Annotated in this window: 51 protein-coding genes and 1 rRNA gene (1 of these 52 only partly in view); 27 read left to right on the top strand and 25 right to left on the bottom strand. The window is 73.6% G+C overall.

Going from position 1 to position 56820, the window contains the following annotated elements; genetic code table 11:
* A protein-coding gene (locus D7I43_RS26120; RefSeq protein WP_120331226.1) for an ABC transporter ATP-binding protein crosses the window boundary here: on the top strand, positions 1-611 show its 3' portion. It extends 1231 nt beyond the left edge of the window; 611 of the gene's 1842 nt are visible here — the last part of the coding sequence; its start codon lies beyond the left edge, outside the window; it ends in the stop codon at positions 609-611.
* Here D7I43_RS26120 and D7I43_RS26115 read toward each other — a convergent pair.
* Positions 562-2418 (bottom strand): AfsR/SARP family transcriptional regulator, encoded by a 1857-nt coding sequence (locus D7I43_RS26115; protein ID WP_120331225.1) that lies wholly within the window; start codon positions 2416-2418, stop codon positions 562-564. The genes D7I43_RS26120 and D7I43_RS26115 overlap by 50 nt on opposite strands.
* A gap of 207 nt (positions 2419-2625) precedes the next feature.
* Between D7I43_RS26115 and argC the strand changes: the two genes are divergently transcribed.
* The 8 genes from argC to argH are packed head-to-tail and all read left to right on the top strand — an operon-like array spanning position 2626 to position 11304.
* On the top strand, positions 2626-3627 hold the full coding sequence (argC, locus tag D7I43_RS26110; protein ID WP_120331224.1) for an N-acetyl-gamma-glutamyl-phosphate reductase: 1002 nt from the start codon (positions 2626-2628) through the stop codon (positions 3625-3627).
* Positions 3628-3673: 46 nt separating this feature from the next.
* Positions 3674-4846: a bifunctional glutamate N-acetyltransferase/amino-acid acetyltransferase ArgJ gene (gene argJ, locus D7I43_RS26105; RefSeq protein ID WP_120331223.1), complete on the top strand. Its 1173-nt coding sequence runs from the start codon at positions 3674-3676 to the stop codon at positions 4844-4846.
* Positions 4847-4904: 58 nt separating this feature from the next.
* Complete coding sequence (gene argB, locus D7I43_RS26100) at positions 4905-5846, top strand: acetylglutamate kinase (RefSeq protein ID WP_120331222.1); 942 nt, start codon at positions 4905-4907, stop codon at positions 5844-5846.
* Positions 5843-7138 carry an acetylornithine transaminase gene (locus tag D7I43_RS26095; RefSeq protein WP_120331221.1) on the top strand — a complete coding sequence of 432 codons (1296 nt, stop codon included), beginning with the start codon at positions 5843-5845 and terminating at the stop codon, positions 7136-7138. The genes argB and D7I43_RS26095 overlap by 4 nt, the downstream gene beginning before the upstream one ends.
* On the top strand, positions 7135-8112 hold the full coding sequence (argF, locus tag D7I43_RS26090; protein WP_120331220.1) for an ornithine carbamoyltransferase: 978 nt from the start codon (positions 7135-7137) through the stop codon (positions 8110-8112). Before D7I43_RS26095 ends, argF begins: the two co-directional genes overlap by 4 nt.
* Entirely contained in the window at positions 8109-8624 is a 516-nt protein-coding gene (locus D7I43_RS26085; RefSeq protein ID WP_120331219.1) for an arginine repressor, read from the top strand. Before argF ends, D7I43_RS26085 begins: the two co-directional genes overlap by 4 nt.
* Positions 8621-9832 carry an argininosuccinate synthase gene (locus D7I43_RS26080; RefSeq protein ID WP_120331218.1) on the top strand — a complete coding sequence of 404 codons (1212 nt, stop codon included), beginning with the start codon at positions 8621-8623 and terminating at the stop codon, positions 9830-9832. The genes D7I43_RS26085 and D7I43_RS26080 overlap by 4 nt, the downstream gene beginning before the upstream one ends.
* A gap of 8 nt (positions 9833-9840) precedes the next feature.
* Positions 9841-11304, top strand: coding sequence for an argininosuccinate lyase (gene argH / locus D7I43_RS26075; protein WP_120331217.1), 1464 nt, complete (start codon positions 9841-9843; stop codon positions 11302-11304).
* Positions 11305-11403: 99 nt separating this feature from the next.
* On the opposite strand, the gene D7I43_RS26070 is transcribed toward argH, so the two are convergent.
* Together D7I43_RS26070 and D7I43_RS26065 are read right to left on the bottom strand one after the other, a co-directional pair.
* Positions 11404-11757: an MmcQ/YjbR family DNA-binding protein gene (locus tag D7I43_RS26070; RefSeq protein ID WP_120331216.1), complete on the bottom strand. Its 354-nt coding sequence runs from the start codon at positions 11755-11757 to the stop codon at positions 11404-11406.
* A gap of 121 nt (positions 11758-11878) precedes the next feature.
* Positions 11879-12289 (bottom strand): DNA-binding protein, encoded by a 411-nt coding sequence (locus tag D7I43_RS26065; RefSeq protein WP_120331215.1) that lies wholly within the window; start codon positions 12287-12289, stop codon positions 11879-11881.
* A gap of 101 nt (positions 12290-12390) precedes the next feature.
* Between D7I43_RS26065 and D7I43_RS26060 the strand changes: the two genes are divergently transcribed.
* The 3 genes from D7I43_RS26060 to D7I43_RS26050 all read left to right on the top strand — a co-directional run bounded on the left by D7I43_RS26060 (position 12391) and on the right by D7I43_RS26050 (position 14965).
* The gene (locus tag D7I43_RS26060) at positions 12391-13032 is read left to right on the top strand and encodes a DNA-3-methyladenine glycosylase (RefSeq protein ID WP_120331214.1); all 642 of its coding nucleotides are present in this window, start codon (positions 12391-12393) and stop codon (positions 13030-13032) included.
* Positions 13033-13205: 173 nt separating this feature from the next.
* Complete coding sequence (locus tag D7I43_RS26055; RefSeq protein ID WP_120331213.1) at positions 13206-14345, top strand: LLM class flavin-dependent oxidoreductase; 1140 nt, start codon at positions 13206-13208, stop codon at positions 14343-14345.
* Positions 14342-14965: an FMN reductase gene (locus tag D7I43_RS26050; protein ID WP_120331212.1), complete on the top strand. Its 624-nt coding sequence runs from the start codon at positions 14342-14344 to the stop codon at positions 14963-14965. The genes D7I43_RS26055 and D7I43_RS26050 overlap by 4 nt, the downstream gene beginning before the upstream one ends.
* Positions 14966-14993: 28 nt before the next feature.
* Here D7I43_RS26050 and D7I43_RS26045 read toward each other — a convergent pair whose 3' ends face one another.
* The 3 genes from D7I43_RS26045 to D7I43_RS26035 all read right to left on the bottom strand — a co-directional run bounded on the left by D7I43_RS26045 (position 14994) and on the right by D7I43_RS26035 (position 17298).
* A complete protein-coding gene (locus D7I43_RS26045) occupies positions 14994-15890 on the bottom strand; it encodes a universal stress protein (protein ID WP_120331211.1) in 897 nt (298 codons plus the stop codon).
* 132 nt (positions 15891-16022) lie between these two features.
* Complete coding sequence (locus D7I43_RS26040) at positions 16023-16907, bottom strand: universal stress protein (RefSeq protein WP_120331210.1); 885 nt, start codon at positions 16905-16907, stop codon at positions 16023-16025.
* Between the two features lie 106 nt (positions 16908-17013).
* On the bottom strand, positions 17014-17298 hold the full coding sequence (locus D7I43_RS26035) for a hypothetical protein (RefSeq protein WP_120331209.1): 285 nt from the start codon (positions 17296-17298) through the stop codon (positions 17014-17016).
* Positions 17299-17443: 145 nt separating this feature from the next.
* Here D7I43_RS26035 and D7I43_RS26030 point away from each other — a divergent pair, with 145 nt between their 5' ends.
* Entirely contained in the window at positions 17444-17923 is a 480-nt protein-coding gene (locus D7I43_RS26030; protein ID WP_120331208.1) for a GNAT family N-acetyltransferase, read from the top strand.
* 18 nt (positions 17924-17941) lie between these two features.
* Here D7I43_RS26030 and D7I43_RS26025 read toward each other — a convergent pair whose 3' ends face one another.
* Positions 17942-18481: a class I SAM-dependent methyltransferase gene (locus D7I43_RS26025; RefSeq protein ID WP_240033167.1), complete on the bottom strand. Its 540-nt coding sequence runs from the start codon at positions 18479-18481 to the stop codon at positions 17942-17944.
* Positions 18482-19093: 612 nt separating this feature from the next.
* On the opposite strand from D7I43_RS26025, the gene D7I43_RS26020 reads away from it, so the two are divergent.
* Together D7I43_RS26020 and D7I43_RS26015 are read left to right on the top strand one after the other, a co-directional pair.
* Entirely contained in the window at positions 19094-20584 is a 1491-nt protein-coding gene (locus tag D7I43_RS26020) for a sugar transferase (protein WP_120331207.1), read from the top strand.
* A 93-nt stretch (positions 20585-20677) separates the two neighbouring features.
* The gene (locus D7I43_RS26015; protein ID WP_120331206.1) at positions 20678-21775 is read left to right on the top strand and encodes a hypothetical protein; all 1098 of its coding nucleotides are present in this window, start codon (positions 20678-20680) and stop codon (positions 21773-21775) included.
* A gap of 15 nt (positions 21776-21790) precedes the next feature.
* On the opposite strand, the gene D7I43_RS26010 is transcribed toward D7I43_RS26015, so the two are convergent.
* Genes D7I43_RS26010 through D7I43_RS25995 form a run of 4 tightly spaced genes read right to left on the bottom strand, consistent with a single transcriptional unit; the run spans position 21791 to position 25804 of the window.
* Positions 21791-22054 (bottom strand): acyl carrier protein, encoded by a 264-nt coding sequence (locus D7I43_RS26010; RefSeq protein ID WP_120331205.1) that lies wholly within the window; start codon positions 22052-22054, stop codon positions 21791-21793.
* A gap of 14 nt (positions 22055-22068) precedes the next feature.
* On the bottom strand, positions 22069-23292 hold the full coding sequence (locus D7I43_RS26005) for a pyridoxal-dependent decarboxylase, exosortase A system-associated (protein WP_120331204.1): 1224 nt from the start codon (positions 23290-23292) through the stop codon (positions 22069-22071).
* Positions 23289-24893 carry an acyl-CoA ligase (AMP-forming), exosortase A system-associated gene (locus D7I43_RS26000; protein WP_120331203.1) on the bottom strand — a complete coding sequence of 535 codons (1605 nt, stop codon included), beginning with the start codon at positions 24891-24893 and terminating at the stop codon, positions 23289-23291. The genes D7I43_RS26005 and D7I43_RS26000 overlap by 4 nt, the downstream gene beginning before the upstream one ends.
* Positions 24894-24937: 44 nt before the next feature.
* Positions 24938-25804, bottom strand: a complete 867-nt coding sequence (locus D7I43_RS25995; protein ID WP_192902278.1) for a hypothetical protein — start codon at positions 25802-25804, stop codon at positions 24938-24940.
* A gap of 277 nt (positions 25805-26081) precedes the next feature.
* Here D7I43_RS25995 and D7I43_RS25990 point away from each other — a divergent pair, with 277 nt between their 5' ends.
* Entirely contained in the window at positions 26082-27041 is a 960-nt protein-coding gene (locus D7I43_RS25990) for a glycosyltransferase (protein WP_120331202.1), read from the top strand.
* Between the two features lie 57 nt (positions 27042-27098).
* On the opposite strand, the gene D7I43_RS25985 is transcribed toward D7I43_RS25990, so the two are convergent.
* Genes D7I43_RS25985 through D7I43_RS25975 form a run of 3 tightly spaced genes read right to left on the bottom strand, consistent with a single transcriptional unit; the run spans position 27099 to position 29942 of the window.
* Complete coding sequence (locus tag D7I43_RS25985; protein ID WP_120331201.1) at positions 27099-27776, bottom strand: polysaccharide deacetylase family protein; 678 nt, start codon at positions 27774-27776, stop codon at positions 27099-27101.
* On the bottom strand, positions 27769-28656 hold the full coding sequence (locus D7I43_RS25980; RefSeq protein WP_120331200.1) for a glycosyltransferase family 2 protein: 888 nt from the start codon (positions 28654-28656) through the stop codon (positions 27769-27771). Before D7I43_RS25980 ends, D7I43_RS25985 begins: the two co-directional genes overlap by 8 nt.
* Entirely contained in the window at positions 28653-29942 is a 1290-nt protein-coding gene (locus D7I43_RS25975) for a glycosyltransferase family 4 protein (RefSeq protein WP_120331199.1), read from the bottom strand. The genes D7I43_RS25980 and D7I43_RS25975 overlap by 4 nt, the downstream gene beginning before the upstream one ends.
* A 489-nt stretch (positions 29943-30431) precedes the next feature.
* Here D7I43_RS25975 and D7I43_RS25970 point away from each other — a divergent pair, with 489 nt between their 5' ends.
* The 7 genes from D7I43_RS25970 to D7I43_RS25940 all read left to right on the top strand — a co-directional run bounded on the left by D7I43_RS25970 (position 30432) and on the right by D7I43_RS25940 (position 40915).
* On the top strand, positions 30432-31409 hold the full coding sequence (locus tag D7I43_RS25970) for a GumC domain-containing protein (RefSeq protein WP_120331198.1): 978 nt from the start codon (positions 30432-30434) through the stop codon (positions 31407-31409).
* The gene (locus D7I43_RS25965) at positions 31406-32788 is read left to right on the top strand and encodes an O-antigen ligase family protein (RefSeq protein ID WP_120331197.1); all 1383 of its coding nucleotides are present in this window, start codon (positions 31406-31408) and stop codon (positions 32786-32788) included. Before D7I43_RS25970 ends, D7I43_RS25965 begins: the two co-directional genes overlap by 4 nt.
* 328 nt (positions 32789-33116) lie before the next feature.
* Positions 33117-36749, top strand: a complete 3633-nt coding sequence (locus D7I43_RS25960; RefSeq protein ID WP_120331196.1) for a DUF4082 domain-containing protein — start codon at positions 33117-33119, stop codon at positions 36747-36749.
* 17 nt (positions 36750-36766) lie between these two features.
* A complete protein-coding gene (locus D7I43_RS25955; protein WP_158610157.1) occupies positions 36767-37864 on the top strand; it encodes a glycosyltransferase in 1098 nt (365 codons plus the stop codon).
* Positions 37861-38859, top strand: coding sequence for an ABC transporter ATP-binding protein (locus tag D7I43_RS25950; RefSeq protein WP_120331194.1), 999 nt, complete (start codon positions 37861-37863; stop codon positions 38857-38859). The genes D7I43_RS25955 and D7I43_RS25950 overlap by 4 nt, the downstream gene beginning before the upstream one ends.
* Positions 38856-39692, top strand: a complete 837-nt coding sequence (locus D7I43_RS25945; RefSeq protein ID WP_120331193.1) for an ABC transporter permease — start codon at positions 38856-38858, stop codon at positions 39690-39692. Before D7I43_RS25950 ends, D7I43_RS25945 begins: the two co-directional genes overlap by 4 nt.
* A gap of 101 nt (positions 39693-39793) precedes the next feature.
* Complete coding sequence (locus D7I43_RS25940; protein WP_120331192.1) at positions 39794-40915, top strand: rhamnosyltransferase WsaF family glycosyltransferase; 1122 nt, start codon at positions 39794-39796, stop codon at positions 40913-40915.
* Between the two features lie 16 nt (positions 40916-40931).
* On the opposite strand, the gene D7I43_RS25935 is transcribed toward D7I43_RS25940, so the two are convergent.
* The 10 genes from D7I43_RS25935 to D7I43_RS25890 all read right to left on the bottom strand — a co-directional run bounded on the left by D7I43_RS25935 (position 40932) and on the right by D7I43_RS25890 (position 51665).
* The gene (locus D7I43_RS25935; protein WP_120331191.1) at positions 40932-41963 is read right to left on the bottom strand and encodes a TolB-like translocation protein; all 1032 of its coding nucleotides are present in this window, start codon (positions 41961-41963) and stop codon (positions 40932-40934) included.
* Entirely contained in the window at positions 41960-43195 is a 1236-nt protein-coding gene (locus tag D7I43_RS25930; RefSeq protein WP_120331190.1) for an MFS transporter, read from the bottom strand. Before D7I43_RS25930 ends, D7I43_RS25935 begins: the two co-directional genes overlap by 4 nt.
* Positions 43196-43201: 6 nt before the next feature.
* Complete coding sequence (locus D7I43_RS25925) at positions 43202-44320, bottom strand: DegT/DnrJ/EryC1/StrS family aminotransferase (protein WP_120331189.1); 1119 nt, start codon at positions 44318-44320, stop codon at positions 43202-43204.
* A gap of 2 nt (positions 44321-44322) precedes the next feature.
* On the bottom strand, positions 44323-45060 hold the full coding sequence (locus D7I43_RS25920) for an acetyltransferase (protein ID WP_120331188.1): 738 nt from the start codon (positions 45058-45060) through the stop codon (positions 44323-44325).
* A complete protein-coding gene (locus D7I43_RS25915) occupies positions 45060-46172 on the bottom strand; it encodes a DegT/DnrJ/EryC1/StrS family aminotransferase (protein ID WP_120331187.1) in 1113 nt (370 codons plus the stop codon). The genes D7I43_RS25920 and D7I43_RS25915 overlap by 1 nt, the downstream gene beginning before the upstream one ends.
* Positions 46173-46192: 20 nt before the next feature.
* Complete coding sequence (locus D7I43_RS25910) at positions 46193-47158, bottom strand: NAD-dependent epimerase/dehydratase family protein (RefSeq protein ID WP_120331186.1); 966 nt, start codon at positions 47156-47158, stop codon at positions 46193-46195.
* Positions 47159-47213: 55 nt separating this feature from the next.
* Entirely contained in the window at positions 47214-48287 is a 1074-nt protein-coding gene (locus D7I43_RS25905) for a Gfo/Idh/MocA family protein (protein WP_120331265.1), read from the bottom strand.
* A gap of 379 nt (positions 48288-48666) precedes the next feature.
* Positions 48667-49791, bottom strand: a complete 1125-nt coding sequence (locus D7I43_RS25900) for a biotin/lipoyl-containing protein (protein ID WP_120331185.1) — start codon at positions 49789-49791, stop codon at positions 48667-48669.
* 9 nt (positions 49792-49800) lie between these two features.
* Positions 49801-50826, bottom strand: a complete 1026-nt coding sequence (locus D7I43_RS25895; protein ID WP_120331184.1) for an alpha-ketoacid dehydrogenase subunit beta — start codon at positions 50824-50826, stop codon at positions 49801-49803.
* Positions 50823-51665: a thiamine pyrophosphate-dependent dehydrogenase E1 component subunit alpha gene (locus D7I43_RS25890; protein WP_240033160.1), complete on the bottom strand. Its 843-nt coding sequence runs from the start codon at positions 51663-51665 to the stop codon at positions 50823-50825. Before D7I43_RS25890 ends, D7I43_RS25895 begins: the two co-directional genes overlap by 4 nt.
* Positions 51666-52103: 438 nt before the next feature.
* On the opposite strand from D7I43_RS25890, the gene D7I43_RS25885 reads away from it, so the two are divergent.
* Positions 52104-52799, top strand: coding sequence for a hypothetical protein (locus D7I43_RS25885; protein WP_120331182.1), 696 nt, complete (start codon positions 52104-52106; stop codon positions 52797-52799).
* A gap of 132 nt (positions 52800-52931) precedes the next feature.
* On the top strand, positions 52932-54245 hold the full coding sequence (locus D7I43_RS25880) for a hemolysin family protein (protein ID WP_120331181.1): 1314 nt from the start codon (positions 52932-52934) through the stop codon (positions 54243-54245).
* A gap of 13 nt (positions 54246-54258) precedes the next feature.
* On the opposite strand, the gene D7I43_RS25875 is transcribed toward D7I43_RS25880, so the two are convergent.
* Positions 54259-54645 (bottom strand): PaaI family thioesterase, encoded by a 387-nt coding sequence (locus D7I43_RS25875; protein ID WP_120331264.1) that lies wholly within the window; start codon positions 54643-54645, stop codon positions 54259-54261.
* A 99-nt stretch (positions 54646-54744) separates the two neighbouring features.
* Here D7I43_RS25875 and tyrS point away from each other — a divergent pair, with 99 nt between their 5' ends.
* A complete protein-coding gene (gene tyrS, locus D7I43_RS25870) occupies positions 54745-56028 on the top strand; it encodes a tyrosine--tRNA ligase (protein ID WP_120331180.1) in 1284 nt (427 codons plus the stop codon).
* A gap of 717 nt (positions 56029-56745) precedes the next feature.
* Positions 56746-56820, top strand: a 16S ribosomal RNA gene (locus D7I43_RS25865); the annotation flags it as partial.

Raw genomic sequence — 56820 nt, 5'->3', positions numbered from 1 at the left:
ACGGGGTCGACCTGCGCGAGTTCGACCCGGCGGCGCTGCGGGAGCGGCTCGGGGCGGTGTTCCAGGACTTCATGCCGTACGACCTCACGGCGGCCGAGAACATCGCGGTGGGCGACCTCGCCGCCCGGGACGACCCGGGGCGGCTGCGGGCCGCCGCGCGGCAGGCCGGCGTGGACGAGACCCTGGCGGCGCTGCCCCGCGGCTACGACACGCTGCTCACGCGGATCTTCTACGAGGGCCCGGACCGGGACGACGAGCAGGCCGGCGTGGTCCTCTCCGGCGGCCAGTGGCAGCGGGTGGCCCTGGCCCGCGGTTTCCTGCGGGCGGACCGTGACCTGCTGATCCTCGACGAGCCCAGCTCCGGGCTCGACGCCGAGGCCGAGCACGACCTGCACACCCGGCTGCGTGACCTGCGCCGGGGGCGGACCAGCCTGCTCATCTCCCACCGGCTCAACGCCGTCCGGGACGCGGACACGATCGCTGTGCTCGCCGACGGTCGCGTCGCCGAGTACGGGCGGCACGACGAGCTGCTCGCCGCCGGCGGCGGGTACGCCCGGTTGTTCACCCTCCAGGCCCGGGGTTACCGGGAGGACAGTCCCGCGTCGGTCTGACCCGGTGGGCGCCGGCCGGGGGGTCGGCGGCGTCGAGTTCGGCGGCGTAGAGCCGGACGAGGTCGCCGATGCGGTACCGGCCCGGACCGGCCGGCTCGGCGAGCTGCGCCGCCACGAGCCGGTCCAGCGCCCGTGCGGCCTCCTCGGTCGGCGCGTCGGCCAGCGCGGCGGCCAGTTCGGGTGTGACCGGTCCGGTGGGCGCGCCGCCGAGGCGGCGGAAGAGCGGCGCGGCCGGGCCGAGCCGGTGGTAGCTCGCGGTCAGCCGGGGACGCAGGCCGGTCTCCGCCAGCCGGTGGCCCTCGTCGCCCAGCAACCGGGCCAGGCGGGCCATGGTCCAGTGCGGGCACTCGGCGAGCCGGCCGGCGGCGGTGAGCAGCGCCAGCGGCAGCCCCTCGCAGAGCGCCACCACGGCCGCGGCGGCCTCCGGTTCCGCGTCCACGCGGCGGTCCCCGGCGACGGCCCGCAGCAGCGTCAGCCCGTCGACCGGTGGCAGCGGGTCGAGGCGCAGCGGGCGGTCGGTGTGGGGCACCGGGCAGCGGCTGGTGAGCAGCAGGGCGCAGCCGCCGCGTACCGGCAGCAGGCCGTCGACCTGGGCGGGGTCGGCGACGTTGTCGAGCACCAGCAGCACGCGGCGGTCGAACAGCAGCGACCGGATCCGCGCCCGTGCCTCGGCGAGGCCCAGCGGCACCGGCTCCGCGGCGCCGGCCCGGAACGAGCGCAGCACCCGCGCCGCCACCCGCAACGGTGACGGCGCGGTGCCCGCGACCGAGCCGCCGAGGTCGAGGTGGAGCTGGCCGTCGGGGAACGCGTCCAGGGCCGCGGCCGCGGCGTGCAGGGCGAGCGCGGACTTGCCGGTGCCGGCCATGCCGTACACGGAGACGGTGGCGGGGCGTTCGCGGGCCGTGGTGAGCGCGGTGCGAAGGCGTGCCAGCTCGGCGCGGCGGCCGACGAAGGGCGTGGTGGGGCAGGGCAGCTCGTGCGGCACGGGGGAGGCGGGGCGGAGGTCGCCCGGGGGCCGGTCCCGGGTGCGGGCGGGTGGGCGTCCCGCCGGTGGGCGCGGTTCGTGCCGCCGGACGGCCCGGTACAGCTCGGTCAGCTCCGGGCCGGGGGTGACGCCCAGTTCGCCGGCGAGGGCACGGCACGCGGCCCGGTACGTCGTGAGGGCGGCGGCGCGGTCGCCGGCCCGGCACTGGGCCGTCATGAGCAGCGCCCAGCCGGGCTCGCGGAGCGGGTTCTCCGCGAGGTGCCCGCGGAGCAGGGCGAGCAGCGCCGGGCTGCCCCGGTCGCCCAGGTCGAGCCGGCAGGCCGCGTACGTCTCCCGGCCGGCGGCCCGCCGCTCGCGGAGCCGGTCGAACGCGGCGGCGGTGGCCGGCCCGTACGCCGGGGGCGGCTCCGTGGCCGACCAGAGGGCCAGCGCCCGTTCCAGCAGCGGCGCGGCGTCACCGGGACGGCCGTCGGCGTGGGCCGCCTGCCCCTCGGCGACCAGCCGCTCGAACTCGGCGGCGTCCAGCTCGCCCGGATCCACCCGGAGCAGGTAGCCGCCGTTCTCCGCGCGCAGCCGGGCCGGCTCGCCGGGCGCGGTGAGCAGGTGCCGTAGGTGACTGGCATGGGTGCGCAGGTTCGCCACGGCCGAGGCGGGCGCCTGCCCGCCCCACAACTCCTGGCGCAGCCGCTCCACGGGCACCGCGAGCCCCGCGTGCAGCAGCAGGGTGACCAGCAGGGCGGTGGGCCGGCCGCCGGGCAGGCGCAGGGGCCGCCCGTCGCGAAGGACCTGTGCCGGACCGAGGATCCGGAACGAAAGTCCCATTCGTCCTCCGCTGCGTGCCCCCCGCGGGCCGTCTCCGGCCCCACACCAGAACGTTTCAATTATGACAGTCGATGGATTGCGTGGCGGTGCCCGCGCCGGGCCGAACGTTCGCCGACGTTCGCCAAATTCTCATGCAGTGGACCGTATGAACTTGCAGGGCGCGATCTTCGCTGCTAGCCTGGACTGCATAATCATGCGGAGGTGGGTATGGGAATCCGAGTCGCTGTCGCCGGGGCGAGCGGCTACGCCGGGGGCGAGCTGCTCCGCCTGGTCGCCGCGCACCCGGAGTTCGAGCTGGTCGCCGCCACCGCGCACAGCCAGGCGGGCCACCGGGTCGACGTCGTCCACCCGCAGCTCGCCGGCCTCGACATGGTGCTCGGTCCGGCCGGGCCCGACGCGCTCGCCGGCGCGGACCTCGTCTTCCTCGCCCTCCCGCACGGCGAGTCGGCCGCCCTCGCCGCGCAGCTGCCCGCCGACGTGCGGATCGTCGACCTGGGCGCCGACCACCGGCTCGCGAACCCGTACGACTGGGCGCACTACTACGGCGGCACCCACGCCGGCCAGTGGACCTACGGGCTGCCGGAGCTGCCCGGGCAGCGGGAGCTGATCGCCTCCTCCACGCGGGTGGCCAACACCGGCTGCTACGCCGCCGCCATCAGTCTCGCGCTCGCCCCGCTGATCGCCGCGGGCGCCGCCGAGCCGGCCGACGTCGTGGTGGTCGCCGCCTCCGGCACCTCCGGGGCGGGCCGCGGCGCCAAGGCCCACCTGCTCGCGAGCGAGGTGATGGGGGACCTGTCGCCCTACCGTGTCGGCACCCACCAGCACGTGCCCGAGATCAAGCAGGCCACGGGGGCGCGCAGCCTCTCCTTCACCCCGGTGCTCGCGCCGATGCCGCGCGGCATCCTCGCCACGGTCACCGCCGTGCCGGCCCGCGGCGTCGACCCGCAGGCGGTGCTCGCCGAGGCGTACGCCGACGCGCCGTTCGTACACGTGCTGCCCGAGGGGCGCTGGCCGCACACGGCCGCCACGCTCGGCTCGAACTCCTGCCACCTGCAGGCCACCGTCGACGTCGACTCGCGCCGGCTGATCGTCGTGAGCGCGCTCGACAACCTCGGCAAGGGCGCGGCCGGGCAGGCCGTGCAGAACGCCAACCTGATGGTCGGCCTGCCGGAGACCACCGGTCTGTCGGTGTACGGGGTGGCGCCGTGAGCACCGGGCAACCGAACGCGCGATTCGTGAACGAGGAGGTGCGCCCGTGACCGTCACCGTCCCGCAGGGGTTCCGTGCGGCGGGGGTGGCCGCCGGGTTGAAGACCGGCGGCGCGACCGACGTGGCCCTGGTGGTCAACGACGGACCGGCGACGGCCGTCGCCGGGGTCTTCACCGCCAACCGGGTGAAGGCGGCCCCGGTGCTCTGGTCCGAGCAGGTCGTGCACGGCGGGGCGGTCCGCGCCGTGGTGCTCAACTCCGGAGGCGCGAACGCCTGCACCGGTCCGGCCGGCTTCCAGGACACGCACGCCACCGCCGAGCACGTCGCCGCCGCCCTCACCGCCACGGGCACCGTGCCGGAACTCGGCGCCGGCGAGGTGGCGGTCTGCTCCACCGGACTCATCGGCGAGCGGCTGCCCATGCCCGCGCTGCTGGCCGGCGTCGACACCGCCGTGCGTGAGCTGTCGCGCGACGGCGGCGCCCCGGCCGCCGAGGCCATCATGACCACCGACACCCGGCCCAAGACGACCGTCGTGCCGGGCGCCGGCTGGACCGTGGGCGGCATGGCGAAGGGCGCGGGGATGCTCGCCCCGGCCCTGGCGACCATGCTCTGCGTCCTGACCACGGACGCGGTCGCCACGCCGGACGAGCTCGACGCCGCGCTGCGCGAGGCATGCCGGGTCACCTTCGACCGGATCGACTCCGACGGCTGCATGTCCACCAACGACACCGTCCTGCTGCTCGCCAGCGGCGCCTCCGGCGTCACCCCGGCGCCGGGCGAGCTGGCCTCGGCCGTCACCGCCGCCTGCCAGGACCTGGCCCGGCAGCTCATCGCCGACGCCGAGGGGGCCACCAAGGAGATCGCCGTCGAGGTGGTCGGCGCGGCGAGCGAGGACGACGCCGTCGAGGTGGGCCGGACGGTGGCCCGCAACAACCTCGTGAAGACCGCGCTGTTCGGCAACGACCCCAACTGGGGTCGCATCCTCGCCGCCGTCGGCACCACCGCCGCGGCGTTCGAGCCCGACAACCTGGACGTGGCGGTCAACGGGGTGTGGGTCTGCCGGGGCGGCGCCGCCGCGGAGGACCGCGCGAAGGTCGACCTCACCGGGCGGGACGTGACCGTCCGCATCGACCTGCACGCGGGCGCCGCCGAGGCCACCATCTGGACCACCGACCTGTCCCACGCGTACGTGCACGAGAACTCGGCCTACTCGTCATGAAGACGAACAACCCGGTGACGTGGGGTCCCGTGGCCGCGAACGCAGGGGAGGCACGGGCGTGACCCTCTCCGCCGACCTCACCCGCTCCCAGGCGAAGGCCGCCACGCTCATCGAGGCGCTGCCCTGGCTGGCCCGCTTCTCCGGCTCGACCGTCGTCGTGAAGTACGGCGGCAACGCCATGGTCGACCCCGAGCTGCAGCGGGCGTTCGCCGCCGACATGGTCTTCCTGCGCTACGTCGGTCTGAAGCCGGTCGTCGTGCACGGCGGCGGCCCGCAGATCTCCGCCATGCTGGGGCGGCTCGGCATCACCAGCGAGTTCCGGGGCGGCCTGCGGGTCACCACCCCGGAGGCCATGGACGTGGTCCGGATGGTCCTGGTCGGCCAGGTCGGGCGGGAACTCGTCGGGCTGATCAACGCGCACGGCCCGTTCGCGGTCGGCCTCTCCGGCGAGGACGCCGGGCTGTTCACGGCGGTGCGCCGGCCGGCGTACGTCGACGGCGAGCCGGTCGACGTCGGCCAGGTCGGCGACGTCGAGTCGGTCGACGTCTCGGCCGTCACCGACCTCATCGCCGCCGGCCGGATCCCGGTGATCTCGACGGTCGCGCCCGACGCGGACGGGGTGCTGCACAACCTCAACGCGGACACCGCCGCGGCCGCGCTCGCGGTCGCCCTGGAGGCCCGCAAGCTCGTCGTCCTCACCGACGTGGCCGGCCTCTACGCCAACTGGCCGGACACGACCAGCCTGATCTCCGAGATCAGCGCGGACGACCTGGCCAAGCTGCTGCCCACCCTCGAGTCGGGGATGGTGCCCAAGATGGAGGCCTGCCTGCGGGCGGTGCGCGGGGGAGTGCCCGCCGCGCACGTCGTCGACGGCCGGGTCGCCCACTCGACGCTGCTCGAGGTGTTCACGTCGGATGGGTTCGGCACCATGGTCGTGAGCGCGAGGAGTGAGCCTGCGAGCCCCGCAGTCGCGAACAAGGAAGGCGGAGTGCCGTCATGAGCACGCTCGTGCAGCGCTGGCAGCAGTCCATGATGGACAACTACGGCACGCCACCGCTGGCGCTGGTGTCCGGCTCCGGCGCCGTCGTCGTCGACGAGGGCGGCCGGGAGTACGTCGACCTGGTCGGCGGGATCGCGGTGAACGCGCTCGGGCACGCCCACCCGGCCGTGGTGGCCGCCGTGACGAAGCAGGTCGCCACGCTGGGGCACGTCTCGAACCTCTACGTCGCCGAGCCGCCGGTCGCGCTGGCCGAGCTGCTGCTGGCCCTCGCCGGCCGCCCCGGCCGGGTGCTGTTCGTCAACTCCGGCGCGGAGGCCAACGAGGCCGCGTTCAAGCTCTCCCGGCTCACCGGCCGCGGCCACGTGGTCGCCACGCGGGGCGGCTTCCACGGCCGCACGATGGGCGCCCTGGCGCTCACCGGGCAGCCGGCCAAGGCCGACCCGTTCCGCCCGCTGCCCGGCGACGTGACGCACGTCGACTACGGCGACGTGGCCGCGCTGGAGGCCGCCGTCACCGACGCGACCGCCATGGTGATCCTGGAGCCGATCCAGGGCGAGAACGGCGTGGTCGTGCCGCCCGCCGGCTACCTGGCCGCGGCCCGGCGGATCACCGCCCGCCACGGCGCCCTGCTCGTGCTCGACGAGGTGCAGACCGGGGTCGGGCGTACCGGGCACTGGTTCGCCCACCAGGCCGAGGGCGTCGAGCCGGACGTGGTGACGCTCGCCAAGGGGCTCGGCGGCGGGCTGCCGCTCGGCGCCACGCTGGCCTTCGGGCGGGCCGCCGACCTGCTCACCCCCGGCTCGCACGGCACCACGTTCGGCGGCAACCCGGTGAGCTGCGCCGCGGCCCTCGCCGTGGTGAGCACCATCGCCCACGAGGGGCTGCTCGACCACGTCAAGCGGGTCGGCGAGCGCCTGCGCCGCGGCATCGAGGCGCTCGGCCATCCGCTGGTGTCCGGCGTACGCGGGGCCGGCCTGCTGCTCGGCGTGGTGCTCACCGCGCCGGTCGCCCCGGTGCTCGCGGAGGCGCTGCGTGAGGTCGGCTTCCTCGTCAACCCGGTGCAGCCCGGCGTGGTCCGGCTCGCGCCGCCGCTGATCCTCACGGCCGAGCAGGTGGACGCGTTCCTCGCGGCCCTCCCCGCCGCCCTCGACGCCACGGCGCCGGCCGCCGTGACGCCCGCCGGCACCACGCCCGCCGCCACGCCGGCCCCCGCCGGCGTCGACCCCACGCCGCCGGCCACCGCCGGACCGACCGCCCCGACCACGACCGCCACCCCGGAGACGACCACATGACCCGCCACTTCCTGCGCGACGACGACCTGAGCCCCGCCGAGCAGGCGGCCGTGCTGGACCTCGCCGTCCGGATGAAGGCGGACCGCTTCGGGTACCGGCCGCTGGCCGGTCCGCGGTCGGTGGCCGTGCTGTTCGACAAGCAGAGCCTGCGCACCCGGATCTCGTTCGACGTCGGCATCTCCGAACTGGGCGGCCACCCCCTCGTCGTGGACACCCAGGTCACCCACTTCGGCCGGGGTGAGACCCTCGGCGACGCCGGGCGCGTGCTGTCCCGCTACGTGGCCGCCATCGTGCTGCGCACGTACGGCGACGACCGCATCGCCGAGGTCGCCGCGGGGGCGAGCGTCCCGGTGGTCAACGCGCTCACCGACGGCTTCCACCCCTGCCAGATCCTCGCCGACCTGCTCACCGTGCGGGAGCGGTTCGGGGGCACCGCCGGCCGGACCCTCGCGTACGTCGGCGACGCCGCCAACAACATGGCCCACTCGTACCTGCTGGGCGGCGCGACGGCCGGCATGCACGTCCGGGTGGCCGGCCCGGCCGGCTTCACCCCCGACCCGGCCGTGGTGGCGCGGGCCGCGGAGATCGCGGCCGGCACCGGCGGATCGGTCAACGTGCTGACCGACCCGGTCGAGGCGGTCAAGGGGGCCGACGCGGTCGCCACCGACGCCTGGACCTCGATGGGGCAGGAGGACGACGGGCTGGACCGGGTGACCCCGTTCCTGCCGTACCGGGTCGACGCCGACCTGCTGGGCCAGGCGGCGCCGGGCGCGATCGTGCTGCACTGCCTGCCCGCCCACCGGGGCGAGGAGATCACCGACGAGGTGCTCGACGGCCCGCAGAGCGCCGTCTTCGACCAGGCGGAGAATCGGCTGCACGCCCAGAAGGCGCTGCTCACGTTCCTCCTCGAGGCCGCGTCCGTGGCCCCGGACGCGGCCGCGCCGGGCGCCACCGCGACCAGGGAGACCACATGACCGCCCCGCTGACCCGCGCCGCCCGCCACGCCCGCATCGTCGAGCTGATCCGGGACAAGGCGATCCACTCGCAGACGGAGCTGGCCGAACTGCTGGCCGGCGACGGCATCCAGGTCACCCAGGCGACCCTCTCGCGCGACCTCAAGGAACTCGGCGCGGTGACCGTACGCGGCGGCGACGGGCGCGGCGTCTACCTGATCCCCGAGGACGGCCACCGGCCGCTGCGCGAGGCGGAGACCGCGCCGGCGCGGCTCGTCCGGCTGCTGCACGAGCTGCTCAACGGGGTCGACTCCAGCGGCAACATCGCCGTGCTGCGCACCCCGCCGGGCGCCGCGCACTACCTGGCCAGCGCGTTGGACCGAGCGGGCCTGCCCGAGGTCGTCGGCACGATCGCCGGCGACGACACCATCCTCGTCGTGGCCCGCGAGGCCGACGGCGGAGCCGCGCTCGGCGAGAAGCTCGCCGGCTGGGCCCGCCGGGAAGAGAACGTTGAAGGGAGCACCACACCATGACCGAGCGGGTCGTCCTCGCATACTCCGGAGGGTTGGACACCTCCGTCGCCATTCCGTACCTGGCCGAGCAGACCGGCGCCGAGGTGATCGCGGTCGCCGTCGACGTCGGTCAGGGCGGCGAGGACATGAACGTCATCCGGCAGCGGGCCCTGGACTGCGGCGCCGTGGAGTCCGAGGTGGTCGACGCGCGCGACGAGTTCGCGGCCGAGTACTGCCTGCCGGCGATCCGCGCCAACGCCCTCTACATGGACCGGTACCCGCTGGTGTCCGCGCTGTCCCGGCCGCTGATCGTCAAGCACCTGGTGGCGGCGGCGCGCAAGCACGGCGGCACGATCGTCTCGCACGGCTGCACCGGCAAGGGCAACGACCAGGTCCGCTTCGAGGTCGGGCTGGGCGCCCTCGCCCCCGACCTGAAGATCATCGCGCCGGCCCGGGACTTCGCCTGGACCCGCGACAAGGCGATCGCCTTCGCCGAGGAGAAGGGCCTGCCGATCGACGTGTCGGCGAAGTCGCCGTACTCCATCGACCAGAACCTGTGGGGCCGGGCCGTGGAGACCGGCTTCCTGGAGGACATCTGGAACGGGCCGATCGAGGACCTCTACTCCTACACCGCCGACCCGGCCGAGCCCCGCGACGCCGACGAGGTCGTCATCACGTTCGACGCCGGCGTGCCGGTCGCCATCGACGGCGAGACGGTCACCCCGTACCAGGCGATCCTGGAGCTGAACCGGCGGGCCGGCGCGCAGGGCGTGGGCCGGCTCGACATGGTCGAGGACCGCCTCGTCGGCATCAAGAGCCGCGAGGTGTACGAGGCGCCGGGCGCCATCGCGCTCATCACCGCCCACCAGGAGCTGGAGAACGTCACCGTCGAGCGGGACCTGGCCCGGTTCAAGCGGGGCGTCGACCAGCGCTGGGGCGAGCTGGTCTACGACGGTCTCTGGTTCTCCCCGCTGAAGCGGTCCCTGGACGCCTTCATCGACGACGCCCAGCGGCACGTGTCCGGCGAGGTGCGGCTGACCCTGCACGCCGGGCGGGCCACCGTCACCGGGCGGCGCTCCGAGGCCAGCCTCTACGACTTCGGCATGGCCACCTACGACACCGGCGACACGTTCGACCAGTCGCTGGCGAAGGGCTTCGTGCAGCTGTGGGGGCTGCCGAGCCGGATGGCCGCCGCGCGGGACGCCCGGTTGGGTGGTTCGCAGTCTTGACCCTCAAAATGGACGGGGTGGACGACAAGAGCCTGACCGAGAACAGCGCCGCCACCAACCGTACGAGCCTGTGGGGCGGCCGGTTCGCCGGCGGCCCCTCCGAGGCGCTGGCCCGGCTGTCGGTGAGCGTGCAGTTCGACTGGCGGCTGGCCCCGTACGACATCGCCGGCTCCCGGGCGCACGCCCGGGTCCTCGCCGGGGCCGGCCTGCTGGACCCGGAGGAGCTGGGCAGGATCCTCGCGGCGCTGGACGACCTGGAGGCGGCGTGCGCCTCCGGGCAGTTCCGCCCGACCGTCGACGACGAGGACGTGCACACCGCGCTGGAGCGCGGGCTGCTGGAGCGGCTCGGCAGCCTCGGCGGGAAGCTGCGGGCGGGCCGCTCCCGCAACGACCAGGTCGCCACGGACCTGCGGCTCTACCTGCGCGACCACGCCCGGGGTGTGGCGGCCCGGCTGGTCGAGCTGGCCGAGGCGCTGGTCGAGCAGGCGGAGCGGCACGTGGAGACCGCCGCGCCCGGCATGACGCACCTCCAGCACGCCCAGCCGGTCACCTTCGGGCACTGGCTGCTCGCCCACGTCCAGCCGCTGCTGCGCGACCTGGAGCGGCTGCGGGACTGGGACGAGCGGGCCGCCATCAGCCCGCTCGGCGCCGGCGCGCTCGCCGGCTCGGGCCTGCCGCTGGACCCGGTCGCGGTGTCGAAGGAGCTGGGTTTCCGCACGTCCTTCGCCAACTCGATGGACGCCGTGGCCGACCGGGACTTCGTGGCCGAGTTCCTCTTCGTCACCGCGATGATCGGGGTGCATCTGTCCCGCCTCGGCGAGGAGGTGGTGCTCTGGACGTCGCAGGAGTTCGGCTGGGTGGAGCTGGACGACGCGTTCGCCACCGGCTCGTCGATCATGCCGCAGAAGAAGAACGCGGACATCGCCGAGCTGGCCCGCGGCAAGTCGGGCCGTCTCGTCGGCGGCCTGATGAGCGTGCTCACCATGCTCAAGGGCCTGCCGATGACGTACGACCGGGACATGCAGGAGGACAAGGAGCCGGCCTTCGACGCGGTCGACACCCTCGAACTGCTGCTGCCGGCCCTCGCCGGGATGATCTCCACGATGACGGTGCGCGTCGACCGGCTGGTGGCCGCCGCGCCGGTGGGCTACTCGCTGGCCACCGAGGTCGCCGACTGGCTGGTGCGCAAGGGTGTGCCGTTCCGGGACGCGCACGAGATCACGGGGAAGCTCGTCGCGCTCTGCGTGGCCCGCGACTGCGCCCTCGACGAGGTCTCCGACGCCGACCTGGCCGCGGTGAGCGAGCACCTCGACCCGTCGGTGCGCGACGTGCTGTCGGTGCGTTCGGCGCTCGCCGCCCGGACGACGCCCGGCTCCACCGGGCCGGGCCCGGTCGCCGACCAGCTCGCCGCGGCCGCGGACAAGCTGACCGGCTGGCGGGAGTGGGCGGCCGAGCGGGTCGTGCCGCGCTGAGCGCGGTCACCGCGCGTACCTGACGTGTGGGCACCGCGCCCCGACCCCGGGGCGCGGTGCCGTCCGTCGGCGCCGCACGCGGTCAGGCGCCGCACGCGGTCAGGCCGTCGGTCGTTCCCGCTTCGGCAGCTTCGCGACGACCGCGTCGTACGACCCGTCGACCGCCTCGAAGAGTTCCTCGTCGTCGATCGCCCCGTCGAGCCGCAGCGTGTTCCACCCGGAGCGCCCGATGTAGGGCATCACGCGCGCGTCCTCCGGGTAGCGGTGCAGCCACTCGTCGGCCACCTCCCGGTCGGGGCCGCACTTGACGCCGACGGTCGGGGTGGGGCCGGGGGAGCCGAGGAAGGCGAAGATCCGGCTGCCCACCTTGACCACCTCGTCGCCCTCCCAGGGCTGGTCCAGCCAGGCGCCCGGCTTCGCCAGGCAGTACGCCAGCATCTCCTCGCGCTGCATCGTCCCTCCCGTCGCTCGGTCTCCCGGCCAGTGTGCCCGTACCCACCGACAGCCGGCGGTTCCGGCGCGGCCTGTCGCGGGGCGGCTGCCGTGGGAGCCGCCGCCCATCCCTGGGGCGTGGTCAGTCGGCGGTGCGGGCGGTGAGCCGGTCGTAGCGCTGCTGGGCGGCCTGCGCGCTGCCCAGGCCCAGCCCGAACGCGATGGCCTGCCAGGTGAGCCCCCGGTCCCGGGCGAGGGTGAGCAGTCCCGCCTCGAGCGCGTCGAGTTCGGCGCGGACGTGCGGCACGAGGGTCAGCGCGGCGGTGAGGTCGGCCTCGTCCACCGGCTCCTCCCCGTCGTCCAGTTCCGCTCCGCCCGCCGCGAGGGCGGTGACGAGGGCGACGGCCTCCCACGGGTCAACGACGTACGGGTGCGCGTAGCGGCGCCGGCGGGCGTCGGTGCCGGCGTGCCGCTCGCTGATGCGCTGGAGTGCGGCGTGGGTGCGGTGGGCGCGGGTCCGTGCGGCGTCGGGCGTGGTGAACGGCTCGGTCATGCCCCCGATTCCACTCCTTCAACAACCCGTTGTCAACGTCTTATTGATATCCGCCCAGGGCGGGTCCGGATCGGGCGCGGCCGGCTGGGTACGGTCGGGGCATGGACCTGCTCCCCGGCGACGCCGCCGCCGATCCCGCCCTGGCGGCGCTCGCCGACCTGCTCGCCGGCCCGGTGGTGCCGGCGGCCCGCGGCCTGCTCGGCTGCCGGCTCTCCGCGGGCGGCGTGACGGTGCGGATCACCGAGGTCGAGGCGTACGCCGGCACGGCGGGCGACCCGGCGTCGCACGCGCACCGGGGGCGCACTCCGCGCAACAGCGTGATGTTCGGGCCGGCGGGGCACGCGTACGTGTACTTCACCTACGGCATGCACTGGTGCATGAACGTGGTCACCGGGCCGGACGGGGAGGCCTCGGCGGTCCTGCTGCGGGCCGGCGAGGTGGTCGACGGCCTCGACGTGGCCCGGGAGCGGCGCACCGCCGTACGCCGGGACGTCGATCTCGCGCGCGGACCCGCCCGGCTCTGCGCGGCGCTCGGCATCGACCGTACGGTCTACGGGCGGTACCTGCTGGGCGACGGGCCGGTCCGGCTGCGCCCCGCCGTGGAACCGGTGCCGCCGTCGGAGGTGTGCGCCGGCCCGCGGGTCGGTGTCACCGGGGCGCACGACGTGCCGTGGCGTTTCTGGATCGCCGGAGACCCGACCGTGAGCACCTACCGCCGGCACGTGCCGCGCGGGCGCCGGTGAGGGGCGCCCGCACCGGTGTCGCGGGGCCCGGGCGCGGGTACCCCGGTGCGGGCGGCGGACGTGACCCGCGCCACGGGCGCGCGCGGCACGCGCGGAATTCTTGACTCGTCAAATATGTTGTCGGGTGCGTCCGGGTCCGCCAGGGCCCCGACCGACAACCCGAGGAGCTCGTCATGCAGTTCGGAGTCTTCACCGTCGGCGACGTCACGGTCGACCCGACCACCGGTCGGGAGCCGACGGAGCACGAGCGGATCAAGGCGATGGTGACCATCGCCCTGAAGGCCGAGGAGGTCGGGCTCGACGTCTTCGCGACCGGCGAGCACCACAACCCGCCGTTCGTGCCCTCGTCGCCGACCACCATGCTCGGCTACATCGCGGCCCGTACGAAGCGGCTGCTGCTGTCCACGTCCACCACCCTCATCACCACCAACGACCCCGTGAAGATCGCCGAGGACTACGCGATGCTGCAGCACCTCGCCGACGGCCGGGTCGACCTGATGATGGGGCGGGGCAACACGGGCCCGGTCTACCCGTGGTTCGGCCAGGACATCCGCAACGGGATCCCGCTGGCCATCGAGAACTACGACCTGCTGCGCCGCCTGTGGCGGGAGGACGTGGTCGACTGGAAGGGACGCTTCCGCACCCCGTTGCAGTCGTTCACCTCGACCCCGCGCCCCCTCGACGGCGTGCCGCCGTTCGTGTGGCACGGCTCGATCCGCAGCCCCGAGATCGCCGAGCAGGCCGCCTACTACGGTGACGGCTTCTTCGCCAACCACATCTTCTGGCCCAAGGAGCACACCCAGCGGATGGTCGGGCTCTACCGCCAGCGGTTCGAGCACTACGGCCACGGCTCCGCCGACCAGGCCATCGTCGGCCTCGGCGGGCAGGTGTTCATGCGCAAGAACTCGCAGGACGCGGTCCGCGAGTTCCGGCCGTACTTCGACAACGCCCCCGTCTACGGGCACGGGCCGTCGCTGGAGGAGTTCACCCGGGAGACGCCGCTGACCGTGGGCAGCCCGCAGCAGGTCATCGACCGCACGCTGACGTTCCGCGAGTACGTGGGCGACTACCAGCGCCAGCTCTTCCTCATGGACCACGCCGGACTGCCGCTGAAGACCGTGCTGGAGCAGCTCGACCTGCTCGGCGAGGAGGTCGTCCCCGTGCTGCGCAAGGAGTTCGACGCGCTGCGTCCGGCGCACGTGCCGGAGGCGCCGACCCACGCCTCGCTGGTCGCCGCCGCGGGCGGCGCCAAGGACGGCACCGTCCACGCCGTCGACGACGTGACGGGCAAGGCGCCGGAGGCGGCCCGATGAGCCGACGCACCCTCGCGGTGGTCTCGGCCGGGCTCAGCCAGCCGTCGTCCACCCGCCTGCTCGCCGACCAGCTCGCCGCCGCGACCGGCGACGAGCTGGCCGGCCGGGGCGAGCAGGTCGACGTGCACCACATCGACCTGCGCGAACACGCCCACGACGTGGTGAACCACCTGCTCACCGGCTTCCCGTCCGAGTCGCTGCGCGCGATCCTCGACACGGTGACCGGCGCCGACGGGCTGATCGCGGTCACGCCGATCTTCAACGCGTCGTACAACGGGCTGTTCAAGTCGTTCTTCGACCTGATCGAGGCGGAGGCGCTCGTCGACCGTCCGGTGCTCATCGCCGCGACCGGCGGCACGGCCCGGCACTCGCTGGCCCTGGAGCACGCGCTGCGGCCGCTGTTCGCGTACCTGCACGCCGTGGTGGTGCCGACCGCGGTGTTCGCCGCGCCCGAGGACTGGTCCGGCGGGGCGGCCGAGGGGGCGTTGCGGGCACGGATCGAGCGGTCCGCGGCCGAACTCGCCGAGCAGGTGCACCGGCGGCCGCCGTCCACCGGGCCGGCCGACCCGTTCGCGCTGACCACGAACTTCGAGGACCTGCTCGGCCGCCGCGACACGTGACCGCCGGCCACCCGTACGACCGGCCCGCTCAGGGCGCCCGGTCGTACGGGTGGGCGACGAGCACCGGGCACCGGGCGTGCTGCACGAGCGCCTGGCTCACCGACCCCAGAAGCATGCCGGCGAACCCGCCCCGGCCGCGGGTGCCGACCACGACGAGCGTCGCCGCGCCGCTCGCCTCGACGAGCGCCTGCCCGGCCGAGGACGCCCGCAGCGTCCGGCCGGTGACGGTGAGACCGGGGTGGCTGCCGCGGACCGCGGCGAGCGCGGTGGCCAGCAGCGCGGGCGGCGCGTCGCCCGGTGCGGTCGCCGCGTCGTCCCCCTCGCCGGCGGTCGGCGAAGCCTGCTCGCCGGCGCGGTCGTCGTCCGTGTCCACGTGCGCGAGCACGAGCGCGACGCCCCGGCGGACCGCCTCGTCGGCGGCGTAGCCGACGGCCAGCTCGGCGGACTCCGAGCCGTCGACACCGACCAGCACCGGTCCGCCGGCCGGCACCGGCCCGTCCGGCGGGCGCACGACCAGCACCGGGCAGTGGGCGTGCGCAGCGACCTGCGTGCCGACGGAGCCGAGCAGCAGGCCGGCGAAGCCGCCCAAGCCGCGGCTGCCGACCACCACCAGCTCCGCGTGGTGCGACTCCTCGACGAGCGTCGCGCCCGGGCCGCCGGCCACCTGACGTACGTCGATCCGCAGCCCCGGCCAGCGGCCGCCCAGCTCCCGGGCGGTCTGCTCCAGCATCGTCTGCGCCGCCTCGGTCGGCGCCGGCACACCCAGGTCGTACGGGTTGAGCGGCACCCCGTACCCGAGCGGATGCAGGTAGCCGTGCACCAGGTGCAGGGGAGCCTCCCGCAGGGACGCCTCCCGGGCCGCCTCCTGCGCGGCCGCGAGGCTTCCCGGTGAGCCGTCCACCCCTGCCACGACGGGTCGGTTCATGCGGCCTCCCAACGGGTCGATCACGTCATTGTCGGCGGCGTACGCCCTCACCCGTGGGTCTTTCCCCGCGCGCCGCGCACCTGTCACCGGGCCGCGCCTCTTCCACCCGCCGGGTCGCCCCCCGGCCGCTGCTCACGAGCGTGCGCGCCGGACGATCGCCAGCGGGGAGTGCGCGTGGTGCAGGACGGCGTGGCTGACCGAGCCGAGCAGCAGCCCGCCCAGCGCCCCGCGACCGTGCGCGCCGACCACCACGAGCTGCGCGTCGCGGGACTCCTCCACCAGGGCCTGGGCGGGGGAGCCGTGGACGAGCGTGCGCCGTACGGGCACGTCCGGGTAGCGCTCGGCCCACCCGGCCACCGACTCGGCGAGCACCCGCTCCTCGTCCTCCGCGAGCGCCGCCACGTCCGCGGTCACCGGCAGCACGTCCCCGGGCAGCACCGCGACCGGGTCGAGCCAGGCGTGCACCGCGACGAGCGAGGTGCCCCGGTGGGCCGCCTCCTCGAACGCGAAGCCGACCGCCTCGGTGGACAGGTCGGAACCGTCCACACCCACCACGACCGGGCCGTCGGCGCGGGGTTCACCCCGTACGACCAGCACCGGGCACTGCGCGCGGGCGGAGACCTGCACGGTGACCGAACCGATCAGCAGCCCGGCGAGGCCGCCCAGCCCGCGGTGCCCGAGCACCACCAGCGCGGCGTCGCGGGACTCGGCCAGCAGCGCCGGGACGGCCGCCCCGTCGACGACGGTGGCAGCGACCGCCACCTCGGGGGACACCTTGCCGGCCTCGGCCACCGCCTCGGTGACGAACGTCTCGGCCTGCTCGCGGAGCCCGTCGATCGGCGGGGCGAACGGCGCGGCGCCCACCGTGGCACCGATGAACGGCCAGGTGAAGGCGTGGACGATCCGCAGCGGACGCCGGCGGTGGTCCGCCTCCCGCGCGGCCACGCGGACCGCGTCCAGGGCGGCGGCGGAGCCGTCCACACCCACCACGACGGGGGCGCCGGTGCTGATGGTCATGAGTTCCTCCTTCGGTCGCACCCCCAGGCTGCCCCGCGGGGCATGCGACGGTCAGAGGCTCCCGTCCCGAGTCCCGGGCCATTGGTCCCGGGTCGTCCGCCGGTGACTACCGTGGGGCGGCCGGCTGCCCGGCCGCCGCCTGCCGATCACGGACGACCAGCTCGCCCACCTCCAGGCGCCCGATCCGCAGCTCGCGCACCACCGCCCGGCGCACCATCAGCCGTCCCACGCACAGCACCCCCACCGCGACGGCGCCGCCGGCCAGCGCCGACACCGCGAGCGCCCCGACGGCGCTGGCGCCGGCCGCCCGGGCGCAAACGGCCAGCGCCCCCGTGGCCCGGGCGCCGCTCGCCGTCCTGTCCTGATCCCGTCTGTTCCGTACGCGTCGCATACGCCCATCGTCTCGCTGGCCGCCGGCCGGTGGCGCCGGATCGGCGCCGCGCCCGCCCCCGGTCGACGGCCCGGCGGCCGGCGGCGGACCGGACGGCACCCCGTGCCTCGTCCCGGCTGTCGGTCGTCGGGCCTATCCTCGTCGGGTGACCGCCAACCTGCGCCTTCGGGCCGTGCGCGACGACGACCTGCCGGAGTTCTACCGCCACCAGCTGGACCCGGAGGCGATCCGCATGGCCGCCTTCACGGCGGACGATCCGGCCGACCGGGGGGCCTTCGCCGACCACTGGCACCGGGTCCGCAGCGACCCCGGCATCGTCTCGCGGACGGTCACCGTCGACGGGGAGGTGGTCGGCCACGTCCTGGCCTTCCCGGTGGGCGAGCGCACCGAGGTGAGCTACTGGATCGACCGGGGGCACTGGGGCCGGGGGTACGCCACCCTGGCGCTCGACGCCCTGCTGCGGGAGCTGCCGCAGCGTCCCGTGCACGCGCGGGCCGCGAAGGACAACCTCGGCTCCCTCGCGGTGCTGCGCAAGTGCGGGTTCGTCATCCGGGGTGAGGACCGCGGGTACGCGGCGGGCCGGGGGCGCGAGATCGAGGAGTACGTCCTGGAGCTGCCCGCCTGACCGGCCGGCGGCGATTCCTCAGCCGGCCACCGCGATCAGTGACTTCGGCAGCCCGGCCAGCCGCTCGGTCCTGATCCGGGACCGGGGGAACAGGTGCCGCATCTGGGTGTAGTCCAGCAGTTCCGTCCACAGCACCTCCGCCACGGCGTCCTCGCGGCTGGCGGCGACGGTGTGCTGCAACGGCCACCGGCGGGCCAGCGCGACCCGTGCCCGCAGTGGCAGGAACTGCATGCCCGGCGCCAGCCAGTGCGGCTCGACGGGGAAGTAGCGGTACGGGGTCTGGACCCAGTGCCGGTCGGCGAGGGCGTGCACCGACTCGGCGAAGCGCAGCCGGCGTTCGTAGCCCCCGACGTGCTCCACCACGGAGTTCGAGAAGACGAGGTCGTAGCGGCGGGCCGCGATGTGGGCGGGCAGGCGGCACGCGTCCCCGTGGTCGACCTCGGCCCAGTCCGGGACGTCGGAGGTCGGACCCTCCAGGTTGACCACGTGCACGTGCGCGGGACGGACCAGGGCCCTGGTCCAGGTCTCCACGCGGCCCCCGAGGTCGATGACGGACATCTCGGCGAGGTCGGGGAACGTCTCCGACAGCCAGGCGGCCCGCGCGCGGCGGCGTCGGGCGCCCCAGGACCGTTCACTGTCGACGAGGCGGTTGCGCAGCGCACCGGAGAGCCGGCGCGAGCTTCCGGTCGGCACGTCGTCGGTGCCGGCGGGGGCCGCCGCCGGGTCGCGGAGATCGACGCCGGTGGCCTCGTCCGAATGCCGGGGGCGTGAGGGGATTCCCATGGCGGGAGGCTACCGGCGGCCCGGGGTGCTCCGGTGACCGGCGATCAAGCGTTTCTGGCGTCCGAACGTCCGCGCGGGCCGGCTCGAACGGCCGTCGCCGGCACCTGTACGGGCCACCGCCCGACGCGGTTCGGGTGCCGGTCGGGCACCGCCCGGCTCGCGCGGTGTCGTCAATAGGACTCGGGATCAAAAATGCCGGAAGTGACGCTGGCAAAACGCGACCGGCCCCCGCATTCTGGTGCTCGATCGGTTTTCCCGCACGCCTCCGGCGCCATTGTCTCCGGAGGCGTAAGTCTGCCCCGGCGTCGCAGTTCCCGTGCCCGCGGGCAGGCCGTTCGGCAGATGGCTGGTCGACCTTCACGTGGAGGCGGCGTGCATTCGGTGGAAATGGCGCAGGTAATCGACGGTCCGGTCGCCCGCAACGATTGGGCCGCGCCCCCGGGAGCAGCCGCCGGGCCGGCGCGCCACTCCTGGAAGGCCCGGTACGTCGCCGCTCTCTGCCTGGTGGACCTCCTGGTGGGGTTGGCGTCGGCCGGCGTGGCCCTGGGGCTCCGATTCGGCCCGGCCACCACCGAGCCGTCCCACCGGTCCCATATCTGGCTCACCCTCACACTGCCGTTCGCCTGGTTGGTGGCGCTGGCCCTCAACCGTGCGTACGAAACACGGCACCTCTTCGTCGGAAACGACGAGTACGTCCGGGTGTTCCGTTCGGGTCTGGCGCTTACCGCGACGCTGGCGGTTGTTTCCCTCGCGTTCGATTTCCGGGTGGCCCGGGGATACGTGATTATCGCGATGCCGTTGGTCACCGTGGCCGGTGTCGCCCTGCGGTACGCGCTGCGCCAGCGCCTGCACCGTTCCTGGGCCCGCGGCGAACGGCTGCACCGGGTGCTCCTGGTCGGGCACGGCTCCGCGGTCGCCGAGCTGGCCCGCCGGTTGCGTCGTGAGCGGTTCCACGGGCTGGGCGTGGTCGGCGCGTGCCTGCCGTACGCGGAGTCGGACGGCCGGCCCGACCCCGGTCCGCTGCCGCCGGTCCTCGGCACGTTCTCCGACGTCGCGGCGGCGGTGGGCCGCGCCGGCGCGGACACCGTGGTCGTGCTCTCCTGCCCGGAGATGGCCGGTGCCGCCCTGCGGCGGCTGGCCTGGCAACTGGAACGCGACGACGTCGACCTCATCGTCGCCAGCACCCTCGTCGACGTGGCCGGCGACCGCACCACGATCCGCCCCGTGGATGGGCTGCCGATGCTGCACGTCGAGCACCCCCGCCTCAAGGGCGGCCGGCGGGTCGTGAAGGAGATCGTCGACCGCGTGTCGGCGCTGCTGCTGCTGGTGGTCGCGGCACCTGTCCTGCTGCTCCTGGCCCTGCTCATCCGTACGGCGCCGGGAGCGGGCGGCCCGGCGATCTTCCGGCAGGAGCGGGTGGGCCGCAACGGCCGCCTGTTCGTCATCTACAAGTTCCGCACGATGCACGTGGACGCCGAGCAGCGCTTGGCCGAGCTGTTCGACCGCAACGAGAGCGACGGCGAACTGTTCAAGATCCGCGACGATCCGCGGGTGACCCCGATGGGGCGCTGGCTGCGCCGGTTCTCGCTGGACGAGCTGCCGCAGCTCATCAACGTGGTGAAGGGCGACATGTCGCTGGTCGGGCCCCGACCGCCACTGCCCCGGGAGGTCGCGAACTACCCGCCGGACATGCGCCGGCGGCTGGTGGTCAAGCCGGGGCTGACCGGCCTGTGGCAGGTGTCCGGCCGGTCGGACCTGTCCTGGGAGGAGTCGATCCGCCTGGACCTGTCGTATGTCGAGAACTGGTCGTTCACCATGGACCTGGTCATCCTCGTCCGTACGCTGAGCGCCGTCATCCGTAGCTCGGGAGCGTACTGACGCCGCCGCCCCCGCACGTGCCGGCCGTGATCCTGCGTGGACGTCCCGCGCGGCGCCCCGTCGCACACCCGCCGAGCAGATAGGTTCGCCGCGATGTCGCAGATTTCGAAGCCCGTCAGGACCCGTGGGAGACGCCTCGCGCTCGCCGGCGCCGGCCTCCTGCTGGCGGTGACCGGCTCGGTGCTGTTCCTGACGCAGCGCGGCTCGGCACCGGCCGGTGAGACCGACGCGGCGGCCGTCGCCGACCAGCCCGGCGTGACGCCGTCCGGCCCGGGCGCCTCCGTACGGCCCAGCGGGTCCGCGAGCCCCCGCGCCTCCGGGTCGGCCTCCGCCACGGCGTCGGGCAGCCCGTCCGCCGGTCGGGGCGGGGAACCCGCCGACCGGACGCGGCCGGCGGTGGTGTGGCCGAACCCCGCCACCACCGGCGTCCCGGCGGGTTGGCGTCCGAAGCAGACGCGCACGACGGATCTGAAGATCACCCGGGCCGGGTCCGTGGTGAGGGACATCCGGCTCGTCAACGCGGACCTCATCGTCGCCGCCCGGGACGTGCGGGTACAGCGGGTCGAACTCCAGGGCGGCAGCATCATCAACGACTCCACACCGTCGTGCAACAACGGGCTGGTGGTCGAGAACGTCACGCTGACCCGCGGCCCGGGGCAGGTGACCCGCAGCGAGGACCTGCCCGCCATCCAGGCCGGCGGGTACACGGCCCGGCGGGTCCGGATCGACGGCCGCCCCGAGGGCTTCCGTGTCGCCGGGAAGAGCCTCGACTGCGGTCGCGTCACGATCGAGGACAGCTTCGCCCGGGTCACCTCGCCGGACGTGTGCGGCGACTGGCACGGCGACGGCGTGCAGGGGTACGACGGGCCGCCACTGGTCGTCCGCAACGTCACGCTGGAACTGGCGCAGACCGCGTCCTGCGGCGGCACCGCCCCGTTCTTCTACCCGGCGGACCAGGGCAACACGTCGGTGGAGGTCGACGGCCTCCTGGTCAAGGGCGGCGGGTACCCGTTCCGTCTCGCCATGCCCGGGTCCGTCCGCAACCTGCGCGTCGTGGACGGGTCGTGGGAGTACGGGCCGATCGACGTGGCCTGCTCCCTGGTGACCGCGTGGGAGGCGGCCGTCGTCACTGTCGGGCCGGACTACCAGCCGACCAGGACGGTGCGACGGCTCCCCTGCGACACGCCGTGACGGCGCGGTCGAGGGTCAGGCGAGCTTGCTCTCGACGAGCGCCGTGAGGCTGCCCAGTGTCTCGAACGACTCGGCGGTGACGTCCTCGTCGTCGAACTCGATGTCGAACCGCTCCTGCAGGGCGGCGAGCAGCTCCACGACGGCCAGCGAGTCCAGCTCGGGCAGGCTGCCCAGCAGCGGCGTCGACGGGACGAGGGTGTCGGCGCGGTCCTCGACACCGAGCGTCGCCACGACGACCGACCTCACGTCGTCGACCAGGGCGGTGTTGGTCAGCTCCATGGTGGTTCCTCTCGTCAGACCAGGACCTCGGCGGGTGCCGGGTGGCTCAGGAAGGCGGTGGGGCTGGCCGTGAGCCCGTAGGCGCCGGCCTGGAACACGACGACGAGGTCGTCGATCTCCGCGGCCGGCAGCGCCACGTCGTCGCCCAGCAGGTCGAGCGGCGTGCACAGGCAGCCCACGACGGTGGCCGTCCCGGCGGGCTCCTCGTCGATCCGGTTGCCGACGGCGATCGGGTAGTTGCGGCGGATGACCTGGCCGAAGTTGCCGGAGGCGGCCAGCTGGTGGTGCAGGCCGCCGTCGACCACGAGGAAGACCTTTCCCCGTGACTCCTTCCGGTCCACCACGCGGGTCACGTACACGCCGCACTCGCCGACGAGGAAGCGGCCCAGCTCGACGACCATCCGGGCGTCGGGCAGGTTCGGTCGGACCGAGTCGGCGAGCAGCGCCGCGAGGTTCTCGGCGATCGGGGCCAGGTCCAGCGGGGTGTCCCGCTCGAAGTAGGGGATCCCGAAGCCGCCGCCGATGTTGAGGTAGCGGACGGGGGCCGGGGCGTACGCGGCGAGCCGGAGCGCGAGGTCGACGGTGTTGCGCTGCGCCGCGCAGAGGATGTCGGCCCGCAGGTTCTGCGAACCGGCGAAGATGTGGAAGCCCAGGACGTCCAGGTCGGCGTGGGCGAGTTCCTTGAGGAGCGCGGGCACCCGCTCGGCGTCGACCCCGAACTGCTGGGGTCCGCCGCCCATCCGCATGCCCGATCCCTTGATCGCGAAGTCGGGGTTGACCCGGACGGCGACCCCCGGCCGGATGCCGAGCCGCTCGCCGGTGGCCACCACCCGGGCCGCCTCGGTCTCGGACTCCAGCTCGATGGTGACACCGGCGGCCACCGCCTGGGTGAGTTCCGCGGGAGTCTTGCCCGGGCCGGCGAAGCTGACCCGGTCGGCCGGCATCGGCGTGTCCAGCGCCGTACGCATCTCCAGCGCCGAGGCCACGTCGAACGCGTCGACCAGCCCGCTCAGGTGCTGGACGACGGCGGGCATCGGGTTGGCCTTCACGGCGTACCCGAGTTCGACGTCGTCGGGCAGCGTCGCCCGGACGAGCGCGACCCGCTCGGTCAGCAGCCGCCGGTCGTACGCGAAGAAGGGGGTGCCGCCCACCCGCTCGGCGAGACGGTCCACGGGGACGCCGCCGACGGTGAGACGGTTGGCCGCCCGGCCGAACGCCGCGATGGTCGGGTGGGTCACGACGCCTCCCCGGTGCGCGCCTCGGACGCCTCGCGCGCCGTCTTGGTCAACTCCGCGCGCAGTAGGTTGCGGTCGAACTTGCCGTTCGGTGAGCGGGGGATCTCCGCGCGCACGACGACCTCCTTCGGCACCATGTAGAGCGGCAGGCGCCGGCGCAGGTCGGCGAGCAGGCCGGCCGGGTCGAGTACGGCGTCGCCGGGCGGGCTGGCCACCAGGACGATGCGCTGGCCGAGGCGTGGGTCGTCCACGCCGATCGCCACCGCGTCCCGGACGAGACCGGTGTCGTACACCACCTCTTCGACCTCCGTCGGGCTCACCCGGTAGCCCGACGTCTTGATCATGTCGTCGCCGCGCCCCACGAAGTACAGGAAGCCCTCCTCGTCGCGGACCACGATGTCCCCCGACCAGACGGCGACCTCCGGGGTGCACAGCCCGGCGGGGCGGCCCGGCGCCGGCCGGAACCGCTCGGCGGTCCGTTCGGGGTCGTTCCAGTAGCCCAGCGCGACCAGCGGACCCCGGTGCACCAGTTCGCCGGGCTCGCCCGCGGCGCACTCGGACCCGTCCGGCCGCACCACGAGGATCTCGGCGTTGGGGATGGCCTTGCCGATGGAGTCGGGCCGGCGGTCGGCCTCGGCGGGGTCGAGGTAGGTCGAGCGGAACGCCTCGGTGAGCCCGTACATGAGGTAGGGCCGGGCCTGCGGGAAGAGCTGCCGGAGCCTCGCCAGGGTGCTGGCCGGCATGCGGCCGCCGGTGTTGGCGACGTAGCGGATCCTGGCGGTCGCCGCCTCGGGCCACGCCCGGTCGGCCAGCTGGATCCACAGTGGCGGCACGCAGGTCAGCCCGGTCACGCCGTGCCGCGCGCAGGCCGCGACGACGTCGTTCGGGGTCAGGTAGTTCACGAGCACGACGTGCGCGCCCGCCGCGAACCCGGTGGTGAGCTGGCTGAAGCCCGCGTCGAAGCTCAGCGGCAGCACCGCGGCGATGACGTCGTCGGGCGTGTTGCCGAGGTAGTGGCTGACGCTCTCGGCGCCGGCGACGAGGTTCCGGTGCGACAGCACGACGCCCTTGGGCTTCCCCGTGCTGCCGGAGGTGTAGAGGATGGCCGCCATGTCGGTGTCGACGCCGGCGGTCGGCGGTGCCGCCTCGCCGGCCACGAGGTCGGCCCAGCGGCTGACCGTGTAGTGCGCCCCACCGGTGGCCGGCGCCGCGCCGACGACCACGACGTGCGTGAGCGACTTGCAGCCGTCGAGTTCGTCGCGCAGCAGGGCCAGCAGCTCGGCCGTGGTGACGAGCACGCGGACGTCGCAGTCCGCCGCGATGTACGCGACCTGCCGGGCCCGCAGCAGCGGGTTGACGGGCACGAACACGCCGCCGGCCGCGGACGTGCCGAACACGGCCGCCACCGTCTCGACCCGCTTGTCGAGGTAGACCGCCACCCGGTCGCCGCGCGCGAGGCCGAGGCGGCGCAGGCCGCCGGCCACGGCGGTGACCTCGCGCCACAGCTGCGCGTACGTCAGCGTGGTGTCCCGGACGGTCAGCGCCGGCGCGTCGCCGCGTCCGTGCGCCGCCTCGGCCACCAGGTCGTGCACGTGGGTCCGCATCCGCGCCGCCCCTCCTCCCGCCGGTCCGGTGCCCGGCCGTCCGCTCACCAGGCCACGCAGACGAGCTCGCTGTACAGGTAGTCGATCTGGTCCGGGCGCAGCCGGGAGCTGCGGAACATCTTGCGGCGCGGCGAGCGCAGGAGCACCGACGGCCACGGGCGGTGGCCGGTCACCCGGCTCTCCACGAGGGTCGCCGGGATCCGGTGGCGCAGCAGGAGGTGGCGGGCCAGCGGCCGGGCCATCCGGCGGAACAGCTCGGGGTTGCTGACGTGCAGGATCGACGCGAACAGCGGCAGCCGCTTGCGGCGGTCCCGGCGGAAGACGACGTAGCACCACTCGTCGCCGCTGCGCAGCACGAGGTGGTGCGCGGCGGCGGTGCCCGCGTGGTCGCGGTACAGCCGCAGCTCGGAGCCGGTCAGCGTGCTCTCCACGACGCGGGGGTCGGCGCTGACGCGGTGCCGGCGCGGCCACGACGGCCACGGGAGGTTGGGCATGAGCGCCGTCGTGGTGTCGAGGAACTGGAACTTCAGCCGGCGGTTGATCGGAACGACGGTGCCGCTGGGCGAGAGGTCGGTGAAATGCAGGTCCGGCTGGTCGAGCAGCGCCTTCAACAGCCGTACGCCGTGGATGCGGTATTCGGGCAGGACGCACCATGCGCCCAGATTGCAGAACCGTTCGGGCCGGCCGTCGATCATCCGTTCCGAATAGAACGCGAGGTGGACGCCGACGACCGCGCCGTCGCGTTTCGTGTCGACGAGCATGAATCCGTGATTGGGCGCGTCGACCGTCCACGGCACCTGGACAGACCGCTCCCACTCGGCCGCCGACACCCGGCCGTTCAGATGGGTGTGGAGGAACTCCGCCGCGCGGCGCAGATCGGAATTCGTGATCGGGGTGACCCGGACTGCCATCGCGGCTGCTGTCTCCCCACCTGACGCGCCGAACCGTTGCTGGGGCAACGTATCAGGCGCCAGGAAGGGATCACAGGCGGACGTTCGGGCCGACCGGTCCGCCCGTTCGACGCGGTGGCGCGCAGTTCCGCCGAGAGCATCCGACGCGGAGGCGGATTGTCGTCGGCCGACGGCACAGCAATGGATCGGCGCGGTTCCGCGCGGTCCGCCGGCCACCGCAGAATGGGCACCGCAGGCCGGTCCGGTCGGATCGACGCTGGCGATTTCAGGAGCACAGGTGACCGGTACCCCCGAGACGATCGCGGTCGTGGTCGTCACCTACAACAGCGCGCGGTTCGTCCCGGACCTCGTGGCGTCGCTGGGCCCCGGCCTGGCCGGACTGGACTGGCACCTCACGGTCGCCGACAACGCGTCCTCCGACGACACCGTCGAGGTGCTGCGCCGGGAGGCGCCGTGGGCGCGGATCGTCGAGACCGGACGCAACGGCGGGTACGCGGCCGGCATCAACGCGGCGGTCGCCGCGGCGGCGCCCCACCACGCCGTGCTCGTGCTGAACCCCGACGTACGCCTCGCGCCGAACTGCGTACCGGAGCTGCTCGCGGTGCTGCGCCGGCGCAACGCGGGCATCGCCGTGCCGCGGATCGTGCGGGCCGACGGCGGGTTCAGCCCGAGCCTGCGCCGGGAGCCGACGATCCCGCGCGCCCTGGGTGACGCGGTGCTCGGCGCCGACCGGATGGGGCGGATCGGAAGCCTCGGCGAGGTGATCACGGACCGCCGGTGGTACACGCGGGAGGTCACGGTCGACTGGGCGGAGGGCTCCATCATGCTCATCGACCGCGCCTGCTGGGACGCCTGCGGTCCGTGGGACGAGTCGTTCTTCCTCTACTCGGAGGAGACCGAGTACGCGTTGCGCGCCCGTGACCGTGGCTTCGCCCTGGTCCTCGCCCCGCGCGCCCGGGCCCGGCACCTCGAGGGCGACTCGGCCACGTCGCCGCGCCTGTGGGCGCTGCTCACCCTCAACCGCGTCCGCCTCTACCGGCGGCGTCACCGCCTGCCGGCGGCCGTCGTGTACTGGGCGCTGATCCTGCTGCGCGAGGCGAGCCGGGCCGCCGCCGGCAACCGGTGCAGCCGGCACGCCGCGCGCGCCCTGGTCAGCGTGCGCCGGCTCCGGGAGACGCCGGGACCGGCGAGCGTGCAGCCGCCGGCCGCGACGGGCGCGGTCACCGCCGGGGCGTGACAGGCCGGGCGTGGTCGCCGCCGGGCGTGACGAGCCCACGGCCGCGTCCAGGCGGGGTCACCGCCAGCGCTTGACCAACCCGACGGCCGCCGACCGGAGGCGCCGGGCGACCGGCGGGGTCGCCAGGGCGGCGGCGCGCACCGTCGTCGCGTCGTCGTCGCGCCGGACGCTGAACCGCGGCTGCAGCCAGGCGTCGCGTCGCGCGGGCCGCCGGTCGCTCGTGTAGACCCGCCGGTAGCCGAGCTCGCGCAGCCGCGAGAGCAGCGCCCGGTCGTACCGTCCCAGCGGGCAGGCGGCCGTGTCGACGCCGCCGCCGACGACCGCGGCGAGCCGGTCGCGCGCGTCGACCAGCTCCTCCCGCCGGGTGCCGGCGTCCATGCCCCGCCACGAGCGGTGGTGCATGCCGTGGGTGCCGATGCGCATGCCGTGGGCGTGCAGCTCGCGGACGGCGTCCTCGTCGAGGCTTCCCGGGGCGCCCAGCCGGCCGGCGAGCACGAAGAAGTCGGCGCGCAGGCCGCGTGCCAGCAGGGCGGGCAGGCCGATCTCGACGTCGGAGGCGTTGCCGTCGTCGAAGCTGATCCGCACCGACGGCCAGGTGGCCACCTCGTCGAGGATCCGGTGGAACGCGTCCCGGCCCACCCAGTAGCGGTCCTCACCCGGCTCCAGGTGGCGCCGGGGCACGCCGACGCCGTGGAAGCAGACGTTGACGACACGTCCGCGGTCGCTGTCAGCCATCGCTCTCCGCACTCGCCAGGGTCGGCTCCCGGCTCGACTCGTCCCGCCCCCATCCGCCGCCGCCGGTCCGCCGCTCGCGCCGGGCGCGCAGCGCGGCCACGAGCGTGACGCCGACGTAGCAGGCGGCGGCCGGCGCCAGCCAGGGCCGCGGCAGGACGACGTCGCGCAGCCACGACGAGCGGGCCGGCCGGCGTACGGCCACGGTGGTGACCGCGCCCCGCGCGGCCGCGGCGCGCAGCGCGGTGTTGCCGGCGCGGACCCGTGCCAGGCGGCGGACCAGGTCGCCGGTGCGGCGCGGGGTGGCCACCCGGGCGGAGGCGCCGGCGACCTCACGCTTCTCGTGCGGCGCGAACAGCCCGTCGAGGTAGAGGTCGTCGGCGGTCATGGCGGGGAACGCGTCGAAGCGGGCCCGACCGGCCGCCGACAGCGCGATGGCGCCCCGGCCGAAGAGGCTGTGCCGGAACGCGGGGAGCCGGGAGTTGATCGCGTAGTAGGCGCGGACGATCGCGGGACGGCCACGCAGGTCGAGCGCGCGGCCCGGCACCACGGCGAGCGGCGGGTCGCCGTCGGGGCCGTCCAGTGCCGCGACGAGCGCGGGCAGCGCGCCGGGGGAGAGGACCACGTCGGCGTCGAGGTAGACGCGGGGGAAGCCGACGGCGACCGCGTCGCCGGCGTTGAGGGCGGCCGCCTTCCCGGCCACCGGCAGGTCGAGCACCCGTACGCCGGCGCGCTCGCGGGCCACGGCGGCGGTGGCGTCGGTGCATCCGTTGGCCACGACGGTGACGTCGAGCGTCCCGCGCGGCGCGTCGGCGAGCAGCGCGTCGAGGCACCGGCCGATGACCGCCTCCTCGTTGTAGGCGGCGATGACGACGCTGGTCACCGACGGGGCTCCGGCGCGTCGGCGGGTGATGTCACGGGGGTCGCGCCCTCTCCGGCCACGGCGGGACGCGCGGCGCCGGGCTCCGCGGTGGTGGGCCGGCGGCGCGCCAGCAGGCGGTGCCACACGTCGACGTACGCCACCCTCTGGTGTTCCCAGGCGAGCTGGTGGGCGAAGCGGTCGCGGCCGATCTCGGCCATCCGGGCCCGGCGGGGCGCGTCGTCGAGGAGGTCGGCGATCGCGGCGGCGAACTCCTCCGGCGTGCCGTGGGGCACGTAGACGGCGGCGGCTCCGGCGGAGCGCCGCGTCTCGATCAGGTCCACGGCCACCACCGGGAGGCCCCGCGCCAGGTACTCGACGGTCTTGGCCATGGTCGACAGCTCGTTCATCCGGGTGGGCTCGTCGGGCTGGATCGCCACCGTCCCGGTGCGCAGCAGGTCGTCCACCTCGGTGCCCTCGAGCCAGCCGGTGAACTCGACGACGTCACCGAGGCCACGGTCGGCGACGAGCTTGCGCAGCGCCGGCATGCTCTCGCCGTCGCCGGCGATGACGAGCCGCCAGTCCCGGGCGGGGCGCAGCCGGGTCAGCACCCCGGCGGCGAGGACGGCGCCCTCGACGTTGTCCTGCGGGCCGAGCACCCCGAGGTAGACGATCCGGTGTCCGGTCGCGGCCGGTGCCGGGGTCGCCGACCGGATCTCGCCGGCCGCCGGACCGTTGCGCACCACCGTGACCCGCTCCGGCGCGACGCCGCGGCGCACGGCGTTCTCGCGGAACGACTCGTTGGTGGCGAAGACGGCGCTCGCGCTGCGGAGGGTGAGCCACTCCATCGTCGTGAGCAGCCGGAACACCAGCGGGTTGGGTGAGCCGCCGGACCGGGTCGCGTAGATCTCGGGGCAGAGGTCGTGGTGGTCGAACACCCACGGGCGCCCGAGGGCCCGGAAGAGGAGCGCGAGCGGCCAGTAGACGTCCGGCGGGTTGCAGACCTGCACGGCGTGCGCCCGGCCGCGCAGCAGCTCGCCGAGCAGCCGCACGGTGATGCACAGGAACGACCAGGCGAACTCGAGGGCGAACGAGAGCACGCCGGAGCCGTAGACGAACACCGGGTACGGCCGCAGCCGGGTGCCGCGGCTGCCGGGGAGGATCCTGAGGCTCCGGTCGCCCCGCGGCGCGATGATCGTGACGTCGTACCCGCTGGCCTCCAGGGCGAGGGACTCCCTGATCACCCGGCGGTCACGCTCGGCCGGAAGGTTGGCGACGAGGATGGCGATGTGCGGGCGGGAGCTTCTCATGTCACCTTCTTGACCTCGGTGTCGACCGTGCGGGCACGCCTCCCCTTCATTTCCGAGAACGATTCCGGATTGATGAGGTTTCGAACAACTGGCCGCAAGGGCGTTCTCGTCTCGCCGTTTCGCCGGTTGATCCGCGTGGATCCCCGATGTGGACGTGGCTGACCGGTCCTTGCATTCGCGGGTTTCGTATGAATGCAACCCCCTAATCAGTGATCGATTCCGGGGTTCCGGCGGCCGATGCGCCCGACGCCGAATGGGCGGCCGGCGACGGCGTGCCGGATGTCCACCCGCGACGGGCGGGCCGATGTCGTTGCCGAAAAGGTCGGCGACGTCGACCGATCAGATATGTGGCGCAGGTGGCGGGCCCGGCCCCGCGTCGCGGTGCCTTGCCAATACCTGAACGCCGATCGGATACTTGCGCGAACGGCCTTCGGGTCCGCTCGACAGCTACGCGCTGACTCGTCGGCCAACTGACGCCAAAGGATCAAAATGGACCTCTGGGATCTGACCCGCCTGCTGTTTCGGCGGTGGTATGTCGCGCTTCCGATCCTGCTGGCGTCAGTGCTCACCGCGGCCCTGGTCGGCCAGTCCGTCAAGCCCGACTACCGGTCCACCGGCAACCTCGTCCTGATCCCCGCGCCCGGGCCGGTCGAGCCGGCGAACCCGAAGCAGCCGACGGCGGAGCGGCCGAAGAATCCGTGGGGGGATCTCGGGCTGGAGGCGCTCGGCAACGCGGCGATCCTCAAGGTGCTCGACCAGAAGACGCTGAAGGGCCTGGCCGACTCCGGCCTGTCCGACAGCATCACCGTCCAGGTGACCCCCCGGGCGCCGATCCTCTACGTCGAGGCGGTCGGCAACTCGCCGGCGCAGGCCACGGCGACGGTCCGGGAGGTCATCAGGCTGCTCGTGGCGGAGGTGGCGGAGCAGCAGAAGGGCTTCGGCGTGCTGCCGCAGGACACCATCACGACGCTGACGCTGACCGACGGCGCCGACGTCGAGGCGGTCACCTCGAAGGTCAAGCGGGTGCTCGTGGTGATCGTCGGTCTGGGCCTGCTCATCACGGCGGCCGGCACGATCGCCGTCGACGTGCTGCTGCGACGCCGGCAGCGCCGCCGCGGCCGGGTGGACGTCGACGAGGCGGACGAGGCGCTCCGGGCCGAGGCCGCGGCCCGCGAGCCGGGCCAGCGCCGGGTCGACGTCCCGCCGCACGGGCACGACGGCGAGGCGGTCCGGCGGGCCCGCCTCGGACCGGAGCCCGGCGCGTACCGGTCGCGGGAGCAGCCCGGCGTGGGCGCCGAGCGGCGCGTCGCCGTCGAACCGAAGCCGGGCCGGCACCCGCAGCAGGGCGTCGAGTACGTCCCTCCGCGTACGCCGCCGACGGCGGCGCCGGCGGCGGACCGGACCGTCATCCTGCCGCCGGCCCGCGGCCAGTGGTCGGGCCGTGAGGGCCGAAACGGTGGGCGGTGAGCGCCACCCTCCTGCACCCGGCGGACCTTGAGCCGTCGCTGCTGGCCGTCCGCACCTACGCGAGCCGTCGGCGGCGGGCGCGCATCGACGCGGCGGCGCTGCTCAGCCTCATGGTGGCCCTGCTGTACTGCCTGCCGGCCACGCTCATCGCGCCCGAGCTGACCTTCGCGGGACGGCCCGCCCTCCTGGTGGCGTTCGCGCTCGCCTGCTGGTGGTCGCTGACCCGCCTGCACCCCCGCCTGGTGATGTCCGGGTCCCAGCCGATGCGCTGGGCGGCGTTCGCCTACCTGTTGTCGTTCCTGCTGTCGTACCTCGCGGGCACCATCCGCGGGCTGCCGCAGCTGGAGGCGAACGGGCAGGACTTCGCCATGATCATCATGATCGAGTTCCTCGGCGTGGTCCTCATCGCCGCCGACGGGGTGCCGAACTGGCACCGCTTCGCCGGGGTGCTGCGGGTGCTGGTCTGGTCCGCCGGGTTCGCCGCCGTGGTGGGGCTCGTCCAGTCGGTGACGGCGTTCGACATCACCCGGTACATGGTCCTGCCGGGCCTGCGCTTCCACGGCGAGGCGGCGGACTTCGCCGCGCGGGGCGACGGCGGGCTGTTCCGCGTCGCGAGCACGACGGCGCACTACATCGAGTTCAGCACGGTCATGGCGCTCGCCGTGCCGTTCGCGATCCACTTCGCACGGTTCGCGCCGTCGCGGGCCGGGCGCGTCACCAGCGGATTGCTGGCGCTGCTCATCACGGCGGTCATCCCGCTCACCGTGTCCCGGACGGGTGTGTTGGCGCTCGCCGTGACGATCGCCGTGGTGTTCGTGCTCGCCTGGAACTGGCGTACCCGCTACCACGTCCTGGTGCTGGGGGTCGTCACGGCGGCCGGGCTCATGCTGGTGAAGCCGGGGCTGCTCGGCACGTTGGGGGCGCTGTTCGCCTCCGCCGGTGAGGACCCGAGCATCCAGGGCCGCACGCAGGACTACGAGTACGTGGCGTACTGGTTCTCGCAGCGTCCGTGGCTCGGCCGGGGGCCCGGCACGCTGATCCCCGAGCTCTACCTGATCCTCGACAACCAGTGGCTCGGCACGCTGGTCACCGGGGGGATCGTGGGGGTGGCCGCGTTCGCCGGCCTGCACGTCACCGGCATCACGCTGGCGTCGATCGCGATGCGACGGGCCCGGCGTCCCGCCGAGCGGGACCTGTGCGCCGCGCTGATCGCCGCCCAGGTCACGTCGATCCTGGTGTCCGGCACGTTCGACTCGCTGTCGTTCACCACGTTCTCGTTCACCCTCGCGCTGACGTGCGGGCTGTCCGGCGCGGCGTGGCGCCTCACCCACCCGCACCGCAGGATCCGCACGTCGACGGTGCGGTGGTTGGGTGACTGACCACTCGGTCGGCCGGCCGCCGCGCGCCACCGTCACCGACCGGATGAGAGCGCTCGTCCGTGCGGCCAGTGCGGCGATCAGAACGTGTGGCGGAACCCGTCCGACCCGGGTGCCGCAACGACACGATGAGCAATTGTTGGGTCTACCGGGAGGCACTACGGTCGCCTTGGGTCGCTGGGGCGCTCCGCTTCACCGCAACGTCAGGAGAGGACACGCTGTGGGTGGCGATCGGATCGACCGTGCGGGAAGCGCGGGGCGGACAGCGGGGGTGGTGGCGTCCGGGCCGCGCGTGGCGCCGGGCCGTCGGGCACGGACGGTCAAGGCATGGGTGGCCCTCGCGGGCCTGCTCCTCGCGGGCACGGTCGTCGGCCAGCCGGCCCGGGCGGCCGAGGGTGCCTGCTCGTCCAACCCGGTCGTGTGCGAGAACAGCCAGACCGGCAACCCGTCGACCGAGTGGGACGACGTGTACGGCGCCGGCGACTGGGAGATCCAGGGTTTCGCCACCGACATGAGTGTCAACGTCGGACAGACGATCTCCTTCAAGATCGATACGCCGGCCACCAGCTACCGCATCGACATCTACCGGCTCGGCTACTACGGCGGCCAGGGGGCGCGGAAGGTCAAGACGATCTACCCGTCCGTCGCCCTGCCGCAGCACCAGCGGGACTGCATCACCAACTCCGCCACCGAGATCTACGACTGCGGGGTGTGGGACGTGTCGGCGTCCTGGGCCGTTCCGGCCGACGCGGTGTCCGGCGTGTACGTGGCCAAGCCCGTGCGCACCGACGGGACGGCCGGCACCAGCCAGATCCCGTTCGTCGTGCGCGACGACGCCCGCCGCTCCGACATCATCTTCAAGACCTCCGACGCCACCTGGCAGGCGTACAACACGTACGGCGGCTCGAACTTCTACTGGGGCGGCGCCAACGGCCGGGCGTTCAAGCTGAGCTACAACCGGCCGTTCGCCACCCGGGGCCTGGAGAGCGGCCGCGACTACCTCTTCAGCAACGAGTACGCGATGATCCGCTTCCTGGAACGGAACGGGTACGACGTCAGCTACACGACCGACGTCGACGCCGACCGTCGCGGGCAGCTGCTGAAGAACCACAAGATATTCCTGTCGGTGGGCCACGACGAGTACTGGTCGGGCCCGGAACGGGCGAACGTCGAGGCCGCGCGCGACGCCGGGGTGCACCTCGCCTTCTTCAGCGGCAACGAGGTCTACTGGAAGACCCGCTGGGAGTCCAGCGTGGACGGCCGCGGCACCCCGTACCGCACGCTCGTCTGCTACAAGGAGACCTGGGCCAACGACAAGATCGATCCGTCGTCGGAGTGGACCGGCACCTGGCGGGACCCGCGCTTCAGCCCACCGTCCAACGGTGGCCGCCCGGAGAACGCGCTCACCGGGACGATGTACATGTCCAACAACACCGACCTCGCCATCCAGGTCCCCGCCGAGCAGGGCCGCAACCGGTTCTGGCGGCACACCACGGTCGCCGCGATGGCCCCCGGGCAGGTCGCCACGCTCGCGCCGCACACCATCGGGTACGAGTCGGACGAGGACCTCGACAACGGGTTCCGGCCCCCGGGCCTCATCCGCCTGTCCACCACCACCGGGCCCACCCCCGAGTACCTGCGCGACTTCGGCACCGTGACCACGCCCGGCACGACGACCCACCACCTCACCCTGTACCGCGCGGCGAGCGGGGCGCTCGTCTTCGGCGCCGGCACGATCCAGTGGGCCTGGGGCCTGGACTCCGAGCACGACGGCCCGCAGGAGCCGGCGGACCCGCGGATGCAGCAGGCGACGGTCAACCTCTTCGCCGACATGGGTGTGCAACCGGCCACGCTGATGAGCGGGCTGGTCCGGCCGACGGCGTCGACCGACACGACCGCGCCGAGCGCGACCATCACCTCCCCGGCGCCGGCCACCTCCGTCGCCAACGGGTCCGAGGTGACGGTGAGCGGTACGGCCACCGACGTCGGCGGACGGGTCGCCGGCGTCGAGGTGTCGACCGACGGCGGGGACACCTGGCACCCGGCCACCGGCACGACGTCGTGGAGCTACCGCTTCCACACCAACGGCGTGGGCACCCAGGTGGTCAAGGCACGCGCGGTCGACGACAGCGTCAACATCCAGCAGGTGCCCGCGTCGGTCACGCTGAAGCTCACCGGTCCCAGCACGCTCTTCGGCACCCGCGTGCCGGCCAACCCGGCGGCGAGCGACACGGCGGGCGTCGAGCTGGGCGTCAAGGTGGTCCCGCAGAGCGACGGCACGATCACCGGGGTCCGGTTCTACAAGGGCGCCGGCAACACGGGCACCCACACCGGCTCACTGTGGACGGCCGGCGGGGAGCGCCTGGCCACGGGCACGTTCGCGAAGGAGACGGAGACCGGCTGGCAGACGCTCGTCTTCCCTCGGCCCGTCCAGGTCGAGGCGGGCGTCACGTACGTCGCGTCCTACTACGCGCCGAACGGGCACTACGCGGCCGACCCGGCCTTCTTCTCCTTCGGCGACCACCGGGCGGCGCCGCTCGTGGCGCCGGGGGCGTACACCTCGGGCGGCAACGGGGTCTACCGGTCCGGTCCGGGCTTCCCGGCCACCTCGTACGCCGACACCAACTACTACGTCGACGTGCTCTTCTACGACGGCGACTCGGCCTCGCCGGTCACGCTGTCGGTGTCGCCCGCGCCCGGCCAGTCCCACGTGGAGCTCACCGAGAAGCCGACGGCCACCTTCTCGAAGGACATCCAGCCGGCCTCGATCGAGTTCTCGCTGACGGGTCCGGGGAACGAGCCGGTCGCCGGCCAGGTGTCGTACCACGCGGCCAGCCGGACCGCGACCTTCACGCCGGCGTCCCGGTTGGCCACCTCGCGGACCTACACCGCGCGGGTGTTCGCCCGCGACACCGGCGGGCGTCCGATGGACGAGGCGACCACCTGGTCGTTCACGACGACGGCGTACGACCGGCTGTCGACCCTCTTCCCGGCCGACGCCGTTCCGGCCGAGGCAGCCTCGACGGACTCGGAGGCCATCACGCTCGGCGTCAAGGTCGTGCCGAGGGTCAGCGGGAAGATCGTCGGGGTGCGGTACTACCAGGGCCCGGGCAACGAGGGGGAGCACACGGCCCGCCTCTACTCGGAGACGGGGACGCCGCTGGGCGACGGCCGGTCCACGAGCAGCGGCACCGGGTGGAAGAGCATCTACTTCGACAGCCCGGTGACGGTGACGGCGGGCGTCCCGTACGTGGCGACCTACTTCACGCCCACGGGCCGGTACGCCTCCGACACCGGCTTCTTCGCCTCCGCGTACACGAGCCCCGACTGGGCCGTCGTCGCGCCGGCGGGTGGCAACGGCCTCTACCGGTACGGCTCCGACGGCTTCCCGACCAGCAGTTACAAGAGCACGAACTACTGGGTGGACCCGCTGTTCCTGACCGACGGGCCGCCACCCGGTCCGCCCACCCAACCCGCGCCGCCCGCCGGATCGGTGACCGTCTTCGGCAGCGGCGACACGCCGGACGTGGCGTCGGACCCGGACACCTCATCCATCGAGCTGGGGATGCGGTTCACCAGCGACGTCCCGGGGCACGTGGCGGGGGTCCGGTTCTACAAGGGCAGCCAGAACACCGGCGCGCACACCGCGACGCTGTGGTCGCCGGACGGCGAGCCGTTGGCCGACGGACCGTTCGTCGCCGAGAGCGGCAGCGGGTGGCAGACCATGCTGTTCGCCGAGCCGGTGGCGATCACACCCGGGCAGACGTACACGGTCTCGTACCACACGGACGTCGGGCGCTACTCGGTGACGGTGCACGGGCTCGGCGCCGGGTGGAACCAGGGGCCGCTGCACGTGCCGGCCGGCGGCGCGGTCTACCGGTACGGCGCGACCGGCTTCCCGTCGGCGTGGTCGAACCACAACTACTGGGTGGACGTCGTGTTCGTGCCCGAGAGCCAGGACTGAGGGCCGCGATGAGGAGGATGACACCTCAGGATCCGCCGTCCCCGCCGACGGTGTCGGTCGTCGTTCCCTGCTACCGGTACGGGCACTTCCTGCCGGCCTGCGTGCGCAGCATCCTCGACCAGGAGGGCGTCGACGTCGACGTCCTGATCGTCGACGACGCCTCACCCGACGACAGCGCCGCGGTCGCCCACCGCCTCGCCGAGGAGGACCCGCGGGTGCGGGTGCTCGTGCACGCGGTCAACCAGGGCCACATCGCCACGTACAACGAGGGTCTGGCCGCGGTGCGCGGCGAGTACGTCGTACTGCTGTCCGCCGACGACATGCTCGCGCCGCGCGGCCTGGCCAACGCGACAGCGCTGCTCGCGGCGAACCCGGACGTGGGGCTGGTGTACGGGTTCACCCGGTCGTTCTCCGCCGAGCCGCCGCCGGCCCGCACCGCGGCCCGCTCCTGGTCGATCTGGCCGGGGGAGGAGTGGCTGGACCTGGTGTGCCGGCGGGTACGCAACCCGATCTACACGCCCGAGGTCGTCATGCGCGCCCGGACGCTGCGCGACATCGGTGGCTACGACCCGGCCCTGCCGCACGCCGCCGACCTGCTCATGTGGTTGCGGGCGGCCAGTCACGGCGCGATCGGTCGTGTGAACGGGGTGGAACTGGCTTTCTACCGTTTCCACGGACACAACATGCACGTCGCCCAGTACCCGGGGGCGTTGCGCGACCTGACCGAGCGCTACCGGGCATTCGAAACGCTCTTCGACCTCGACGGCGACCGGCTGTCCGAGGTGCCGCGCCTGCGCGACGAGGTTCGCCGCGGGATCGCCCGCGAGGCGTTGATCACGGCCCGGGATGCCTACCGGCGCGAGCTGCCGCCGTCGGATCTCGCCGTCCAGTCCGAGGTGCTGGACCGGATCGTGGCCTTCGCCGAGCAGGTCTGGCCGCCCTCGGCGGCGAGCCGCCTTCGCCGGTCGTACGACTGGTCGGCCGCGCGGGCCCGCGCCGGCAAGCGCTCGCGGGCAGCCCACTGGCTGATCGCCGGGTGGGATCGCGGCGTGACGCACCTCCGTTGGCGGCGGTGGCGGCGAACCGGAATCGACGGGGCGGTGGGATCGATATGAGTGACCTGGACGACGAGGTCATCGTCCTGTCTGGACTAGCCAAGCTGTACGAGCCGACACCGAGATGGATGCGCGTGTTCGCGCGCTCGCACCTGACCGAGCCCGTGCGCGCCCTCGACGGCGTGGACCTGGTCGTACGCGCCGGTGAGATCTGCGCGATCGTCGGCCCGAACGGCGCCGGCAAGACCACCCTCTTCCGGATCCTGGTGGGGCTCACCACCGCCACCGGGGGTTCCGGCCGTGTCCTGGGTCTCGACGTGGAGCGGGACTCGGAGCAGATTCGCCAGGTCGTGGGATGGATGCCGTCGGAGGATCGCAGTCTACTCATGCGGGCCACCTGCCGCGAGAACCTCCAGTTGCACGGGCGTCTGCAGGGCATGCCGCGCGGCGAGCTGGCCGAGCGGATCCCCGCGGTCCTCGACACGGTGAACCTGACCGCGCAGACCGACTCGGTCGTGGCCGGCCTCTCCGCGGGAATGCGCGCGCGGCTGCGACTGGCACGGGCGCTGCTGCCGGGCCCCCGCGCGCTGATTCTCGACGAGCCGACGGGCGCTGTGGACCCCATCGCCGCGCACGGGCTGCTCACCTTGATCATGGACTTGGTCAAGCAGGAGCGGCTGGCCGTGCTCCTCTCCTCGCATCGCCTCGAAGAGATCGAGGCATTGCAGTCCAACGCGCTGTTGCTCGACCAGGGCCGGGTGAAATACTCCGGCGACCTCGACAGCCTGCGCCGCGAGTGGGACCGGTCCGAGATGGAACTGGTGCTCGACGATCCGCACACGGCGTACCAGATCGCCGAGAAGCTGCACGCCCACGGCGTGCGGGCCAGCGTCGACGACCTAACCGTGCGGTTCCGCCCGGAGGGTGACGACCGGGTTGGCGCAGTGCTCGCGCGGCTCGGCCCGCTCGCCACCGCGATCCGGCACGTGCGCGAGATCCCGATGCCCCTGCGGGATCTGATCGCGCAGGTCTACGAGCGGGGAGCCGACCGATGAGCATGGCCTATCCGAGCCTCGTGCAGAGCCGTTCCCGGCTGCGCAAGGTGAGCGACACCCTTGAGGGGTACGTCCGGATCGACCTCGTCGAGGAACGGATGTTCCCCACGGCGACCGTCCTGCGGTATGTCGCCGTGGTGTTTCCGGTGATGCTCTACTACTTCCAGAGCGCCTTCCTGGATCTCCCCGACCGCGACCAGGTTTTCCTCATGATGATCATCGGGACGGCGGTGGCCGCCGGACTGCAGGATGCGCTCACCGGTCTCACCAACCGGCTCAACTTCGCGCTGGAGCGCGGCACCCTCGAGACTTACCTGGTGGAGCCGGTGCCGTGGGCGCTGATCCCTGTGGCCATGAACATCTGGCGCAGCTTCACCGGCGGGATCCTCGCCTGCATCATGGTGGCGCTGGGGTGCCTGCTCGGGGGACCGATCGAGGCCAACGCGATCCCCGCGGCCCTGGTCGTGCTCTTCCTCGGAATCGTTGCGTGCAACGCGCTCGGCACGTTCGCGGCGAGCTTCATCGTGCTGTTCAAACGGGGCGATCCGATCGTGACGCTGTACGGACTCGCCGCCGGCGTCCTGGGCGGCGCCCTGTTCCCGATCGAGGTTCTGCCCACCTGGATCCGATGGGTCAGTTACCTCGTCCCGCACTCCTACGTCATCAGCGCCGAACGAGAGCTCTTGATGCAGGATCCGCCGCCCGGTGGACTGTCGCCGCTGTGGTCGGCCGTGATCCTCACCGTGTTCTGTCTGGTTACCTTCACCGCCGGCCTGTATGTCTTCGACAGGGCGCTGAGGCTGGCCCGCCGACTGGGGATCCTGAGCATATGAGCGATCGTGGACTACCGCGGTTGGCGGCGGCACGGGGGCGGGAAGCCTGGCGGCTGCTGCGCCGCTCGGGCGTGCGCGGCCTGACACAACGGGTCGCTCGGGTGGCCTACCAGCGCTCTGGCGCGTCCGAGCTGGACGGGCTGCTAGACCTCGACCGCATCGCCGACTCCCGCGGCCTGCGCCTCGCGGTTCCGCAGCGGCGTCCGCAGCGGGGCACGCCATTGACGGTGGGCTGGATCTGCACCCCGCCCCGAGGCGGGTCGGGCGGGCACACCACCCTGTTCCGGATGGTCGAAGGGATGGAGGCGGCCGGCCACACCTGTGTGCTGTACCTGCACGACGCGTATGCGGGCGAGCGGTCGCGGCACGAGCGGGTGATCCGGGATCACTGGCCCGCGCTGCGGGCGGAGGTGCGCTCGACCGCGGACGGGCTGCCGCCGTTGGACGCATACGTCGCGTCGGGATGGGAGACCGCCCACGTCCTCGCGTCGCACTCCGACGTACCGACCCGGCGGCTCTACTTCATTCAGGATTTCGAGCCGCTCTTCTACCCGGCCGGGTCCCACTACGTTCTCGCCGAGGACAGCTACCGGTTCGGGTTCCGGGCCATCACCGTCGGTCCGATGCTCGCCGACCTGTTGCGCGATCGGTTCGGCATCGACGCGCGGGTGGCCGAGTTCGGCTGCGACACGTCGATCTACCGGCTGACCAACCCGGCCCCGCGCTCCGGGGTAGTTTTCTACGCCAGGCGGGACGTGGCTCGCCGCGGGTTCCTCCTCGGCCTGGTGGCGCTGCGCGAGTTCCACCGCCGTCACCCCGAGCACGAGATCCATGTCTTCGGGGATCCGACCGTCTCGTTGCCGTTTCCGGCTACCAATCACGGCATTCTCCGCCCCGCCCAGCTCAGCGAGCTGTATAACCGGTGCGCCGCCGGCATCGCGATCTCGTTCACGAACCTGTCGCTCGTGCCGGACGAGATGCTCGCCTGCGGTGTGGTGCCCGTCGTGGCCGACGACGAGTACGCGAAGGTGAGCATCGACAACCCGCACGTGCGGTGGGTCTCACCCACGCCGCTTGGTCTGGCCGACGCCCTCGACGCTGTCGTCCACCGCGACAGGCCGTCACCCGTAGAGGTCGCCGCGAGCGTACGGACGACATCGTGGGAAGCCGCCAAGCAGGTCACGCGCGAAACGATCGAGGATGAGGTGTACGGACCCGCGTGAGGCGACGGCGTGGCCGTCAGCCGCCGGACGTGTCCCGGATGACGGCGGGGGACCAGGCGTCGGGGATCAGGACCCGCGGTGCGCCGGTGCCGTCGGCGGGCACGGCCCAGACGTCGCTCGACGCCGAGCCGTCCGTGTCGCGGGGCAGCCCGTACAGGACCGTGTCGTTGTCGAGCCACTCCGCCTGGTCGTCGACGCTTCGGGTCTCCGCCAGCGGCGTCTCCCGCCCGCTGGCCAGGTCGAGGACGGTGAGGCGCCACTTCCCGGCCGGCAGGTCGCCGTGTTTCTTGAACGCGATGCGCGTGCCGTCGGGGGACAGCGAGGGGCACTCGACGTCCTCCCGCAGCGCGGTCAGCGTCCGGCCGGACCGGGAGCCCTCGACCAGCCAGGTCCGCCCTCCCGAGGCGGCCGTGGCGTAGAACCGGTCGTCGTCGGCGAAGGTCACGCCCCACACGTTGCGGTCCACGGCGGTGACCGTCCTCCCGTCGACGCGCAGCGTGAACTGTTCGACGTCGACCGGGTCGCCCCCGCCCGTGGGGCCGATCAGCGTACGGGTGGAGAACTGCCCGGGGCTCGCGTACGAGTCGCCGTAGACGAACGTCGTCGTGGCCGTCAGCGCGCCGTCGGAGGAGAGCCTCGCCCGGCTGGGCAGGCCCGGCACGGCCCGCTCGGAGACCGGTGTCCACTGGGGACCGAGGATCTTCACCCGGTACGTGGTGGCCAGTCCCCGCAGGGCCACCAGGCAGACGGCGGTGCCGCGTACGGCGTGGACCCGCTCGCAGGACGCCGGTGTGAACGCGCGCGGGCCCGACGGCGCGTCGACGGGCACCACGGCCACCCGGCCGTACCCGTCGCCCGGCGCGGTGCTGCGGAAGACCACGTGCGCCCCGGCGACGACGGGTGCGACGCCGGTGTCCACGGATGCCGCGGCCGGGGTGTGCCCGTCCGGGTCCGCCGTGACGGCCTGCCGCAGGTAGACGACCACGCCGGCGACCGCCAGCAGCACGACTCCGGCGAAGACGCCCACCCGCAGCCGAAGGCCGCTCATCGTTCCTCCTCGACACGGCGCAGCAACCACCCGGCGGCCGGGATCGCGAGGGCGAGCGCGACCGCGAAACCCAGCAGCGCCGGCTGGCGGCCGGCGGCGACCCACAGCGCGCCGAAGGCCACCGACGACGCGAACCGGGCCAGCACGACGACCGTCTGGGCCGCCGCGATCCCGGTGCCCTTCGCGTGGGCGGGCACCAGCCGGCTGACCAGCGCGGCGAGCACCCCGTCGGAGGCGGCGTAGAACGTGCCGAGCAGCACCAGCGTGAGCACCGTCCACACCGGGCCGCCGGCCGATCCGGTCGCGCAGAGGTACGCGAGCAGCAGCGCGACGTGCCCGGCCACGAGCATGCGGGCGCGGCCGATCCGGTCGGCGAGCCGGCCCAGCGGCACGGCCAGCGCCAGGTAGGCGACGTTCGTGCCGACGTACAGCAGCGGGAACAGCATCGCGGCGAAGTCGTCCCGGTGCTGAAGCGACAGGTAGAGGAAGCCGTCGCCGACGGTCAGCACGCCGAGCAGGCCGGCGGCGAGCAGGGTCCGGCGCAGGCGCGGCCCGGCGGCGGCGCGCAGCACCTCGCGTACGGCCGGGCGGGCGGTGCCGGCGCCGACCCGCCGGTCGGGCACGAACAGCACGAGGACGGCGAGACCGACCAGCGCCACGGCGAAGGACACCACGAAGACCGCGTCGTACGCCCGGGGCAGCGCCGCCAGCAACGCGAACGCCGCGATCGGGCCGATCGCCGCGCCCAACGTGTCGAGCGCGCGGTGCACGCCGAACGACCGTCCCAGCGCGCCGGGCGGGGACGCGTCGGCGATCAGCGCGTCCCGCGGCGCGGTGCGCAGCCCCTTGCCGAGCCGGTCGGCCGTCACGACGGCGGTCACGGCGGCCATCCCGTTGGCGGCGAGCATCAGGGGTCGGCTCACCGCGGAGATGCCGTAGCCGAGCGCCGCCACCCACTTGGGCCGGCGGCCCCGGTCGCCCGCGACGCCGCCGAGGATCCGCACGAACGCGCTGACGCCCTGGTAGACGCCGTCGACGAAGCCGTACGCGAGCAGGCCGATGCCGATCTCGGCGGTGAGGTACAGCGGGAGGACGGCGCTGACCATCTCCGACGAGACGTCGGTGAGGAGGCTCACGACGCCGAGGAGGACGACCGTGGTGGCGACCCGGCGCGACCGCCGGCCGGGCGCCTCGTCGGGCCCGGCCGGCCGGTCCCGGACGGAGACGTACACCTGCGCTCAGCCCAGCGCCGCGGCGAGGGCCGCCACGACAGCCTCCTGCTGGCCGGCGGTGAGCTGCGGGTAGATCGGCAGGGAGAGCAGCTCGGACGCGATCCGCTCCGCGTGCGGGAAGGCGCCCGCCCGGTGGCCGAGGCCGGCGAAGGCGGGCGTCGCGTGGATCGGCACGGGGTAGTGGATGCCGGCGCCGACGCCGGCGGCGTGCAGGCGTGCGAGCACCTCGTCCCGCCGGGCCGGGGTGCCGTCGCCGGGGATCCGGACGCAGTAGATGTGCCAGACGTGCGCGTTGCCGGGCAGCGTCGTCGGGCGGATCACGTCCAGCGGCTCCAGCAGCGCGTCGTAGCGGGCCGCGGCGGCCCGTCGCCGCTCGTTCCCGACGGCGAGGCGGGCCAGCTTGGCGCGCAGCACCACCGCCTGGAGCCCGTCGAGGCGGCTGTTGACGCCGATCACGTCGTGCACGTACTTGGTGAGGCCGCCGTGGCTGCCCAGCGTGCGGACGGTCCGGGCGAGGCCCGCGTCGGCGGTCACGACGGCGCCCGCGTCGCCGTACGCCCCGAGGTTCTTGCCGGGGTAGAAGCTCGTGGCGGCGATGCCGTCGGCGCCGGCGGCGCGCCCGTGCCGGGTGGCGCCCTGGCACTGCGCGGCGTCCTCCACGATGGCGACGTCGCGGCCGGCGAGGCCCGCCCGGATCCGCTCCACGGGTGCGAGCTGCCCGTACAGGTGCACCGGGACGATCGCCCGGGTGGCCGGTGTCACGGCGGCCAGCGCCGCCTCGACGTCGATCAGGTACGTGTGCGGGTCGCAGTCGACCAGTACGGGACGCGCGCCGGCGCGGGCGACGGCCTCGGCGGTGGCGATGAAGGTGTTGGTGGGCAGCACCACCTCCGTGCCCGGCCCGACGCCGACGGCCCGCAGCGCCAGTTCGAGGGCGTCGGTGCCGTTGGCCACCCCGACGCAGTGCTCCACGCCGCTGAACGCGGCGTACTCCCGTTCGAACGCCGCGACCTCGGCGCCGCCGACGAAGGCGGTGTCGGCGATGACGCGCTTGAAACCGGCCTCCACCTCCTCCGCGACCTCCGCGTGCGCGGCGGCGAGATCGACGAGCGGGATGTTCGGCATGCTCAGCTCCCCACAACTCTCAGCGCGGCCCGTGGCGTCCGGGCCGTCGACGCCGGGCCGTCCGGCTCCGGCACGTGCGCGAGCGCCGGAGGGTCGGCGGCGCGCAGCCGGCGGGCCGGGCTGCCGACCCACACCTCGCCCGGCGGCACGTCGCGCAGCACCACCGCGCCCATGCCGACCAGCGACCACTCGCCGACGGTCACGCCCTCCCGCAGCAGCGCGCCCGCGCCGAGGTACGCGCCGGAGCGCACCACCGCGCCGCCGCCGAGCCGGACGCCGGAGGCGATGGTCGCGTGGTCGTGGACCCGGTCGTCGTGGGTGAGGACGGTGTGCGGCATGACGGCGACGTGGTCGCCGACGCTGACGTCGGCGGTGAGCACCACGCCGGCGAGCAGGACGGTGCCGGCGCCCACGACGCTGCCGGCGCCGACGTCGGCGCCGGGGTGCACGATCGTGGCGTAGCGGTCGGCGGGCAGGGCGAGCCGGGCCACGATGCGCTGCCGCGCCGCGTAGTCGCGTGGGCTGCCGACACAGACCACGACGGCCGCGTCGGGCAGGTCGGCCAACCGGTCGGTGCCGCCGAGGATCGGCAGCCCGGCGCGGGTGGTGCCGTGCAGCGCGGGGTCGTCGTCGAGGAACCCGCGCAGCCGCCACGTGGGGCGGTCCGCGTTGACGGCGCGGGCCGCCGCCGCGGTCTCCCGCGCGAACCCACCCGCGCCGACGATGACCAGGTCGCGCATCAGGCGGCGAGCTTCCGCAGCACGCCGACGACGTGGTCCTGGTCGGACTCGGTCAGCGCGTGGTGCAGCGGCAGGATGAGCGAGTCGCGGGTGAGCCGTTCGGTCACCGGCAGCGGTGGGGGCGTCATGTCGGCGTACGCCGGTTCGAGGTGCGCCGCCATGATGCCGCGCCGGGCCGAGACGCCGGCCGCGGCGAGTTCGGCGAGCACCTCGTCGCGGTCCGTGCCGTACTCCCGGTCGATCCGTACCCAGAACGCCTGGTAGTTGGTCTCGCCGTGGGCGGGGTCGCGGACCGGCACCAGGCCGTCGACGTCCGCGAGCAGCTCGTGGTAGCGCGCCGCGAGGGCGCGGCGCTGCGCCACCAGGTCGGTGAGACGGCCCAGCTGGACGAGCCCGACCGCCGCCTGGATGTCGGTCATCCGGTAGTTGAAGGCGGTCTCCAGGTAGGACTCCAGGACCGGTTGCGCGCTGCGGTGGCGGTCGGCCGCCGAGACGTTCATGCCGTGCTCGCGCAGCCGGCGCAGGCGGGCCGCCCACTGCGGGTCGTCGACGGTGAGCATCCCGCCCTCGCCCGTGGTCAGCAGCTTGCGGGGGTGGAACGACCAGGCGGCGACGGTCGCGCCGGCGCCGACCGGCCGTCCGTACGCCGTCGAGCCGGCGGCGCAGGCGGCGTCCTCGACCAGCGGCACTCCCCAGCGGGCCGCGGCGTCGCGCAGCGCGGCGACGTCGAACGGCACGCCGCCCTGGTGGACGGCGATCACCGCGCGGGTGCGGGGTGTGCGTACCGCGTCGACGGTCTGCACCGTCACGTTGCCGGTCGCGAGGTCCACGTCGGCGAAGACCGGGGTGGCGCCGACGTAGCGCACGGCGTTCGCGGTGGCGATGAAGGAGAACGACGGCACGATCACCTCGTCGCCCGGGCGGACGTCGAGCAGGACCAGCGCCAGGTGCAGCGCCGCCGTGCAGGAGCTGACGGCGACGCCGTGGTCGGCGCCCACCAGCGACGCGAACTCCTGCTCGAACCGGGCCACCCGGGGGCCCTGGGCCACCCATCCGGAGCGGACCGCCTCGGCGGCGGCCTGCGCCTCCTCCTCGCCGAGGTGGGGGACCATCACGGGGATGCGGTGTGCGCTCACTTCTCGGCCCGCCACCAGTCGACGAGGCCCTGGAGCCCCTCGTGCAGCCCGATCTCGGCCCGGAAGCCCAGCTTCCGGGCGGCCGCCGTGGTGTCGGCGAGCCGGCGGGTGACCCCGTTGACGGCGCGGGACGGGCCGTACTCGGGCGCCAGGTCGGACTTCATGACGTCGCTGAGCGCCCGGGCCAGGTCGGCGAGGCTCGTCTCGGTGCCGCTGGCGACGTTGAACACCTCGTCGGTCACGTCCGCCCGCGCGGCCAGGATGTTGGCCCGCGCGATGTCGGCGGTGTGCACGAAGTCCATCGTCTGCAGGCCGTCGCCGAGGATCAGCGGGGGGCGCCCCGACTCGATCCGCTCCATCCACCGGATCAGCACCTCGGTGTAGAGGCCGTGGATGTCCATCCGCGGCCCGTACACGTTGAAGTAGCGCAGCGCCACGTAGTCCAGGCCGTACATGGCGTGGAAGCTGCGCAGCACGCCCTCGTTGAACGCCTTCGCGGCGCCGTAGAACGTGTCGTTGTGGTACGGGTGGTGCCGCTCGGTGGTGGGGAACTCGTCGGCGAGCCCGTACACGGAGGCCGACGAGGACAGGATCACCTTGCGGACCTTCGCGGCCGCCGCGGCCTCGACCACGTTGAAGGTGCCGTCGACCAGCACCTCGTTGGCGAGGCGGGGCTCCTCGGCGCACTGGGTGATGCGGATGGCGGCGAGGTGGAAGACGAGGTCCCGGCCGCGGGTGAGGTCGTGCACGAGCGGGGCGTCGCGGATGTCGCCCTCGACGAGGTGGACCCTGCCGCTGGGCAGGGCGCGCGCCAGGTTCTCCCGCCGGCCACGGACGAAGTTGTCCAGGACGACCACCTCGGCGGCGCCCCCGGCGACCAGTTCGTCCACCACGTGGGAGCCGATCATGCCCGCTCCGCCGGTGACCAGGACCCGCGCCCCGTTGATCTCCACTGCACTCATGCCGACAACTCCGCTCCGCTCACCGCCGCGCCGAGGCGGCGTACCGGTCCTGGTTTCACGCGGCGACCCGCTCGTCGAGGCCGACCGACCGGCCACCGTCGGCGAGGCTGCGGGAGGCCGCCTCGAGGATGGCGATGACCCGCAGGCCCGCCCGGCCGTCGGTCAGCGCGGGCGTGCCGCTGCGGATCGAGCGGGCGTACTCCTCGACCATGGTCCGCAGCGCCTCCCGCTCGGTCAGGGCCGGCGCCACCATGTCGCCCGACCGGTAGGACACGAGCATCTCCCGGCGCTGCTCGTCGCCCAGCTCCTCGGCCGAGGCCACGTCCACGCCGCGGTCGAAGATGGACAGCCGCTGGCTCGGGTTCAGGTCGTCCCAGACGAGCGTGCGCTTCGAGCCGCCGATGATGGTGGTGCGGACCTTCACGGGGGAGAGCCAGTTGACGTGGATGTGCGCGATGGCGCCGGTGTTGAGGTGCAGCGTCAGGTACGCGACGCAGGCGCGGCCGGCGCCGATCCGGTCCGCGCCGTGCGCGGCCACCGAGACCGGCGCCACACCGGGCGGGAGGATGAAGTCGAGGATCGACAGGTCGTGCGGCGCCAGGTCCCACATCACGTCGATGTCCCGCTGGACCAGCCCGAGGTTGATGCGGACGGAGTCGAGGTACTGCAGCTCGCCCAGCTGGCCGCCGTGCAGCAGTTCGCGGATGCGCAGGACCGCGGGCGTGTAGCAGTAGGTGTGGTCGCACATGAGCGACAGGCCCCGCCGCTGCGCCTCGTCGACGAGCGACCGGCCCTGCGCGACGCTCGCGGCGAGGGGCTTCTCCACGAGCACGTGCTTGCCGGCCCGCAGCGCGGCGGTGGCCACGTCGACGTGCGTGCCGGCGGGCGTGGCCACGGCCACCGCCTGCACGCTGTCGTCGGCCAGCACGCTGTCGAGGTCGTCGGTGGCCCGGACCGTCGAGTAGTCGCCGAGCACCCGCCGGGCCCGGGTCACGTCGAGGTCGCAGAGCGCGCGCAGGCGGAAATCGGCGGACGCCTGGAAGTTGCGGACGAGATTCGGACCCCAGTAGCCGGCCCCGATGACGGCCACGCCGATCGGTTCGTCGGCGGAAACGTGCGATGAGTTCACGGGCACCCGATTCGCTAGGCAGGACCGGACCTCGCTGAGCACGGAGTCAGTGGCGAAGTCCGTCGGCAAGCTATCGAAATTCCCGCCGGAAACGCCAGTGCGAAAACCGGATTCCGGCGGTGCCGACGGGGCCGACGAACCGTTTGGCCGATCCCTCTCCACAAGTGGCCCGTTTCCCTTGCTGCGTCGGCTTCACGACATCGGCCGCGCGCCCGGCCATTACCATTGGCCGCCCGCCGGAAATGGTGGGGAAGTGACGCCAAACAGGGCGTAGCCGGCCCCATTTCGCCCACCCGGACGGACGACCGTCGGATGGCTGGCGGTCACCATTCGGACATCGCGGTGAACCCGCGGCGACACGTCCGCCCGCGGGGCGGCCCTACCGCCGGGACCGCTGCGCGGGCACGACGGTCGTCGTGACGATCTTCGTCTTGACGGCGTGGCCCGCCGGGACCGACCGCACGATGACCGCGCCGGAGGCGACCGCCACGTCGTCGCCGAGGACGACGTGCGGTTCGATGAAGATCCCCGTACCCAGCCGCACCCGGTCGCCCACGGTCACCTTGCCCGAGGAGACGCACGACGGGCCGGTGGAGTTGTCCGAGCCGATCCGGCTGTGGTGGTCGAAGGAGTTGTAGGCGGACAGGAAGTTGTTGTCGCCCATCCGCACCCCCGTGCCCAGGTGGGAGAAGGCGCAGATGACGTTCCCCTGCCCGAGGACCACGTCGGTGGCGATCTTTGCGGTGGGATCGACGGCGTTGGCCAGGGGGATCCCGGCCTCCGCGCACGCCTCGCGGAACCGCCGCCGGGCCTCCACCGAGGTGCTGATGGCGACGATCACCGCGTCGTACGCGCCCTCGGCGAAGAGGGAGCGCAGCCGGTCGCTGCCGCCGACGACCGGTACGCCGTTCACCTCGGCGCCCCACCGCTGCCGGTCGTCGTCGACGACGGCCACCACCCGCTGGGCCTGCGAGCCGCTCAGGATGTCGAGCACCTGGGTCGCCCCCAGCCCGCCGCCGATGAGCACGATGCGCTGCACACCCGGCCCGGCCTCCAGCGGCGCGGGAAGCGCCCCCTCGTCGACGCCGTGGCCGGCCGCCTCCTCGACGTCCTTCACGGTGATGAGCCGGTCCAGCCGCAGCGCCGCCAGGTCGACCCCGAGCTCCTGCGCCCGCCGCACGGCCTTGACGCTCGCGCGGACCGGCGGGGGCGTCTCCGCCGCGGCCGCCGCCCGCGCCTCCCGCTCCCGGGCGTACGCGGCGAGGTCGGCCGGCGTCTCGAAGAGCATGGCGATCGGCTCGGAGAGCGGGACCTCCTGGAGCGGGTCGGCGAGGCGCAGGACGATGCCCGCCTCGGGCGCGGCCACCTCGAGCACCGCCTTGCTGGTCTCGATCTCGGCGAGCGGCGTGCCCGCCTCCACCTTGGCCCCGTCGTCGACGAACCAGGCCACGAGCACCCCGTGTTCGCTGTTGACGTCACTGGTCGGGACGACTACCGGCTTCACGCTCTCTCCTCACCGGACGACGGTCGACGCGGCCGCCGCGCGTACGGCCGCCTCGATCTGGCTCTCGCCGACCAGGACGCGGCTCTCCCTGGCCTTCGACGACGGGATGACGGTGGGCTCGCTGGCCACCACCTCGACGGGGGACCGCAGCTCGCGGAACAGGCGGCGCGAGACGGTGGCGGCCACCTCGGTGCCCCACGACCACCCGCCGGCGCCCTCCTCCACGGTGACGAGCCGTCCGGTGACGCCGACGGACCGCTCGACGGGCGCCCAGTCCATCGGCGCGAGCTGCGCCGGCACCAGCAGCTCGACGAAGATCTCCTCCTCGACGGCGAGCCGCTCGACCACCCTCGCGGCGAGCATGGCCTGGTACCCGTACGCCAGGACGGTCGCGACGCAGTCCTCGCGGGGCACCGCGGAGAGGCAGACCGTCGGCAGCATCCCCGGGCCGGCGTCCCGCGTCGCGAGCAGGTCGCCCGACCGGCCGCCGTCGGGCACGTCGAGGTGCTGGGGGTAGAGCAGCTTGTGCTCGACGTAGAGGACCGGGCTGTCCTGGGCGAGGAAGTCCGCGAACACCGCCCGCGGGTCGTGGACCAGCGACGCGGCGACCACCCGCAGATGGGGTACGCCGAGGAAGTGCTTCTCCAGGCTCTGGCTGTGCGTCGGCCCGTATCCGCGGTGCCCGCCGGAGGGGGCGCGTACGACGACCGGGCAGGTCGCCTGGTCCGCGTACATCGCCTGGTACTTCGCGATGTGGTTGACGACCTGGTCGAAGACGAGGGTGAGGAAGTCGCCGAACATGATCTCGGCGATCGGCCGGTAGCCGGCCAGCGCGAGTCCCGCCGAGATCCCGGCGATCGCGCCCTCGCTGATGGGCGTCGTGCGGACCCGGTCCGGGAAGGCGGTCGAGAGGCCGCGGGTCACCTTGAACGCGCCGCCGTACGGGTCGGCGATGTCCTCGCCGAGCACGACGACCCGGGGGTCGGCGCTCAGGCAGGCACGCAGCGTCTCGTTCAACTCCTTGGCGAAGATCACGGCAGGGCCCGCACCGTCGCCACGACCTCGGCCACCGCGCTGTCCACCTCGTCGTCGACGGTCCGCCGCTGCGCGTCGGTGAGCCGCCGGCCGTGGACCACCAACGGTTCGAGGGGCCAGCGGGCGGCGATCTCCTCGGCGGGGCGCTCGTCGTCGCTCTTCGAGTGGTGGCACAGCCGGTACGTGTGGACGAGCAGCACCCGGGGCCCCGCTCCGCCACGGACCGCCTCGACCTCCGCGCCCGCGGCCGCACGCAGCTCCATCACGTCGGTGCTGTCGATCTCGCGCACCGGGATCCCGAAGGCCGTGAAACGCCCCGCCATGCTGCCGGCCAGGTTGACGGCCACCGGGGTGCTCTGCGCCCACCGGTTGTCCTCACACACCACGAGCAGTGGCAGCCGCCAGAGCGCGGCGACGTTCAGCGTCTCGTACAGCAGGCCCTCGCCCAGGGTGCCGTCGCCGATGAACACGACACTCACGCGGCTCGCGCCGTCCAGTTGGGCGGCGAGCGCGATGCCGGCCGCCGCCGGCACGATGCCGCCCTGGACGCCGTTGGACTTGAATCCGGGGGCGCAGATGTGCTGGCTGCCGCCGACGCCCCGGCACACGCCGGACTCCTTGCCCATGATCTCGGCGAGCAGTCCCGGGGCATCGCCGGTGCGGGCCAGATAGTGACCGTGGCAGCGGTGGTTGCTGAACACGTGGTCCTCGGCGATCAGATGTTCCATGACCGCCACCGCGTTGGCCTCCTGCCCGATGCAGGCGTGCGTGGTGCCATTCAGCACGCCCTCCTCGAACAGCGCGAGGAGCGTTTCCTCGAATCGGCGGATGAAACGCATCCGCCGATAGAGACGCAGTTCGTCGGATTCACCCGGCCGCCCGGTGAGCCGTTCGTCCCGGAAACCCGGAACGGGAGCGGAGCCGGTGGGATCGGGACCGGTGGCAGGCCCCGAAGCCGGTGCCGCCGGCCCGCGCCACGACGTCGCCGTCGACACCATCTGACTTCCTTTTCCACCACCGCGCACCCGGTGCCACGGTTCGTAAAGATCCGGACCTGTCGCGGTCACCCTATCGGCCCCCGTCACCGGAAGGGAGAAACCTTCATCCATGCGATTGTCGACAGGGATCGCGGAAACCCGGCTGAATGGACATTCGGCCGTGGCCGTGCGGCGGTTCCGCCGCCCCACGTCGCCGACGGCCGCGGACCCGTGCCACCCGGCACCCGGCCGGACGGGCCGCGGAGAGCCTTCCGGCCGGCCCGGCCCTACGCTCGGGGAGTGAACTGGCTGGAACTCCTCGGCTGGGTCGGCTCGGCGGTGCTGGTCTGGTCGCTGCTGCAGACCCGCATCCTGCGGCTGCGCGCCCTGAACCTGCTCGGCTGCCTGATCCTGATCGGCTACAACGCCGCCATCCAGGTCTGGCCCATGGTCGGGCTGAACGTGGTGCTCGCCGGGATCAACATCTGGTACCTGCGCGGGATGCTCGCCACGCGCCACGACGCGGCGACCTACCAGGTGGTCGAGGTGGGCGTGCACGACCAGTTCCTCGCGCACACCCTGCGGGTGCACGGCGCCGACATCGCCCGCTTCAACCCCGGCTTCCGCTGGCCGCCCGCCGACGCCGGACCGGCCACCGGTTCCGGACCGGCCGCGGACCCCGGGTCCGGCGGCCCGGTCGAGCGGTCGGCGTTCCTCGTGGTCCGCGCCGACGAGGTGGTCGGCGTGGTGCTGGCGCACGCCGAGCCGCACGGCGTCGCCCAGATCGACCTCGACTACGTGACCCAGCGCTTCCGCGACTTCACACCCGGCGAGTTCGTCTACCGTCGCAGCCGGCTCTTCACCGATCGGGGCTTCCGCCGGGTGGTCAGCCCGCCCGGCATGGTCGCCCCGTACTACCACCGGCTCGGCTTCCACCGGCAGGGCGACGCGTACGTCCTCGACCTGCCGGCGCCGGCGCCCGCCGGCGCGTCCTGATCCGCGAGCCGGCCGGCCGCCGGAGGATTCACCCGCCCGTCCGGTGGGCACAGATGCGCGTACGCCGGCCGGGGCCTCCGGGCGGCGGCGCCGGCGGCGTCCGGCGCGGTCGCCTGAGGGAGAGAACGGGGCGTGCACAACTACTGGGGCCAGTTGGCCTTGGTCGGAGTCCTGGTCGTGCTCAACGCGGTGTTCGCCGGCAGTGAGATGGCGCTGGTCTCCCTGCGGGACAGCCAGATCCAGCGGCTGGAGCGCGCCAGCCGGGCCGGCCGGGTGCTGGCCCGGCTCGCCACCGACCCGAACCGGTTCCTGGCCACCATCCAGATCGGCATCACGCTCGCCGGCTTCCTCGCCTCGGCCGCCGCGGCGGTGTCGCTGGCCCGGCCGCTCGTGCCGCTGCTCGGCGTGCTCGGCGGCGCGGCCGAGCCGGTCGCCGTCGTGGCGGTCACGCTGGTGCTGACGTTCGTGACGCTGGTCTTCGGCGAGCTCGCGCCGAAGCGGATCGCCATGCAGTCCGCCGAGCGGTGGGCGCTGCTGGTGGCGCGTCCGCTCGCCCTGCTGTCGAGCATCGCCCGCCCGGCCGTCTGGGCGCTCGGCGCCACCAGCGACCTCGTCGTCCGGATGGTCGGGCTCGACCCGCGGTCGCGGCGCGACGAGATCGGCCCGGACGAGCTGCGCGACATCGTGGCCGGCAACCACGGCTTCACCACGGAGCAACAGACCATCATCGCCGGCGCCGTGGAGATCGCCGACCGGCGGCTGCGCGCCGTGCTGGTTCCCCGCCTGCAGGTCTTCTGCCTCGACAGCGGGACGACCGCCGAGGCGGCCCGCCTCGTGCTGGCCGCCACGGGGCACTCCCGGGCGCCGGTGGTCCGCCACGGCGGCCTGGACGACGCCGTCGGGGTCATCCACCTGCGGGACCTCGTCGGCGTACCGGACGACCGGCCGGTCGACGAGTACGTCCGTCCCTCGATGCTGCTGCCCGACTCGCTGCCGGTCGTGGACGCGCTGCGGCAGTTCAAGGCCGAACGCCAGCACATCGCCCTCGTGGTGGACGAGCGCGGCGCGGTGGAGGGCATCGTCACCCTCGAGGACATCCTGGAGGAGATCGTCGGGGAGATCTACGACGAGACCGACCGGGACGTGCGCGCCGTGCGTACCGACCCGGACGGCGCGCTGCGCCTGCCCGGCACCTTCCCGGTGCACGACCTGCCGGCCGTCGGCGTCGACCTGCCGGGCCGGCCGACCGGCGACTACACCACCGTCGCGGGTCTGGTGCTCGCCGGTCTCGGGCACATTCCGACCGTCGCGGGCGAGGACGTGGTGGTCGACGGCTGGCGGCTCGAGGTCGCCCGGATCGACCACCGGGCCATCACGGAGGTACGGCTGCGCCGCAGCACCGGACCGGTCCGGGACGCCGCGGTCCTCGACGAGGCGCGCACCTGATCCGGCGCGGTGGCTAGGCGGCGGAGGTCAGGTTCTGCAGCCGGACCTGGCCGCGCGCCACCAGACGGTCCTCGCCGTCGGTGATCTCCACCTGCCAGAGCTGCTGGCTGCGGCCGCGGTGCACCGGCGTGCCGACGGCGGTCAGCTCACCCTCGCGCACGGCGCGCAGGAAGTCGGTCTGGTTGGACACGCCGACGACGGTGCCCCGGTCGGCGAACCAGAGGGAACCGCCCACGCTGGCCGCCGTCTCCACCACCGAGCAGTACACCCCGCCGTGCTGGATGCCGAACGGCTGGTGCAGCTCCGGTCGGACCTGCCAGCGGATCACCACCCGGTCGGCGGTCGCCTCGTCGATCTTGAGCCCGAGCAGGTCGACGAAGCCTCCGGTGAGTTCGGGCATCTCCACGTACGCCTCCTCGATCTTGTGGGGCCAGCCTAGCGGGGCGTTCCGGCAAACCCGGTACGGGCGGGCCTCCCCGATGGGGGAGAATCGGGGACCGTGACCGACAGCAGCCTCCCGCCGCGGCGGGACTCCCTCACCGACGACCTGCTCTGGCGCGGCCTGATCCAGGACTCGACCGACGTCGACGCGCTGCGTGACCTGCTCGACGGCGGGAGCGCCGCGTTCTACGTCGGCTTCGACCCGACCGCGCCGAGCCTGCACGTCGGCCATCTCATGCAGGTCCTCACCGCCCGCCGCCTCCAGCTCGCCGGGCACCGGCCGCTGCTGCTCGTGGGCGGCGCGACCGGCCAGATCGGGGATCCGAAGGAGAGCGCCGAGCGCACCCTGAACCCGCCCGAGGTGGTCGCCGGCTGGGTCGAGCGCATCCGCGAGCAGCTGGCGCCCTTCGTCTCGTACACCGGTGAGAACGCCGCCCAACTGGTCAACAACCTGGACTGGACCGGCGAGATGTCGGTGGTGGAGTTCCTCCGGGACGTCGGCAAGCACTTCCCGGTCAACCGGATGCTGGCCCGCGAGGTGGTGAAGGCCCGCCTCGAGACCGGCATCAGCTTCACCGAGTTCAGCTACCAGCTGTTGCAGGCCAACGACTTCTACGAGCTGCACCGCCGGCACGGCTGCCAGCTCCAGTTCGGCGGCTCCGACCAGTGGGGCAACATCACCGCCGGCGTCGACTACATCCGTCGCAGAGGCGCGGGCCCGGTGCAGGCCTTCACGACACCGCTCGTGACGAAGAGCGACGGCACGAAGTTCGGCAAGACCGAGGGCGGCTCGATCTGGCTCGACCCGGCGATGACCAGCCCGTACGCGTTCTACCAGTTCTGGGTGAACGTGGACGACCGGGACGTCGACGGCTACCTGCGCTTCTTCAGCTTCCGCCCGCGCGAGGAGCTGGAGGAACTGGCCAAGGCGACCGCGGAGCGGCCGGCGGCCCGGCTCGCGCAGCGGGCGCTCGCCGAGGAGCTGACCACCCTCGTGCACGGCGAGCGCGAGATGGCCCAGGCGGTGGCCGCGAGCCAGGCGTTGTTCGGGCGGGGCTCCCTCGACGAGTTGAGCCTCGCGACCCTGCGCGCCGCTCTCACCGAGGCCGGGCTCGTGCAGCTCGACCAGCTGCCCGACGTGGCCGGGCTGCTGCGGGACTCGGGGCTGGTGCCGAGCCTCAAGGAGGCGCGCCGGGTCATCGCCGAGGGCGGCGCCTACGTCAACAACAACCGGGTGACCGAGGTGGACGCGACCGTCTCCCCGGACGACCTGTTGCACGGCCGGTACCTGGTGCTGCGTCGCGGCAAGCGCTCCTTCGCGGGCGTCGAGCTGCGGCGATAGCCGCCCGACAGCGGTGTGACGCGGGACGCGGCCCCCCGACTTGACGATCATGGCGGGGGCCGCGTACCTTTCTCTCTGCCAGCGCGGAACGGACGAAACAGGGCGAAAGTCCTGGTAGGCCGGAGCGCGGGAATGGCCACCGGGTCCGAGGCGTTACCACCGATCGGACCCCTGAGGCCCCGGCGGGCGCCGGGAATGGCCTCGGGGTCGGATGGGTTGTCACCCTCTGGAACCCGGTACCGGGCGGTGCCCCGGATTCGCCGTGAGGCGGATTTGGTGGGGCGGAGCCGACCGGGTATGGTGGACGACCGGCAGGGCACCGGGCGTGCTTGCGAGTGATCGCGGCGGCCGGCCTGCTGAATCCGATGATCGCGTGTGGTGGTTCGCTGCTGCGTGTGTTCGTCGGGGCCGAGCTGTGAAGCGTGACAGACCGGGACAGACCGGGACAGACCGGTTTGACGCGGCGGAAACGGTGAGGTAACGTAGTAAAAGTGCCCGGCGCGGGAGCGGTGGGTGTGGGACGATGCGCCCCGGACGGGGGTCCTCCTTGGTGGGGGGTTTCCGGATGGTGTGTGGTTGTTCTTTGAGAACTCAACAGGGTGCTTGATAAGCCAGTGCCAATTTGATTTATTGCCCCGTGCTGGGTTGGGCTTTTGTGGTCTGATCTGGTGGGGATTCCTTTGGCAACTTTTGTTGCTGGGATGATTTTCCAAGTTTTTGTTGGAGAGTTTGATCCTGGCTCAGGACGAACGCTGGCGGCGTGCTTAACACATGCAAGTCGAGCGGAAAGGC

It is taken from the genome of Micromonospora globbae (assembly GCF_003610785.1).
Taxonomy (GTDB): Bacteria; Actinomycetota; Actinomycetes; order Mycobacteriales; family Micromonosporaceae; genus Micromonospora; species Micromonospora globbae.
The sequence above is the reverse complement of the archived record's forward strand: the minus strand, read 5'-3'. Positions and strand labels throughout refer to the sequence as shown.

What these genes read in the sequence shown, in the direction of transcription:
- D7I43_RS26115 (WP_120331225.1), bottom strand. Translation starts at nt 2,418, where the DNA reads ATGGGACTTTCGTTCCGGATCCTCGGTCCGGCACAGGTCCTTCGCGAC.
- argC (WP_120331224.1), top strand. Translation starts at nt 2,626, where the DNA reads ATGGGAATCCGAGTCGCTGTCGCCGGGGCGAGCGGCTACGCCGGGGGC.
- D7I43_RS26095 (WP_120331221.1), top strand. Translation starts at nt 5,843, where the DNA reads ATGAGCACGCTCGTGCAGCGCTGGCAGCAGTCCATGATGGACAACTAC.
- argF (WP_120331220.1), top strand. Translation starts at nt 7,135, where the DNA reads ATGACCCGCCACTTCCTGCGCGACGACGACCTGAGCCCCGCCGAGCAG.
- D7I43_RS26085 (WP_120331219.1), top strand. Translation starts at nt 8,109, where the DNA reads ATGACCGCCCCGCTGACCCGCGCCGCCCGCCACGCCCGCATCGTCGAG.
- D7I43_RS26080 (WP_120331218.1), top strand. Translation starts at nt 8,621, where the DNA reads ATGACCGAGCGGGTCGTCCTCGCATACTCCGGAGGGTTGGACACCTCC.
- argH (WP_120331217.1), top strand. Translation starts at nt 9,841, where the DNA reads ATGGACGGGGTGGACGACAAGAGCCTGACCGAGAACAGCGCCGCCACC.
- D7I43_RS26070 (WP_120331216.1), bottom strand. Translation starts at nt 11,757, where the DNA reads ATGCAGCGCGAGGAGATGCTGGCGTACTGCCTGGCGAAGCCGGGCGCC.
- D7I43_RS26065 (WP_120331215.1), bottom strand. Translation starts at nt 12,289, where the DNA reads ATGACCGAGCCGTTCACCACGCCCGACGCCGCACGGACCCGCGCCCAC.
- D7I43_RS26060 (WP_120331214.1), top strand. Translation starts at nt 12,391, where the DNA reads ATGGACCTGCTCCCCGGCGACGCCGCCGCCGATCCCGCCCTGGCGGCG.
- D7I43_RS26055 (WP_120331213.1), top strand. Translation starts at nt 13,206, where the DNA reads ATGCAGTTCGGAGTCTTCACCGTCGGCGACGTCACGGTCGACCCGACC.
- D7I43_RS26050 (WP_120331212.1), top strand. Translation starts at nt 14,342, where the DNA reads ATGAGCCGACGCACCCTCGCGGTGGTCTCGGCCGGGCTCAGCCAGCCG.
- D7I43_RS26045 (WP_120331211.1), bottom strand. Translation starts at nt 15,890, where the DNA reads ATGAACCGACCCGTCGTGGCAGGGGTGGACGGCTCACCGGGAAGCCTC.
- D7I43_RS26040 (WP_120331210.1), bottom strand. Translation starts at nt 16,907, where the DNA reads ATGACCATCAGCACCGGCGCCCCCGTCGTGGTGGGTGTGGACGGCTCC.
- D7I43_RS26035 (WP_120331209.1), bottom strand. Translation starts at nt 17,298, where the DNA reads ATGCGACGCGTACGGAACAGACGGGATCAGGACAGGACGGCGAGCGGC.
- D7I43_RS26025 (WP_240033167.1), bottom strand. Translation starts at nt 18,481, where the DNA reads ATGTCCGTCATCGACCTCGGGGGCCGCGTGGAGACCTGGACCAGGGCC.
- D7I43_RS26020 (WP_120331207.1), top strand. Translation starts at nt 19,094, where the DNA reads ATGGCGCAGGTAATCGACGGTCCGGTCGCCCGCAACGATTGGGCCGCG.
- D7I43_RS26015 (WP_120331206.1), top strand. Translation starts at nt 20,678, where the DNA reads ATGTCGCAGATTTCGAAGCCCGTCAGGACCCGTGGGAGACGCCTCGCG.
- D7I43_RS26010 (WP_120331205.1), bottom strand. Translation starts at nt 22,054, where the DNA reads ATGGAGCTGACCAACACCGCCCTGGTCGACGACGTGAGGTCGGTCGTC.
- D7I43_RS26000 (WP_120331203.1), bottom strand. Translation starts at nt 24,893, where the DNA reads ATGCGGACCCACGTGCACGACCTGGTGGCCGAGGCGGCGCACGGACGC.
- D7I43_RS25995 (WP_192902278.1), bottom strand. Translation starts at nt 25,804, where the DNA reads ATGGCAGTCCGGGTCACCCCGATCACGAATTCCGATCTGCGCCGCGCG.
- D7I43_RS25985 (WP_120331201.1), bottom strand. Translation starts at nt 27,776, where the DNA reads ATGGCTGACAGCGACCGCGGACGTGTCGTCAACGTCTGCTTCCACGGC.
- D7I43_RS25975 (WP_120331199.1), bottom strand. Translation starts at nt 29,942, where the DNA reads ATGAGAAGCTCCCGCCCGCACATCGCCATCCTCGTCGCCAACCTTCCG.
- D7I43_RS25970 (WP_120331198.1), top strand. Translation starts at nt 30,432, where the DNA reads ATGGACCTCTGGGATCTGACCCGCCTGCTGTTTCGGCGGTGGTATGTC.
- D7I43_RS25955 (WP_158610157.1), top strand. Translation starts at nt 36,767, where the DNA reads ATGACACCTCAGGATCCGCCGTCCCCGCCGACGGTGTCGGTCGTCGTT.
- D7I43_RS25950 (WP_120331194.1), top strand. Translation starts at nt 37,861, where the DNA reads ATGAGTGACCTGGACGACGAGGTCATCGTCCTGTCTGGACTAGCCAAG.
- D7I43_RS25945 (WP_120331193.1), top strand. Translation starts at nt 38,856, where the DNA reads ATGAGCATGGCCTATCCGAGCCTCGTGCAGAGCCGTTCCCGGCTGCGC.
- D7I43_RS25935 (WP_120331191.1), bottom strand. Translation starts at nt 41,963, where the DNA reads ATGAGCGGCCTTCGGCTGCGGGTGGGCGTCTTCGCCGGAGTCGTGCTG.
- D7I43_RS25925 (WP_120331189.1), bottom strand. Translation starts at nt 44,320, where the DNA reads ATGCCGAACATCCCGCTCGTCGATCTCGCCGCCGCGCACGCGGAGGTC.
- D7I43_RS25920 (WP_120331188.1), bottom strand. Translation starts at nt 45,060, where the DNA reads ATGCGCGACCTGGTCATCGTCGGCGCGGGTGGGTTCGCGCGGGAGACC.
- D7I43_RS25915 (WP_120331187.1), bottom strand. Translation starts at nt 46,172, where the DNA reads ATGGTCCCCCACCTCGGCGAGGAGGAGGCGCAGGCCGCCGCCGAGGCG.
- D7I43_RS25910 (WP_120331186.1), bottom strand. Translation starts at nt 47,158, where the DNA reads ATGAGTGCAGTGGAGATCAACGGGGCGCGGGTCCTGGTCACCGGCGGA.
- D7I43_RS25890 (WP_240033160.1), bottom strand. Translation starts at nt 51,665, where the DNA reads ATGCGTTTCATCCGCCGATTCGAGGAAACGCTCCTCGCGCTGTTCGAG.
- D7I43_RS25875 (WP_120331264.1), bottom strand. Translation starts at nt 54,645, where the DNA reads ATGCCCGAACTCACCGGAGGCTTCGTCGACCTGCTCGGGCTCAAGATC.